This window comes from Streptomyces cyaneofuscatus, assembly GCF_042718795.1.
Classification (GTDB): domain Bacteria; phylum Actinomycetota; class Actinomycetes; order Streptomycetales; family Streptomycetaceae; genus Streptomyces; species Streptomyces cyaneofuscatus_A.
Window position 1 is genome coordinate 279029 of the sequence record NZ_JBHXOX010000003.1, and the last position, 56057, is coordinate 335085.

At 73.1% G+C, this 56057-nt stretch carries 54 protein-coding genes, 1 pseudogene and 1 riboswitch (2 of these 56 running past the window's edge); of the genes and pseudogenes, 24 read left to right on the forward strand and 31 right to left on the reverse strand.

The genetic code is table 11. From position 1 onward, the window contains the following. The 3 genes from ACFWRT_RS04440 to ACFWRT_RS04450 all read left to right on the forward strand — a co-directional run. Positions 1–820, forward strand: the 3' portion of a protein-coding gene (locus ACFWRT_RS04440) for a cytochrome P450 (protein WP_380948663.1). It extends 485 nt beyond the left edge of the window; 820 of the gene's 1305 nt are visible here — the last part of the coding sequence; its start codon lies beyond the left edge, outside the window; its stop codon occupies positions 818–820. Between the two features lie 123 nt (positions 821–943). Then, on the forward strand, positions 944–2200 hold the full coding sequence (locus ACFWRT_RS04445; RefSeq protein WP_380948664.1) for a glycoside hydrolase family 26 protein: 1257 nt from the start codon (positions 944–946) through the stop codon (positions 2198–2200). A 241-nt stretch (positions 2201–2441) separates the two neighbouring features. Further along, positions 2442–4997 carry a SpoIIE family protein phosphatase gene (locus tag ACFWRT_RS04450; protein WP_380948665.1) on the forward strand — a complete coding sequence of 852 codons (2556 nt, stop codon included), beginning with the start codon at positions 2442–2444 and terminating at the stop codon, positions 4995–4997. On the opposite strand, the gene ACFWRT_RS04455 is transcribed toward ACFWRT_RS04450, so the two are convergent. The 11 genes from ACFWRT_RS04455 to ACFWRT_RS04505 all read right to left on the reverse strand — a co-directional run bounded on the left by ACFWRT_RS04455 (position 4888) and on the right by ACFWRT_RS04505 (position 18133). Then, entirely contained in the window at positions 4888–6768 is a 1881-nt protein-coding gene (locus tag ACFWRT_RS04455) for an ABC transporter ATP-binding protein (RefSeq protein WP_380948666.1), read from the reverse strand. The two genes, ACFWRT_RS04450 and ACFWRT_RS04455, sit on opposite strands and share 110 nt — an antisense overlap. Continuing rightward, positions 6765–8552 carry an ABC transporter ATP-binding protein/permease gene (locus tag ACFWRT_RS04460; RefSeq protein WP_380948667.1) on the reverse strand — a complete coding sequence of 596 codons (1788 nt, stop codon included), beginning with the start codon at positions 8550–8552 and terminating at the stop codon, positions 6765–6767. The genes ACFWRT_RS04455 and ACFWRT_RS04460 overlap by 4 nt, the downstream gene beginning before the upstream one ends. Further along, positions 8549–9901 (reverse strand): nitroreductase, encoded by a 1353-nt coding sequence (locus ACFWRT_RS04465; RefSeq protein WP_380948668.1) that lies wholly within the window; start codon positions 9899–9901, stop codon positions 8549–8551. The genes ACFWRT_RS04460 and ACFWRT_RS04465 overlap by 4 nt, the downstream gene beginning before the upstream one ends. Before the next feature lie 14 nt (positions 9902–9915). Then, the gene (locus ACFWRT_RS04470; protein ID WP_380948669.1) at positions 9916–11283 is read right to left on the reverse strand and encodes a YcaO-like family protein; all 1368 of its coding nucleotides are present in this window, start codon (positions 11281–11283) and stop codon (positions 9916–9918) included. After that, positions 11280–12809, reverse strand: a complete 1530-nt coding sequence (locus ACFWRT_RS04475) for a CocE/NonD family hydrolase (RefSeq protein ID WP_380949001.1) — start codon at positions 12807–12809, stop codon at positions 11280–11282. The genes ACFWRT_RS04470 and ACFWRT_RS04475 overlap by 4 nt, the downstream gene beginning before the upstream one ends. An 86-nt stretch (positions 12810–12895) precedes the next feature. Further along, positions 12896–13735 (reverse strand): hypothetical protein, encoded by an 840-nt coding sequence (locus ACFWRT_RS04480; RefSeq protein WP_380948670.1) that lies wholly within the window; start codon positions 13733–13735, stop codon positions 12896–12898. A 143-nt stretch (positions 13736–13878) separates the two neighbouring features. After that, entirely contained in the window at positions 13879–14013 is a 135-nt protein-coding gene (amiA, locus tag ACFWRT_RS04485) for a streptamidine family RiPP (protein WP_015613003.1), read from the reverse strand. 67 nt (positions 14014–14080) lie between these two features. Further along, positions 14081–14974 carry an ABC transporter ATP-binding protein gene (locus ACFWRT_RS04490; protein WP_380948671.1) on the reverse strand — a complete coding sequence of 298 codons (894 nt, stop codon included), beginning with the start codon at positions 14972–14974 and terminating at the stop codon, positions 14081–14083. A gap of 17 nt (positions 14975–14991) precedes the next feature. Then, on the reverse strand, positions 14992–16050 hold the full coding sequence (locus ACFWRT_RS04495) for a FecCD family ABC transporter permease (RefSeq protein WP_380948672.1): 1059 nt from the start codon (positions 16048–16050) through the stop codon (positions 14992–14994). Beyond that, positions 16047–17117: a FecCD family ABC transporter permease gene (locus tag ACFWRT_RS04500; RefSeq protein ID WP_380948673.1), complete on the reverse strand. Its 1071-nt coding sequence runs from the start codon at positions 17115–17117 to the stop codon at positions 16047–16049. Before ACFWRT_RS04500 ends, ACFWRT_RS04495 begins: the two co-directional genes overlap by 4 nt. 32 nt (positions 17118–17149) lie before the next feature. After that, positions 17150–18133: an ABC transporter substrate-binding protein gene (locus tag ACFWRT_RS04505; RefSeq protein WP_380948674.1), complete on the reverse strand. Its 984-nt coding sequence runs from the start codon at positions 18131–18133 to the stop codon at positions 17150–17152. A gap of 175 nt (positions 18134–18308) precedes the next feature. Between ACFWRT_RS04505 and ACFWRT_RS04510 the strand changes: the two genes are divergently transcribed. Beyond that, positions 18309–19574, forward strand: a complete 1266-nt coding sequence (locus tag ACFWRT_RS04510) for a hypothetical protein (protein WP_380948675.1) — start codon at positions 18309–18311, stop codon at positions 19572–19574. 91 nt (positions 19575–19665) lie between these two features. Further along, a complete protein-coding gene (gene rpmF, locus ACFWRT_RS04515) occupies positions 19666–19836 on the forward strand; it encodes a 50S ribosomal protein L32 (RefSeq protein WP_380948676.1) in 171 nt (56 codons plus the stop codon). 91 nt (positions 19837–19927) lie between these two features. Here the strand turns inward: rpmF and rpsN are convergent, their stop codons facing one another. Together rpsN and rpmB are read right to left on the reverse strand one after the other, a co-directional pair. Next, positions 19928–20233: a 30S ribosomal protein S14 gene (gene rpsN, locus ACFWRT_RS04520; protein WP_380948677.1), complete on the reverse strand. Its 306-nt coding sequence runs from the start codon at positions 20231–20233 to the stop codon at positions 19928–19930. Next, entirely contained in the window at positions 20233–20469 is a 237-nt protein-coding gene (gene rpmB, locus ACFWRT_RS04525; RefSeq protein WP_380948678.1) for a 50S ribosomal protein L28, read from the reverse strand. The genes rpsN and rpmB overlap by 1 nt, the downstream gene beginning before the upstream one ends. A gap of 69 nt (positions 20470–20538) precedes the next feature. Here rpmB and rpmG point away from each other — a divergent pair, with 69 nt between their 5' ends. The 5 genes from rpmG (at position 20539) to ACFWRT_RS04550 (ending at position 24179) form a co-directional block, all read left to right on the forward strand. Further along, positions 20539–20703 (forward strand): 50S ribosomal protein L33, encoded by a 165-nt coding sequence (rpmG, locus tag ACFWRT_RS04530; protein ID WP_003964410.1) that lies wholly within the window; start codon positions 20539–20541, stop codon positions 20701–20703. 60 nt (positions 20704–20763) lie between these two features. Then, a complete protein-coding gene (locus tag ACFWRT_RS04535; protein ID WP_380948679.1) occupies positions 20764–21018 on the forward strand; it encodes a type B 50S ribosomal protein L31 in 255 nt (84 codons plus the stop codon). Beyond that, positions 21015–22172 (forward strand): CobW family GTP-binding protein, encoded by a 1158-nt coding sequence (locus ACFWRT_RS04540; RefSeq protein ID WP_380948680.1) that lies wholly within the window; start codon positions 21015–21017, stop codon positions 22170–22172. The genes ACFWRT_RS04535 and ACFWRT_RS04540 overlap by 4 nt, the downstream gene beginning before the upstream one ends. Positions 22173–22220: 48 nt before the next feature. Continuing rightward, complete coding sequence (gene rpsR / locus ACFWRT_RS04545) at positions 22221–22463, forward strand: 30S ribosomal protein S18 (RefSeq protein ID WP_380948681.1); 243 nt, start codon at positions 22221–22223, stop codon at positions 22461–22463. A gap of 78 nt (positions 22464–22541) precedes the next feature. Continuing rightward, on the forward strand, positions 22542–24179 hold the full coding sequence (locus ACFWRT_RS04550) for an MFS transporter (RefSeq protein WP_380948682.1): 1638 nt from the start codon (positions 22542–22544) through the stop codon (positions 24177–24179). Here the strand turns inward: ACFWRT_RS04550 and ACFWRT_RS04555 are convergent. After that, entirely contained in the window at positions 24167–24610 is a 444-nt protein-coding gene (locus ACFWRT_RS04555) for a subtilase-type protease inhibitor (RefSeq protein ID WP_380948683.1), read from the reverse strand. The genes ACFWRT_RS04550 and ACFWRT_RS04555 overlap by 13 nt on opposite strands. A gap of 392 nt (positions 24611–25002) precedes the next feature. On the opposite strand from ACFWRT_RS04555, the gene ACFWRT_RS04560 reads away from it, so the two are divergent. Genes ACFWRT_RS04560 through ACFWRT_RS04570 form a run of 3 tightly spaced genes read left to right on the forward strand, consistent with a single transcriptional unit; the run spans position 25003 to position 29065 of the window. Then, entirely contained in the window at positions 25003–25932 is a 930-nt protein-coding gene (locus ACFWRT_RS04560; protein WP_380948684.1) for an ABC transporter ATP-binding protein, read from the forward strand. A gap of 8 nt (positions 25933–25940) precedes the next feature. Further along, entirely contained in the window at positions 25941–26915 is a 975-nt protein-coding gene (locus tag ACFWRT_RS04565) for an ABC transporter substrate-binding protein (protein WP_380948685.1), read from the forward strand. A gap of 2 nt (positions 26916–26917) precedes the next feature. Next, complete coding sequence (locus ACFWRT_RS04570) at positions 26918–29065, forward strand: iron ABC transporter permease (protein WP_380948686.1); 2148 nt, start codon at positions 26918–26920, stop codon at positions 29063–29065. Positions 29066–29104: 39 nt separating this feature from the next. Here ACFWRT_RS04570 and ACFWRT_RS04575 read toward each other — a convergent pair whose 3' ends face one another. The 4 genes and pseudogenes from ACFWRT_RS04575 to ACFWRT_RS04590 form a co-directional block, all read right to left on the reverse strand. Continuing rightward, a complete protein-coding gene (locus tag ACFWRT_RS04575; RefSeq protein ID WP_380948687.1) occupies positions 29105–30277 on the reverse strand; it encodes an MFS transporter in 1173 nt (390 codons plus the stop codon). Continuing rightward, complete coding sequence (locus ACFWRT_RS04580; protein WP_380948688.1) at positions 30274–30717, reverse strand: nuclear transport factor 2 family protein; 444 nt, start codon at positions 30715–30717, stop codon at positions 30274–30276. The genes ACFWRT_RS04575 and ACFWRT_RS04580 overlap by 4 nt, the downstream gene beginning before the upstream one ends. Positions 30718–30798: 81 nt before the next feature. Continuing rightward, positions 30799–32415 (reverse strand): adenosine deaminase family protein, encoded by a 1617-nt coding sequence (locus tag ACFWRT_RS04585; RefSeq protein WP_380948689.1) that lies wholly within the window; start codon positions 32413–32415, stop codon positions 30799–30801. Between the two features lie 412 nt (positions 32416–32827). Further along, positions 32828–33174 (reverse strand): annotated as a pseudogene (locus tag ACFWRT_RS04590) (alpha/beta hydrolase); the annotation flags it as partial. A gap of 366 nt (positions 33175–33540) precedes the next feature. On the opposite strand from ACFWRT_RS04590, the gene ACFWRT_RS04595 reads away from it, so the two are divergent. Both ACFWRT_RS04595 and ACFWRT_RS04600 read left to right on the forward strand, forming a co-directional pair. Next, positions 33541–34056 carry a lytic polysaccharide monooxygenase auxiliary activity family 9 protein gene (locus ACFWRT_RS04595; protein WP_380948690.1) on the forward strand — a complete coding sequence of 172 codons (516 nt, stop codon included), beginning with the start codon at positions 33541–33543 and terminating at the stop codon, positions 34054–34056. A 260-nt stretch (positions 34057–34316) separates the two neighbouring features. Further along, on the forward strand, positions 34317–35090 hold the full coding sequence (locus ACFWRT_RS04600) for a calcium-binding protein (RefSeq protein ID WP_380948691.1): 774 nt from the start codon (positions 34317–34319) through the stop codon (positions 35088–35090). A 20-nt stretch (positions 35091–35110) separates the two neighbouring features. Here ACFWRT_RS04600 and ACFWRT_RS04605 read toward each other — a convergent pair whose 3' ends face one another. Together ACFWRT_RS04605 and ACFWRT_RS04610 are read right to left on the reverse strand one after the other, a co-directional pair. Continuing rightward, positions 35111–35449, reverse strand: coding sequence for a thioredoxin family protein (locus tag ACFWRT_RS04605; protein WP_380948692.1), 339 nt, complete (start codon positions 35447–35449; stop codon positions 35111–35113). Between the two features lie 135 nt (positions 35450–35584). After that, positions 35585–36724, reverse strand: a complete 1140-nt coding sequence (locus ACFWRT_RS04610) for a PucR family transcriptional regulator (protein WP_380948693.1) — start codon at positions 36722–36724, stop codon at positions 35585–35587. A gap of 86 nt (positions 36725–36810) precedes the next feature. Between ACFWRT_RS04610 and ACFWRT_RS04615 the strand changes: the two genes are divergently transcribed. Then, the gene (locus tag ACFWRT_RS04615; protein WP_380948694.1) at positions 36811–37866 is read left to right on the forward strand and encodes a ferredoxin reductase; all 1056 of its coding nucleotides are present in this window, start codon (positions 36811–36813) and stop codon (positions 37864–37866) included. A gap of 7 nt (positions 37867–37873) precedes the next feature. Then, positions 37874–38992: a fatty acid desaturase family protein gene (locus ACFWRT_RS04620; RefSeq protein WP_380948695.1), complete on the forward strand. Its 1119-nt coding sequence runs from the start codon at positions 37874–37876 to the stop codon at positions 38990–38992. 107 nt (positions 38993–39099) lie between these two features. On the opposite strand, the gene ACFWRT_RS04625 is transcribed toward ACFWRT_RS04620, so the two are convergent. Next, on the reverse strand, positions 39100–40065 hold the full coding sequence (locus ACFWRT_RS04625) for a pirin family protein (protein WP_380948696.1): 966 nt from the start codon (positions 40063–40065) through the stop codon (positions 39100–39102). A 166-nt stretch (positions 40066–40231) separates the two neighbouring features. Between ACFWRT_RS04625 and ACFWRT_RS04630 the strand changes: the two genes are divergently transcribed. Beyond that, the gene (locus tag ACFWRT_RS04630; protein ID WP_380948697.1) at positions 40232–40585 is read left to right on the forward strand and encodes a tetratricopeptide repeat protein; all 354 of its coding nucleotides are present in this window, start codon (positions 40232–40234) and stop codon (positions 40583–40585) included. Positions 40586–40742: 157 nt separating this feature from the next. Further along, positions 40743–41408, forward strand: a complete 666-nt coding sequence (locus ACFWRT_RS04635; RefSeq protein ID WP_380948698.1) for a hypothetical protein — start codon at positions 40743–40745, stop codon at positions 41406–41408. 17 nt (positions 41409–41425) lie between these two features. Here the strand turns inward: ACFWRT_RS04635 and ACFWRT_RS04640 are convergent, their stop codons facing one another. From ACFWRT_RS04640 to ACFWRT_RS04655, 4 genes are all read right to left on the reverse strand, one after another. Continuing rightward, on the reverse strand, positions 41426–42139 hold the full coding sequence (locus ACFWRT_RS04640) for a TetR/AcrR family transcriptional regulator (RefSeq protein WP_380948699.1): 714 nt from the start codon (positions 42137–42139) through the stop codon (positions 41426–41428). 32 nt (positions 42140–42171) lie between these two features. Continuing rightward, on the reverse strand, positions 42172–42954 hold the full coding sequence (locus tag ACFWRT_RS04645) for an SDR family oxidoreductase (RefSeq protein ID WP_380948700.1): 783 nt from the start codon (positions 42952–42954) through the stop codon (positions 42172–42174). Between the two features lie 193 nt (positions 42955–43147). Continuing rightward, positions 43148–43921 (reverse strand): CbtA family protein, encoded by a 774-nt coding sequence (locus ACFWRT_RS04650; RefSeq protein ID WP_380948701.1) that lies wholly within the window; start codon positions 43919–43921, stop codon positions 43148–43150. A gap of 53 nt (positions 43922–43974) precedes the next feature. Then, on the reverse strand, positions 43975–44190 hold the full coding sequence (locus ACFWRT_RS04655) for a CbtB domain-containing protein (protein WP_018513014.1): 216 nt from the start codon (positions 44188–44190) through the stop codon (positions 43975–43977). A 45-nt stretch (positions 44191–44235) separates the two neighbouring features. After that, positions 44236–44328, reverse strand: a riboswitch (adenosylcobalamin (AdoCbl) riboswitch). Positions 44329–44454: 126 nt separating this feature from the next. Between ACFWRT_RS04655 and ACFWRT_RS04660 the strand changes: the two genes are divergently transcribed. Beyond that, entirely contained in the window at positions 44455–45153 is a 699-nt protein-coding gene (locus ACFWRT_RS04660; RefSeq protein WP_380948702.1) for a histidine phosphatase family protein, read from the forward strand. A 38-nt stretch (positions 45154–45191) separates the two neighbouring features. Here ACFWRT_RS04660 and ACFWRT_RS04665 read toward each other — a convergent pair whose 3' ends face one another. The 3 genes from ACFWRT_RS04665 to ACFWRT_RS04675 form a co-directional block, all read right to left on the reverse strand. Beyond that, positions 45192–45905 carry a 4'-phosphopantetheinyl transferase family protein gene (locus ACFWRT_RS04665; RefSeq protein ID WP_380948703.1) on the reverse strand — a complete coding sequence of 238 codons (714 nt, stop codon included), beginning with the start codon at positions 45903–45905 and terminating at the stop codon, positions 45192–45194. Further along, the gene (locus ACFWRT_RS04670) at positions 45902–46864 is read right to left on the reverse strand and encodes a metallophosphoesterase family protein (protein ID WP_380948704.1); all 963 of its coding nucleotides are present in this window, start codon (positions 46862–46864) and stop codon (positions 45902–45904) included. The genes ACFWRT_RS04665 and ACFWRT_RS04670 overlap by 4 nt, the downstream gene beginning before the upstream one ends. 166 nt (positions 46865–47030) lie before the next feature. Continuing rightward, a complete protein-coding gene (locus ACFWRT_RS04675; RefSeq protein ID WP_380949002.1) occupies positions 47031–49217 on the reverse strand; it encodes a hypothetical protein in 2187 nt (728 codons plus the stop codon). A gap of 118 nt (positions 49218–49335) precedes the next feature. Between ACFWRT_RS04675 and ACFWRT_RS04680 the strand changes: the two genes are divergently transcribed. Then, a complete protein-coding gene (locus ACFWRT_RS04680) occupies positions 49336–50223 on the forward strand; it encodes a glycosyltransferase family 2 protein (RefSeq protein WP_380948705.1) in 888 nt (295 codons plus the stop codon). A gap of 78 nt (positions 50224–50301) precedes the next feature. Here ACFWRT_RS04680 and ACFWRT_RS04685 read toward each other — a convergent pair whose 3' ends face one another. Both ACFWRT_RS04685 and ACFWRT_RS04690 read right to left on the reverse strand, forming a co-directional pair. Further along, positions 50302–51468, reverse strand: a complete 1167-nt coding sequence (locus ACFWRT_RS04685; protein ID WP_380948706.1) for an MraY family glycosyltransferase — start codon at positions 51466–51468, stop codon at positions 50302–50304. A gap of 257 nt (positions 51469–51725) precedes the next feature. Continuing rightward, positions 51726–53312 (reverse strand): amidohydrolase, encoded by a 1587-nt coding sequence (locus tag ACFWRT_RS04690; protein ID WP_380948707.1) that lies wholly within the window; start codon positions 53310–53312, stop codon positions 51726–51728. A 214-nt stretch (positions 53313–53526) separates the two neighbouring features. Here ACFWRT_RS04690 and ACFWRT_RS04695 point away from each other — a divergent pair, with 214 nt between their 5' ends. Next, positions 53527–54471, forward strand: coding sequence for a methionyl-tRNA formyltransferase (locus ACFWRT_RS04695; protein WP_380948708.1), 945 nt, complete (start codon positions 53527–53529; stop codon positions 54469–54471). An 18-nt stretch (positions 54472–54489) separates the two neighbouring features. Continuing rightward, complete coding sequence (gene ddaH, locus ACFWRT_RS04700; protein ID WP_380948709.1) at positions 54490–55302, forward strand: dimethylargininase; 813 nt, start codon at positions 54490–54492, stop codon at positions 55300–55302. A gap of 65 nt (positions 55303–55367) precedes the next feature. On the opposite strand, the gene ACFWRT_RS04705 is transcribed toward ddaH, so the two are convergent. Further along, the gene (locus ACFWRT_RS04705; protein WP_380948710.1) at positions 55368–55772 is read right to left on the reverse strand and encodes a VOC family protein; all 405 of its coding nucleotides are present in this window, start codon (positions 55770–55772) and stop codon (positions 55368–55370) included. 105 nt (positions 55773–55877) lie between these two features. Here ACFWRT_RS04705 and ACFWRT_RS04710 point away from each other — a divergent pair, with 105 nt between their 5' ends. Continuing rightward, a protein-coding gene (locus ACFWRT_RS04710) for a helix-turn-helix transcriptional regulator (RefSeq protein WP_380948711.1) crosses the window boundary here: on the forward strand, positions 55878–56057 show its 5' end (the start). 834 nt of this gene lie beyond the right edge of the window; the window shows 180 of its 1014 coding nt (coding positions 1–180); it begins with the start codon at positions 55878–55880; its stop codon lies off the right edge, out of view.

Sequence of the window (56057 nt, forward strand, 5' to 3'; positions counted from 1 at the left end):
GCTGGAGGTCATCTGCGACCTGATGGGCATCCCGGCGGAGCACCGGCCACGGATCGCGGCCCAGATCGACCACGCCTCCGAGCACGTCGGCGTCGAGCGCCGGGGCCGGGCCAGGCTACGGATCCCCGGCCGCGGGCTCGCCTCGCTGGCGATGATGCAGCTCGTCATGGCGCGTCTGGCGCGCGAGCGCCGCCGCCACCCGCAGGACGACCTCGTCTCGGCCCTGGTGCGCGCGGACATCGACGGTGAAGGCCTCTCCTCGCGGGATCTGGGCGCCTTCTTCTCGCTGCTGCTGGTCGCCGGGGTGGAGACCACCCGCAACGCGATCGCCCACGGGCTGTCCCTGCTGGACCGGCATCCGGAGCAGCGGGAGCTGCTCCGGTCGGATTTCGACCGGCACATCGGGGGTGCCGTCGAGGAAGTCGTCCGCCATTCGACGCCGATCATCCAGTTCCGCAGGACCGTCGTAGCGGAATACGAGCTGGGCGGCCGGACCTTTCTTCCCGGGGAGAAAGTCGCACTGTTCTACGCGTCCGCCAATCGCGATGAATCGGTTTTCACCCGTCCGGATCTCTTCGACATCACCCGGTCGCCGAATCCGCACCTGGGATACGGGGGCGGCGGCCCCCACCACTGCCTCGGCGCCCACCTGGCCCGCCTCGAAATGACGGCCCTGTTCCGGGAACTGCTCACCCGACGGCCCGTCATCCGACGGACGGGCGATCCGACGCTGGTCGATTCGAATTTCGACAACCGCGTCGGCTCCCTGCCCCTCACCCTCGAATCCACCGTCACCGCTCTCGGCTCCAGTGTCACCTGAACGGCACGTTCGCAACGCCGCATACGATAAATGGACCGCTCTGTTCGCGTGCGGTGCCGGATGATGAAACTCTCTTCCCATCGGGCCGAACCGGCCGGAATTTCCTTGCAGCCAGGAGGAGTCATGCCGGCCAAGCGCCGAATCGTCACCACATGCATCGCCGCGGCCGTTCTCAGTCTCCTGGCAGGCGGCGGTATCGCCGGACAACTGCCGCCGGGCACCGATTCCGTGGACAGCGCCGCCCCGGGGCCGCAGGGCGGCAGGGGCTCCGGCTCCACCGCGCACGGCGCCTATCTGGACTACGGTCCCGACGGCGTACGCAGGATGGCCGACCTCTCCCGCTGGCTCGGCGGCGCGGAGCTACGGGTGGGGCACACCTACCTCCCGGGCGACCTGTGGGTGAACATCGAGGGGACCCCCGACTTCCTGGACGCCTGGGCCGACTGGCGCAAGGCGGACCCGGACCGGATGTTCGTCCTCAACGTCCCCATGCTGGAGCGGAACGAGGAGCGCGTCCCGGACGCCCAGGTCCGCCGGCTGCTGCGGTCCGGGGCGGCGGGCGACTACGACCAGCACTTCACGAGGCTGGCGGAGCGGCTGGTCTCCCTGGGGGTGCCGGACACGGTGATCGTGCTCGGCTGGGAGATGAACGGCACCACGTACACCCATCGCTGCGGTCCCGATCCGGCGTCCTGGAAGGCGTACTGGCAGCGGATCGTGACGGCGATGCGGGCGGTGCCGGGCCAGGAGTTCCGGTTCGACTTCACGCCCAGCCGGGGGCGGGACGCGGTGCCGTGGACTGAGTGCTACCCGGGTGACGACGTCGTCGACATCATCGGGATGGACTCCTACGACCAGCCGCCGGGCGAGTCCTTCGACGACCAGATCAACGATCCGTACGGCCTCCAGAAGCACGTCGACTTCGCGGCGGAGCGCGGCAAGCCGATCTCGTTCCCGGAGTGGGGGCTCTTCCGCAACGGTGACAACGCGGAGTACATGCGCCGGATGCTCGACTGGATCGACCGGCACCAGCCGCTGTACCAGACGATCACGGACTACTGCCCGCACGGGGTGTGGCAGTGCAAGAGCAATCCGCGCTCCTCAAAGGTGTTCCGGACCAAGCTCGCCGAGATGGCCGCCCCGGTGGAGCCCGCGCCTCCGACCACGGCCCCGAGCCCGACGCCTTCCCCCACCCCTTCCCCGGCGCCGCCCCCGAGCCCGACCGTCCCGCCGGCCGTGCAGCCGTCTCCCACGCCGCCGGTGCGGCCCACACCCGCGGCGCCCGAGCCGCCGGCGACCCGCAGGTGGTGTGTCACCGTGCCGTTCGGGGATCTGCTGGGGCCGTGGCTGAAGGAGCGCAGGATCTGCTTCCGCTACTGACCGCGCGCATGGAAACGGCTCCGGCCCTCCTTGGGGGAGCCGGAGCCGTCCACCCACACGGGTCCAGCGCGGGGGCAGATGGACAAGCGACCGCTTGTCACTCCCCCAACGGGGGTACAGCCCGCCGCGTCACGCCGCCGAACGGGCGAAAGCCCGTACGCCCGAGCGGGCCGGGACGCGGGCCGCTGCGCACTCGGGGGTGACGCGCGACCATGGAAACCTAGAGATGGTGGTGAGGTGCATGGCATCCGCCGACGAGGGCCCCCCGGCGGGCCCCGGCCCGCTGCCCCCCGCGGATCTACGGGGCCCCGTACGGCTGGGCGACGACGCGGTGGCGGTGATCGCCGGGGACGGCACGGTCATCGGCTGGACCCGCGGGGCGGAGGCCCTGCTCGGGTACGCGGCCGCCGAGCTGGTGGGCCGGTCCGCCGCCCTGCTGCTGGCCGGGGCCCCGGACACCCGGCGGACAGCCGCGATCGCCGCCCGTGGCCGTGACGGGTCGGGGTGGAGCGGGCAGATCGCTCTGCGCGGCCGGGACGACCGGCTGATCGACGTCGACGTACGGGTCTCCGCATCGTTCCTGGTCGCCGGGCGCGAGGGCTTCCTGGTCTCCGGGCGGGAGCGCACCCCGCAGTGGACGGTGGACGGGTCGGTGCTGGAGGGCTTCCTAACCCGGTCGCCGGTCGGCATGGCGGTCCTCGATACGGAGCTGCGCTACATCTGGCTCAACGACACCCTGGAGCAGTTCGGCGGGGTCCCCCGGGAGCAGCGGCTGGGGCGGCGGCCCGCCGACGTGCTGCCCGGGCTGCTCGCGGTGCCCATCGAGCGGCTGATGCGGCAGGTCCTGGCGACCGGTGTACCGGTCACCGACCACGAGTACCTGGGCTGGAGCTGGGCCGACCCGAACCGCCGGCGGGCCTATTCGAGCTCGTTCTTCCCGCTGGCGGACGCCGAGGAGAACCGGATCGGCATCGGCTGCATGGTGCTGGACGTGACCGACCGGTGGAACGCGCGCCGGCTGCTGGCGCTGGTGAACGAGGCGGGGGCCAGTATCGGCTCCACCCTGGATGTGCAGCGCACGGCCCAGGAGCTGGCCGATTTCGCGGTGCCCCGGTTCGCCGACTTCGTCTTCGTCGACCTGCTGGAGACTCCGCTGGGCCGGGACCGGCCGGGGGTGCCGCTGCTCGGCGCGGAGGTGCGGGGCGACCGGCCGGCGATGCGCCGGATGGGGATGAGTTCGGTGCGCGAGGGGTGTCCGGAGGCGGTGGTGCGGGTCGGGGAGAGCGTCGACTTCGTACCGCCGCCGCACGACGTCCACTTCCTTCTCGACGGTGACCCGGTGCTCCTGCCGATGCTCGACCCGGACAGCCGTACGTGGGCGGTGGAGCAGCCGGCGCGGGCCGCCCGGATCCGGGAGTTCGGGCTACACTCGCTGATCTCCGTACCGATGCGGGCGCGGGACACCGTCCTCGGGCTCACCACGTTCATGCGGTCGCAGAACCCGGTCCCGTTCGACGAGGACGATGTGGCGCCGGCCCGGGAGCTGGTGGCCCGGGCGGCGGTGTGCGTGGACAACGCCCGGCGCTACACCCGGGAGCACACGGCGGCGCTGGTGCTCCAGGAGAGCCTGCTGCCGCACACCCTGCGCGGCGGGACGGCGCTGGACGTGGCCTCCTCCTACCTCCCGGCGGACGCGAAGGACGGCGTCGGGGGCGACTGGTTCGATGTGATCCCGCTGTCCGGGGCCCGGGTCGGGCTGGTCATCGGGGACGTGGTGGGGCACGGGATCAGCGCGGCGGCGACGATGGGGCGGCTGCGGACCGCCGTGCAGACGCTGGCCGACATGGACCTGGCGCCGGACGAGCTGCTGGCCCGGCTGGACGACCTCGTCATGCGGCTGAGCGAGGAGGAGCCGGCGGGCGGGAAGGCCGACCGGGGCGGCACGACGGTGCTGGGCGCCACCTGCCTCTACGCGGTCTACGACCCGGCGTCCCGCTGCTGCACGATGGCCCGGGCCGGGCACCCGCTGCCGGTGATCGTCTCCCCGCAGGGCGCGGTCAGCTTCCCCGACCTTCCGCTCGGCCCGCCGCTGGGCCTGGGCGGGCTCCCCTTCGAGTCCCTCGACGTCGAGCTGCCCGAGGGGAGCCTGCTCGGCCTGTACACCGACGGCCTCATCGAGGGGCCCGACAAGGACGTCGAGCAGGGCAGGATCCGGCTGGGGCGGGCGATCTCGCGGGACGGGCTGCCGCTGGACGAGCTGTGCGAGGCGGTGGTGAAGGAGCTCCTGCCCGCTCCGCAGCCGGACGACATCGCGCTCCTGCTCGCCCGCACCCACGCGCTGAGGCCCGACCGGCTGGTCTCGTGGGAGGTGCCGCTCGACCCGGCGGCCGTCGGGGCGACCCGGAACAAGGTGGCCCGCCAGCTCGAGGCATGGGGTCTGGACGAGCTGACGATGACGACCGAACTGATCGTCAGCGAGCTGGTGACCAACGCGATCCGGTACGCCTCCGGCCCCGTACGGCTGCGGCTGCTGCTCCAGTCCGTGCTGACCTGCGAGGTCTCCGACGCCAGCAGCACCACCCCGCGCCTGCGGCACGCCCGGACGACGGACGAGGGCGGACGCGGTCTGTTCCTCGTCGCCCAGCTCGCCCGGCGCTGGGGCACCCGGTACACGCACCGGGGGAAGATCATCTGGGCGGAGCAGGGGCTGCCGTCGTCTCCGCCTGTGCCGGTGACGACGTCTCCGGTCGGCTCTCCTCCGGTGCCTCCGTCTCCCCCTCCTGGCTCTTCCGGCTGAGCAGCCGGGTCAGCGCGCCGCCCGCCCGGATCAGCTCGTCCCAGGTGCCGTCCTCGACGATGCGGCCCCCGTCGAGGACGGCGATGCGGTCGGCCCTGCGGACGGTGGCGGGGCGGTGGGCGATGATCAGCGTCGTACGGGAACGGGCCCGGGAGTCCGCCGTGAGCGCCCGCGCCAGTTCCGCGTCGCCCTGGTGGTCCAGGTGGGCGGTCGTCTCGTCCAGGACGAGGATCCGGGGGCGGCCGAGGAGCCCCCTGGCCAGGGCGACCCGGGCGCGCTGGCCGCCGGAGAGGGTGGCGCCGCGTTCGCCGACCGGGGTGTCCAGGCCCTGGGGCAGCGCGTCGGTGACGGGGGTGAGGCCGCAGGTGCGGACGGCGGCGGCCAGCTCCTCGTCGGTGGCGTCGGGGGCGCCGAGGCGGAGGTTGTCGGCGAGGGTCCCGTGGAAGAGCGGGGCCTCCTGGCCGACCACGCACACGGCGGCCCGCAGGTCGTCCTCGACGAGGTCCCGCAGGTCGACGGGGTGGGCGGCGTCCGGGGGGAGCAGTTCCACCGTGCCTTCCTGCGGGTCCCAGTAGCGGGCCAGGAGGTGGGCGACGCTGCTCTTGCCGGCCCCCGACGCTCCGACGAGGGCCACCGTCTCGCCCGGCCGTACGGTCAGGTCGAGGCCGTCCAGGACGGGGGCGGAGCCGTAGCCGAACCGTACGCCACGCAGCCGCAGGCCCAGCGGACCCGGCGGGGCGGGGATCGGGGAGAGGGGGGCGGGGGCCCCGGCGGGGGCGTTCACCGCCGCGCGGACCCGGGCGGCGGCGGCGCGCAGGCTGCCCGCCCGGCCCAGTGCGGCGGCCGATTCGGCCACCGGGGCGAGGGCGCCGAGGGCGAGGGCCATGGCCGCCGGGGCCCAGGCGCCGTCGAGCCGCCCGCCGCCCGCCGCGTGGGCGGCCGCGGCGACCACCCCGATGACGGCGGCCACGACGAGCAGATCGCGGGCCGCTCCGGCCCCCGTCTCCCAGGACTGCTCGGCCCGCTGGGCGCGGGCGAGGCGCCGGCCGCCGGACCGCAGCCGGGCCCGCGTACGGTCCAGGGCGCCCGCCATCAGCAGTTCGCGGAGGCCGTCGACGCTCTCCACGCTCTCCGCGGAGAGGTCGGCGAGCGCGGCCCGGGTCCGGGCCCCGCGCTCGGCCCGGCCGCGCGCCTCCAGCAGGGGCGACCAGAGGAGCAGCAGGGCGGCGGGCACGACGGCGAGGAGCAGCCAGGGTCCGAGGACGCCCAGCAGGGTGGCGGCCACCGCGAAGACGAGCCCGGAGGCGAGGAGTTGGGCGATGGCGTGGGCGTAGAAGAACTCCAGCGCCTCCACGTCGCCGAGCGCGGTCGAGGCGAGGTCACCGCTGCGGCGCCCGGCGATCCGGGCGGGGGCGGAGCGGGCGAGCCCGTCGAAGACCCGGACCCGCAGTTCGGCCAGGACGCGGTAGGCGAGGTCGTGCGAGAGGTCCATCTCCCGCCAGGTGGCGAGCGCCCTGAGCAGGACGAGCCCGATGAGGACGGCCACGGTCGCGGGTGCCGGGGCCCGGTGCTCGATCACCGCGGTGCCGACGGTGTGCGCGGCGAGGGTGACCAGGGCGACCAGGGCCGCCTGGTCGACGAGGGCGGCGAGGCAGGTGCGCAGGACGGTGACGCGGTGGGCGCCGAGGACGGGGAGGAGGGAGCGGAGGGCGCCGGTGTCGTGGGGGGCGGTTGCTGGTGTGGCCCCCGGAAGGGGCTCGGGGGGTGTCATGCGGCGTGTTCCTCCTGGGCGGTGCGGCCGGCTTTGGCCTGAGCGGTGCGGCCGGCTTCGGCCTGAGCGGTGCCGCCCGCCGCGATGAGCGTGGCGTACACGCCGCCGCCTGCCAGCAGTCCGCTGTGGTCGCCGGACGCCTCGACCCGGCCGCCGTCGAGGACGACGATGTGGTCGGCGTGGCGTACGGCGTCGAGCCGGTGGGCGACGACGAGGCAGGTACGACCCCGGCTCGCCGCCGGCAGCTCCCGTACGATCCGGGCCTCGCCCCGCTCGTCCACCGCGCTGGTGGCCTCGTCCAGGATCAGGACCGGTGCGTCGGCGAGGAGGGCGCGGGCGAGGGCGAGCCGTTGGCGCTGGCCGCCGGAGAGCGTGGCGCCGCGTTCGCCGACGAGGGTCTCGTACCCCTGGGGGAAGGCGGTGATCTCCTGGTGGATGCCGGCCGCCCGGGCGGCGGCCCGCAACTGTCCGTCGGTGGCGTCCGGGCGGGCGATGCGCAGGTTCTCGGCGATCGTGGCGTGGAAGAGGTACGTCTCCTGCGAGACGACGGCGATTCCGCGCCGCAGCGAGGCGAGGCTGTACGCGGCGGTCTCCGTACCGGCGATCGTGACGCGCCCGCTGTCCGGGTCGCGCTGGCGCAGCAGCAGGCTGAGCAGAGTCGACTTCCCGGCGCCGGAGGGCCCGACGATCGCTGTCGTCCGCCCGGCGGATGCGGTGAAGGTGACGCCGTCCAGGGCGGGGCGCCCGCTCGACGGGTGGGTGAAGTGGACGTCCGCGAAACGGATTTCGGGGGCGGTGTCCCAGCGGGCCTCCGCCGTTCCCCGGTCGGCGACGGCGGGTTCGGCGGTGCGCAGGGCGGCGATCCCGTCGGCGGCGGAGACTCCGAGGTAACCGGCGTGCCATTCGCGGGAGAGGTCGCGGATGGGGCGGAAGCACTCGGAGGCGAGCATGAGCAGGAGGTACGTCCCGGTGGCGGCGGTGCGTCCGGTGGCCGCCGAGGAGCACGCCACCAGGACGGCGGCCGCGGTGCCGCCCTGGACGGCGAGGTCGGTGAGGCCGGTGTCGACGAGCGAGACCCGCAGTTTGGCGACGGTCGCCCGGTGGAGCGCCGCCGACCGCTGCTCCAGCCGGTCCCGTACGCGGCCCACCGCACCGGCCGCGCGCAGGGTGGCCATGCCCTGGAGAGCTTCCAGGTAGTCGGCGGCGAGGGCTTCGTAGGAGTCCCAGTGCTCCTTGCCGCGCCGGGCGAGCAGCCGGTCCCACCCGCGCGGGCCGAAGAGTGCGAGCAGCAGGGCCAGGCCGAGAGCGAGGGCGGCGTACGGCTCGATGAGGGCGACGGCGACGAGCAGGAGGGGCGGCACGGCCGAGGTGATGAGCGCCTGGGGGAGGTAGCGGGAGACGTACGCGTCCACGCCCTCGACGCCGTCGACGAGCGTGGCGCGTACGGCTCCGGCCCGCGCACCGGTGATCGCGGTGGGCCCGAGTTCCCCGAGGCGGGACAGGAGGGTGTCGCGGAGCCCGATCCGTACGGCGGCGCCCGCTGTGACGGCGGTCAACCGCTGGGCCCGGCCGAGCGCGGCGCGGACGAGCACGACGGCGAGCACGGAGAGGAGGAGCGGCGCCAGGTCGGACGTGTCTCCCTGGGCGATCCGCGAGAGGACGAAGGCCAGCAGCACGGCTTGCGCGAGGTGGGTGAGGGTGACCGCGGCGAGCAGCGCGGTCGCGCCGCCGAGGGGGCGGCGGGCGGTGCGGGCGGCGCGCAGGAGTTCGGGGTGGAGCATCATGGGCGTTCTTCCTTGCCCGACTTGCCCGAAAGGGACGGTGGGGCGGGGAGTGGGAGATCGGCCGGCCCGGCGAGGGCGAGGCCGTGGACGATCCAGTCGTGACCGGGGGCGTCGCCCAGTGCGGCGCCGAGGTCGGCCTGCTGCCAGGAGCCGATGGGGCGTGAGCGGAGCCCGAGGGCGGTGGCGTGGGCCTGGGCGACCCCGGCGGCGTAACCGGCGGCGAGGTGGCTGCCGCGGATCAGGGTGGGCGGGGCGTCGGCGGGGCAGCCGTGGGCGACCAGCACCGCGCCTGTCGTGCCGATCCACCGCTGACCCGCCGCCCAGTGGGCGAGGGTGGGGCGGGCATCGCCGGAGGCGAGGAGGCCGGTGGCCGTGAGGAGCCCCGGGGTGTCGCCGCCGACCGCCGCGACCCAGGCGGGGCTGTCCGGCCGGGCGCTCCCGGCGGTGGCCAGGACCTGGGCGAGCAGGTCGGGGGCGGGCGGGTGCGCCAGGTCGGAGGCGGGCGCGCTCCTTCGCGTACGGAGCGTGTGGGCCGTCACCGGGACGGGGCGGACGGCCGGGTGCCAGGTGGCGTCCGACCCTGCCGTGAGGTACGTCAACAGGTGCCGGGCAGAGGCCAGTTCGCGAGGCGGGGCGTTGTCGGCACCCGGTTGCGGGACGGGCTCGACGGTACCGGGCAGAGCGGCCCAGGCAGTGAGCGGGGCGGTTGAGAGGGCGGGCTCGTGTGTGGTCGGCAACCAGACAGCCGCGAGCGGGAGTTCGGGGTCGGCCTGTCCCTTCCCTTCGGCCGCGCGGGGCAGCCCGGCCGCCGCAGCGAGCTCTTCGCCGTCCGCGTCGAGGGAGACACGCACATCGCCCGGGGCAGCGGCGAGCGCCACGGCGGCCACCGCGTGACCGGCGTCCAGCAGGAGCAGCGGCCAGGCTCGGTGTCCGTAGTGCGCGACCGTTCGGGCGGCCGTGACGGTGAGGACGACGACGGCTCCCGGGGGCGCGTCGGCGGGGGCCCGGCCGCGCGGGTGGGCTCGGTGGGCGCGGGGGTCGTAGGCGTACCGCCCGGGCGGCAGCGAGCAGCCGGGGCCGACGAGCAGATGAGCCCGTACGGGATGGAGCGCGCCCGCCGAGGCGACGGGCCGCAGTCGGCCCGCCGTCCCCTGGGGCGTGGCGAGGGACAGCCGCAGAAGACGGTCCAGATCCACCCCTCCCCCGACCCCGGCCGGGTGCACCCCCGGGCCGCCCCACGGGAAGGCCCGCTCCGGCGGGTACGGGACGGTGTGCGGCACACGGGGTGACCTGGCGTCGGCCAGGGCGCGGCTCAGGAGGCCGGAGGCTGCGGGAGGAGCCTGGGTCATGGGGGCGCGCTCCTTCACATGTGCGGCGGCGGTGCGAGGGTGAAGTCCGTCGGACCGGTGGGGGGTTGGGCGCGCCAGCCCCGGTCGATCGCGGCCTCCGCGAAGCGCGGGCAGCCGAAGTAGGCGAAGGCGGCGGGGGCGTTGGGGATCAGGCCGGAGACCAGCACGCGGGCGACCCGCAGGGGGGTTTCGGCGATGTCCTCGGTGGTCAGGTCGACCGTGATCACCCGGTGGCCACCGGCGGCGAGTGCCGCGTCCAGGGCGGGGCGGCTGCCGGGGGCGATCTCGGTGACGGGGACGACGCCCCCGGCGGGTGCGGTGAAGCGTCGGGCCAGCGGGGTCATGCGGTCGTCGAGCCAGACCTGTACATGGGCGCCGAGGTCCCGTACGGCGGCGAACTCCTTTCCGCAGTCGTCGAGATAGCGCCGGTCGGCCCGGTGGTCCAGGTAGAGGCCCCGGGCGAAGAGACCGGCCTCCACGGAGCGGTGGACCCAGCCGTCGGCATCCACCGCGCCCTGCGTGAACACCCAGGTGTGCACCGCCTCCAGCACCGCCTTGCGGGCCGCCTCCGCCGGATCGTGCCGGCAGGCGAACCCGGCGGCGTGGATGCCGCGCCTGGGGTCGTGGACCAGGGCGGCCACGCAGGGGGCGAACTCGGAGGGCATCTCCACGATGTGGACGTCCAGTTCGGCGCCCGCCAGATCCTCGGTGAGGCCGGGAACGCTCGCCGGGTCGATGCCCCGGGTGGGCCCGTCCAGGTGCCACCAGAGCTCCAGGGCGTCGCGTTCCACGACTTCGAGCAGCCCGCGCTCGACGGCGTCGTCGAAGCCCTGGCCGGTGGCGATGCCCGCGTAGTTCAGGTGGTGCGTGCGAGTCAGTGAACGCAGCTCGCCCTGCCGCCAGTTGAGGTGGGTAAGGGAGACCGGTGCCCAGCAGGGCCGCCCGTCCTCCGTGCCCGGTGTCCAGAGTGCCGGGGTGTCGGGGGTGAGTTCGGCGTACGGGAATCCTGGGCGCCGGTGCTGCCAGGAGGCGTACGTGGGCACCGTCCCGGGACCGTACAGCCGCAGGCCCTCCGCCTCCAGCTCGGCCGCCGTGGCCCTGCGGGGCGCGGCGGGGTGGCCGGGCGGCGGGAGGCGGTTGCCGCAGTAGCGTTCCACAGCCTCGGCGACGGCGGCGATCCAGGCGCCCTGGGGGTCCCCGAAGGTGGTGCCGAGCGAGACCCGGTCGGCGGGCCAGGCGCCGAGGCGTCGGGCGTCGGCGACCTCGGCGGTCATCGCGGTGTAGCGGGGCGGCGCGCCCTCGGGGTGCTCGACGGGCTCGACACCGCGGATCAGCCCGCAGACGGGGTCGACCAGGGCTTCGATGGGCAAGGTGCTGGTCAACGGCATATCTCCGGTACGGGCTCGACGTAGTGACGCCGGGCGACGACGGTCAGGTGCAGGGCGCTCCCCCGGGCCGAAACGGCTCGGCGGGAGGGGGCGAGGCGGGTGGCGGTCACCGGGTTCTCGCCGGTGTGCGGGTTGCGGGCGTGGGCCGGGAAGTGGTGTCCGGCGATCTCCGTGCGGAGCCTCGTCCCGGCGGGCAGCCGGCGGCCCAGGGTGCCGAGGGGCACGGTGATCTCCGCGGTCTCCCCGGGCGGGTCGGTGCGCCGGACGATGCCGAACGCGAGCGGCTCCGCCCGGCCGGCCGGGTCGAGCGCGGTGACGCGTACGGCCCAGTCGGCGGCGGGGGTGTCAGCGGTGGCGTGGAGCCGGGCGGTGGCGGGACCTGCCAGGTCGAGTGGGCGGGGCAGGGGCGGGGAGAGGAGAAGGCAGCGGTCGGCGGGTTCGCCCGGGGCGGGAGGCGGGACGGTCAGGTCGTCGGAGCGGACGGGACGGTCCGGGTCGGCGGTGAACTCGGCTCCGTGCACCAGCCGTAGGCCGGGGCGGGCGTCGAAGGGCCAAGTGGCGGTGCGCGTCGATGGCTCGTCGGCGACTTGCTGCCCTACGCCGTGCCAACGGCCGCTGCCGCCCAGGGTGATGACCCCGCGCCGCTCGGGATCCAGCCGTCCGGCGAGGGCGGCGCGGGCCCACCGTACGTACAGCGCACCGAGGTTGACGCGGCCGGCGGCCAACTGCGGGCGGTCCGCGGTGAGGCGGTGACCCCAAGGGCCGAGCAGCAGGCGGGCGGGGCCGCCCCAGCCTCGCCAGAGCGCCACGGTGTCCTCGGCGAAGGGGTCGTGGGTGCCACCGACGGCGAGGAGCGGGAGACGGGAGGCGGAGCCGCGCCGGACGATCCTGCCGCGCGGGCGGTCGTCCCAGAGTCCGGGCCAGGAGGGCAGGGCCCGGCCCAGGCGGTCGGGCAGCCGGGTGAGGGGGAGGTGTTCCAGGAGTCGGGGGTTCTCGGCGAGGGCGTGGGCCAGCGCGTCGGGGGCGGAGTCGGGGCGGTCGCCGTGGGCGGCCCACCAGCCGGCGCGGGCCTGGAGCCGTTCGGGCCCTGCGGGTTCGCGGGCGGTGTCGGCGAGGCCGAGGGCCGGGACGGCGGCGATGACGGCGTCCGGCCGGCCGTCGCCGGGCGGGCCGAGCGCGGTGACGAGGGCGCAGTGGGCGGCGTAGGAGGAGCCGACGGCGAGGACCGGGCCGCCGCCGCTCCACGCCTGGCCACGCACCCAGGCCACGGTCGCCGCGCCGTCGCTCTCCTCGTGGTCCCGGTAGGGGTGCCACGGCCCCGGGGAGCCGTGCCGGCCACGGACGTCCTGGGCCAGAGCGGCGAACCCGTGGGCCGCCCAGCCGCGCAGCTCGGCGCGGTGGGCGGTGCGGCCGTAGGGGGTGCGGATGACGACAACGGGGTGGGGGGCCGGTGTGCCGGGCAGGCAGAGGTCGGTGGCGAGCGGGGTGCCGTCGGGGGCGGGGACGTACACGGTCGTGATGCTTGCGGTGGAGTTGGTCGTGGTGCTCGCCGTGATCCTTGCCGTGGTGGTCGCCGCGGTGTTTGCCGTCGTGTTCGCCGTGGTGCTCACGGGGCCGTCCGGGCGGTGGGGGCGGGCAGCGGGGCGACCTCCGGTACGGGGAGGACGGGGTGTTCGGTGACGGTCAGGTCGCGCAGGTCGATCCGGCGCAGCCGGCGGCGGGCGGGGAGGCGGGCTCCCCTGCGCGGCTCTCCGCAGGCCCAGGCGATCAGGTCGGCGGTGAGCAGTGCGGCGATCAGCGACGCGGCCGGCTCGGTGGGGTGCGGGCCGGTGTCGGGGGTGCGGTGGCCGGCCCAGTACGCGGCGAGTTCGCGGTGGGCGGCGGTGGCCGCGAGTCTGCGGAGGCGGACGTGGGCGGCGGTGACGTCGCCGGGGGCGGAGGCGAGGGGCTCGGTCCAGGTGTGGGCGCCTTCGCGGTGGCAGCGCAGCCAGGCGATGTGCCGGGCGGGCAGCCGGTCGGCTCCGTCCCAGAGCCCTTCGGGCACGGGCGAGTCGAGGCACCAGACCACGGCGGTGTCCTGCCGCCCCGCGAGCCCGGCCAGGTCGTCGGCGGTGGCGGGGTGGACCTCGGCCCCTTCGGCAGCGGCGAACCGGGCGAGCGGTCCGGTGAGTACGGGGTCGCCCAGGAGGTGGACGGTCCGCCCGGCGAGCGGCGGGCGGCGGGGTTCGGTCACCGCGTGCCCGGCCTCCTCGAACGCCGCTACCAGACGGGTGAGTTCAGCCGATGACGTCTGCCCCTCCCCCTCGGTCAGCCGGTCGACCAGCTCTCCCGCACCGACGTGGCCGGTATCGATGCGCAGGAACTCCCCGTCGGAGGTGCGGAGTACGGGTCGGGCGCCGGGGGCGGTGACGATCCCGGCTCCGGGAGCGAGTCGACTGCGGTTCACGGGGGCCTCCGAGGGGCGTCGTACGAGGGTGAGCGGCGTACGGGGTGAGCGGGCGGTGCGAACGGGGCGGGCCCGTCCGGGGAGTTCACCCGGACGAGCCCGCCCCACGAGGAGCGGAAGCCTGCCTCAGCGGCAGGTGCCGCCTACTTCTCGTCCGCGGTGTCGGCCTCGACGGCGTCGTCGAAGGGGTTCTCGACGAGGGCGTTCGAGTGGGTGGCGGAGAGATGGGCGAGCTGGCCCTGGTCGGCGATCGGGCTGAACACCTTGTTGTGCTCCATGAGTTGAAGCCTCCATTCGGATCGGTTGGTGATGGTTGCGACGCTGTTCGTTGCCGCACCACAGACACTAATGAATATGATTTTCATTCCGCAATAGCTGGAGCGGATCGAGAGGGTGATCTGGGTAACAGACGGGCCAGCCGCCCTCGGCGTCGATCCCCACCCGCCCCTGGACGCCCAGCACTTCGGCCAGCAGCCGCTCCGTGACCACCTCGCCGGGCGGCCCGTCGGCAGCGATGCGGCCCTCGCGCAGCGCCACGATCCGGTCGGCGAACCGCGCCGCGTGGTTGAGGTCGTGCAGCACCATCACCACCGTGAGCCGTCGCTCGGTGCGCAGCCGTACGACGGTCTGGAGCACCTCCAGTTGGTGCCGCAGGTCGAGATAGGTGGTGGGCTCGTCCAGGAAGAGGACCGGGGCGTCCTGGGCCAGTGCCATGGCCAGCCGGACCCGTTGCCGCTCACCGCCGGACAGCGCGTCCACCGGCCGGTCCGCCCAGCCGGTGACGCCGACGTCCGCGAGGGCCCGGGCCGTCACCTCGTCGTCGCTATCCCGCAGCATGCCGAGCGGGCCCCGGGTGGCGTAACGGCCCTGACGGACCAATTGCCTTACGGTCAGGGCCGGTACGGCCGGGGCCGACTGATGGAGCAGCGCCACGCGGCGGGCGGCGGCCCGTCTGGGCAGGCGTGCGGCGTCGTCCCCGTCGAGCAGGACCCGGCCCTCGGTCGGGGTGAGCAGTCCGGCGGCGAGCTTGAGGAAGGTGCTCTTGCCGCAGCCGTTCAGACCGATGAGGGCGACGAGTTCGCCCGCTCCGATGCTCAGGTCGATGCCGCGCAGCACCTCGCGCCCCGGGTAGCCGAGGCTGAGCCGTTCCGCCCGGACCACGTCGGGTGGATCCGCCGTGCTGTTCGCCCCGTCGCCGTTCGTCACGTCCGTCGTGACCACCCTCGTACGTGCTGCCATGTCCGCCTCTCTTCCCGTCATCGTTCGTCCGTCCGTCGCCGCGCCACGACCAGCAGCAGCCCCGCCCCCACGAAGGTGGTCAGCGCGCCGACCGGCAGCGTCAGCCGGTCCGCGTCGAGCGCCACCACCAGCAGTCGGGAGAGCAGTTGGGCCGCCGCGTCCGCCCCGCACACCACCACCGCGCCGAGCAGTGCGGCGCCGGGCAGGGTGATGCGCAGGTCGGCCCCGAAGACGGCCAGCGCCAGATGCGGCACCAACAGCCCCACGAAGCCGAGGGCGCCCACGGCCGAGACGGCGCCGGCCGTCAGGGCCACCGCACACACGAGTGCGGCGGCGCGGCCCCGCCCGGCGTCCAGTCCGGCGGCGGAGGCCTGTTCGTCGCCGCAGCGCAGCAGGGTCAGCGGCGCCGAGAGCAGCCACGCGGCGGCTCCCCAGAGTGCGGCCCACGGCCACAGCAGGTGCCAGTGCTGCCAGACCCGGCCCTCGGTTGAGCCGATCAACCACTGGACCACGCTGCCGAGTTCGCCCGGGGCCACCAGGAGGACGACGGCGGTGAGGCCGGCGAGGACCGCCGACACGAGCACCCCGTAGACGGCGGTCTGTTCGGGGTCGCCCTTCTCCCGTCCCGCGAGCATCCAGAGGAGTCCCGCGCCCGCGAACCCGCCGAGGCAGGCCGCCACGACGACCACCGTCGGGGAGTCCCAGCCGGCCAGGCCGAGGCCCGTGGCGGCGACCGCGCCGAGGACCGCGCCGGGGGTGACGCCGGTGACCTCGGGCCCGGCCAGCGGATTGCGCAGGGCCGACTGGAGGACGAGCCCGGCGACTCCCAGGCTCGCCCCGGCGACCAGCGCCACCAGCAGCCGGGGCAAGCGGAGTTGGAGGACGATGTGTTCGGCCATCGGGTCGCCGCCCCCACCGAGGAGCACGGCCCGCACCCCCGCGCCCGTGACGCCGCGCCCCGCGAACAGGTCCGCGCAGGCAACGACGCCGACGAGTACGGCCAGGGCGCCCATCCGGACCGCCGGTGAGCGCCATGCCCGCCGGGGTGGTGCGGGCGCCATTTCCAGGATGCTCATCGTTCGGCCTTCCGCAGGAGAGGTACGGGCCCGTCGACCCGCCCGCCGCGCCCCGGCAGGGCGACGGGCCGGCTCGACCCACGGCCCTTCGCCGCCCGCCGCCCCCGCTTCAGCAGCACCACCCCGACCGGCACACCGACCAGGGCCGTCCACGCGCCGACCGGCGTCTCGACCGGCGCCAGCGCCAGCCGCGCGGGCTGGTCCGCGCAGAGCACCACGACCGCCCCGCACAGCGCGGAACGGACGAGCCAGCCCGCGGCCCCGCCGTCCGGCCGCAGCCGTCGGGCGAGGTGGGGCGCGAGGAAGCCGACCCAGGCGACCGGGCCGCAGACCGCCACCACGGGGGCGATCAGCACGACGGCGATGCCCAGGGCGGCGACCCGAGCGCGTTCGACGCGTACGCCGAGGGCGCGGGCGTCGTCGTCGCCGAGCCGCAGCACGCCGAGCACCGGCACACAGAGCACGAGCGCCGGGACGGCGACGGCCAGCCAGGGCAGCAGGCCGGTGACGTCGTCCCAGGTGCGGGCGGACAGACTGCCCAGCAGATAGCGGTAGATGAGCTGGAGGTCGAGCTGGTCGGCCATCACCATGAGCACCAGCAGTCCGGCCTGAAGGGCCGCGGCGACGGCGGCCCCGGTCAGCAGCACGGACGACGGGCTGCGCCCGAACCCGGCGGCCGCCAGCGTGAGCAGCCCGCCGAACGCGGCCCCGGCCAGAGCGAGGAAGGGCTGGAGCCCGAGCGGTACGGAGAGGGCGAGCACCAGCGGTGCCGCCACCCCGAGCGCGGCCCCGGAGGAGACGCCGAGCATCTCCGGGACGGCGAGCGGATTGCGTAGCGCCTCCTGGAGGACGAGGCCCGCGGCGCCGAGACAGGCACCGGCGACCAGCGCCAACACCAGCCGGGGCAGCCGCAGTTCGGTGATGACGACCCCGGCGAGGCCGTCGGACCCGAGGGTGGCGAGGAGTCGGCCGGGCGGGACGTACGGCGTACCGAGGCTGAGGGCGCACACCGCGCCCACCACCGCCGCCACCGTCAGACAGACCGGCGCCACGGGCAGGCGCCGCACGGCGATACCGCTCGTCGCCGAAGTGGCGCCCCTCACCGCAGTGCGGCCGTCGCCTCGTCGAGGACGATGCCCAGGGACCGGGTGCCGCGCCCCTTGGCCCAGACCTCGGAGTCGACCTCGATGACCTTGCCGTTCTTCACCGCCGGGATCCGCGACCAGAGCGGGTTCTCGGCGAGCTTGTCGGAGAGCTTGCCGTCCGGGGCGCCGAAGGAGAGCGTCTCCACGAACAGGACGTCGACGTCCCGGGCGAGGATCTCCTCCAGGCTGTAGGAGCCGTCGACTCCCCTGCTCTTCCAGGGGTAGTGGGAGATCTTCGGGAAGAGTCCGGCGGCCACGTCGGTCGCCGGGGTGGCCACGCCGAAGTTCTCGTCGCTGCCGAAGATGATCAGCGCTGTCCTGTCGCTCCTGGCCTCCTCGGCCTTCGCCAGGCGGGCGCGGAAGGTCTTCTCGGCCTTCTCGCCCTCCTCTGTACGGCCGGTGAGTGCGGCCAGGTCCCGCAGGTAGCCGACGCTGTCCTTCCAGGAGCCGGGCTGCACCGGCCAGAAGGTGGTGGCGCCCTTCAGCGCGGGGGCGAGCTTGCCGTGGGTGTCCTCCAGGCCGATCACCAGGTCGGGCCGGTGGGAGAGGATCGCCTCGACCTCGGGGCTGAGGAAGCCGCCGGGCACGACGGGCACCTTCGCCGCCTTCTCCTTCCCCAGGAACTGCGGGTGCGCGAGCGCCGCGGAGTTGGTGGCGGTGGGGGTCAGACCCAGCTCCACGAGGATGTCGTCGCAGAGGGCCACCAGGCAGACGATCTTCTGCGGGGCCTTGTCCAGGGAGACCGTGACGCCCTTGGCGTCGGTGATCTCAGTGGCGGCCTCGATGGGCCGCACCTCGGTGCTCGTACGGGGCCCGGCCCCGGCCGCGGGTTCGGCGACGGTCCCGGATTCGCCGCCCGTCGTACCGCAGCCGGCCAGCAGCCCTCCCAGTACGGCGATCGCGGCCCAGCGGCGGACTCTCAGTGCGGTGCGTGGCATCGGCTCGTCCCTCAGATTCTGTACGGCCCCGGGAAGGAGGCAGGTGCGACGGCGGGGCCCCGGGAGCCATCCCCACCACAGAGCGGAACCTTACACATGATTATCATTTCCAATAAAGCGGGCCAAGACTTCCCGCCGGACCGCCGGACCCATCGACCGCCCCCAGGAGCTCCCCATGCCCCACCCTCCCCATCTGCCGCCCCGCCTTCTGGTCGCCGACCACGTCGTCGGCCGCATCAGCCTGTTGGCTCTCCCGGACGGCGACGAGCGGGTGGCGCTGAACCACCGGCACCTCGCCGAGCACGCCGGGTTCCTCGCCCTGCCGGACGATCTGGTCGCCTGCGTGGACGACCGGGCGGGCGAGCTACTGGTACTCGACCCGTACGGCCCCGATGCAGGCCGGCCCCTCGTCCGGCGCCGGATACCGGTCGCCGTGCCCGCCGAACACCTGGCGGCCGCGCCGGGCGGCCGACACCTCGCGGTGACCACCGGCCTGGGACGCAACGAGGAGGCCTGGACCGGGCTGTTGACGGCCGTGGACCTCGACGCACCGGACGGAGCCGTCGCCGTACGCCTACGGGGGCGGACCGGCGAGCCGGGTGTCACGGTCCTCGGCGGCCCGTCGCCGCTCGTGGTGCTGCGCCACCGGGAGCCCGGCGAACTCCTGGTCCACCGGCACCGGGACCTGATGGCCGCGCCCCCTTCATGCCCGCCGGTGGAGCCGGTCCAGCGCATCGGACTGCCGGACGGCGACGGGCACGGGGACGCCTACGACCCGGCCACCGGGCGGGTGTTCGCGGCGGCGGGCTCGGGCGTGCACCGCGTCCGGCACGACGGCGAGGGGCTCACACCGGAGCCACCCCTCCCCTGGACCGCCGACGGACGCACGGGAGGCCGGGGCTACTACCTGCGGCTCGACCCCGTACGGCGCACCCTCTGGTCCTGCGTACGCGGCGGGCCCACCGCGCCGGGGCGGTGGCCGGAGTGGACCAACGACGCCTGGTGGCACGGGCTGGACACGGGCACCACGGGGAGGCTGGAGCTGGGGCCCGGACTGGTGTTCCGGCTCGCCGTGACCGCCCGGCACATCGCGTACTCCCGCGTCCACCCGGACGGCGACGAGCTGATCCTGCTGGCCGCACCCACCACCCCCGACGCCCGGCCGCACATCACCGCCCGCCTCCCGCTGCCCGCGATGTCCGGTGCGCCCCGGCGAGGCGGCACTCCGTGGGACGGCGTCCAGCGGCGGGCGATCGCCGCCTCCCCCGGCGCCGGGCTGGTCGCGGTCAGCCGGGGCGGCCACGGCGAGGTGCACGTCTTCGACGCCGACCGGGCGGAGCCGGTCACCACCCTCACCCTCCCCACACCGCTCGACGACGGCGGCCATCTGGCGCTGATCACACCCGGCGACGGCGCGCACGCCGACCCGGTGGGGCGGTGACCGGCCGCCTACCGGATCACCATTTGGAAACGACTTCCATTTCCGTATACGGTCGGCGCCACCGACCGGCCACTACCTCCAGGAGAGCCCCATGGCAGTTCCGAAGCGCAAGATGTCCCGCAGCAACACCCGCCACCGGCGCGCCCAGTGGAAGGCCACGACGCCGCAGCTCGTCCCGGTGACGATCGAGGGCACCGTCCACCAGGTGCCGCAGCGACTGGTGAAGGCATACGAGCGCGGCCTGATCCGGCCGGAGAACTGAGCCCGCACGGCACGAAGACACGAAGAGGGGCGGGTGGTGGCGCGGCACGATCGCCGCGTCACCACCCGCCCCTCGTACGCTCAGGCCGGCATCACCAGGAGGACTTGGTCACCCCGGGCAGGAATCCGGCGTGCGCCTGTTCGCGCATCCGGACCCGGGAGAGGCCGAAGGTGCGCAGATAGCCCCGCGGCCGGCCGTCGACGCTGTCGCGGTTGCGTACGCGCGTGGCGCTGGCGTCACGCGGCTGGCGCCGCAACTCCGTGAGGGCGGCGGCACGTTCGGCAGCCGGGGTGCCGGGTCGGCGGACGATCTCCTTGAGTTCGGCCCGGCGGGCCGCGTATCGCTCGACGATCACCTTGCGCTTCTCGTTCTGCGCGATCTTGCTCTTCTTCGCCATCAGACCTTCCCTCCTCGGGCGCGGATGCGCGCGACCGCCGCTTCGACGCCGATCACGTCGATCGTCTTGATCGCCCGGGCACTGAGGGTCAGCCGCACATGGCGCCCCTCACTGGGCAGCCAGTACCGCTTGCGCTGGACATTCGGGTCGAACCGGCGTGACGTACGGCGGTGCGAGTGGGAAATGGCGTTGCCGAATCCCGGCTTGGAGCCGGTCAGTTGGCAGTGGGCGGACACAGACGTTACCTGCCTCTCATCGATGCATCCATTATTGAAAATGGAAACCATTGCCATATAGTAGCGCCCATGGCTCGCAACGAAGTACGCCCGGTCATCAAGCTCCGCTCCACCGCGGGGACCGGCTACACCTACGTCACCCGCAAGAACCGCCGGAACGACCCGGACCGCATGGTGCTGCGCAAGTACGACCCGGTCGCCCGCCGCCATGTCGACTTCCGCGAGGAGCGCTGAGGCCCACCCCCGGCCCGGCCTGCCCCGCCCCCAGCAACCCCAGACCGCTAGGACCCCCTCATGAAGCCCGGAATCCACCCCGCCTACGGCCCCGTCGTCTTCCGCGACAAGGCCGCCGACTTCGCCTTCCTCACCCGCTCCACGCTCACCAGCGAGAAGACCGTCGAGTGGGAGGACGGCCGCACCTACCCGGTCGTCGATGTGGAGATCTCCTCCGCGAGCCACCCCTTCTACACCGGCACCGCCCGGGTCCTGGACACCGCGGGCCGCGTCGAGCGCTTCGAGCGCCGGTACGGGCACGGTGAGGCCCGGTGACGGCACAACAGCGGCGGAAACTGCCCGTCGTCATCGTCTGCGGGCTGCACGCGGAGGTGCGGCGCGAGGTGGTGGAGGCGCTGCTCGCCCAGGTTCCGCACAGCGTCGCGCTCCACCACGACCTGTCCACGGCGACCGACGGGACCGTACGCCGCACCCTGCGGGACGCCACCGGTGAGCTGTCCGCCGGCGAGACACCCCTGGTCAACGACTGCGCCTGCTGCGCGCTGCGGGAGGACCTGGTCCCCGAGCTGCAGCGGCTGGCGGACAGCGGCCTCACCCGGCTGGCCGTCCTGGAGCTCTGGGACTCCGTGGAGCCGAAGTCGATGGCCGAGGTCATCGCGGTCCACGGGGCGAGCAGCTTCGAGGTCACCAATGTGATCACCGCGGTCGACCCCACCCTCGTCCTGCCGTGCCTCACCAACGGCGACGACCTGGCGGAGGCCGGTCTGGCGGCGGCCCCCGCCGACCAGCGGACCATCGGGGACACCTGGGCCCGGCAGGTGGAGTACGCCCCCGTCCTGGCGGTGGCCGACAGCCCCGCGGCCGACGACGAGGACCGTGCGCTGATCCGTCAGATGAATTCGATGGCACGTCAGGTCGCTTCGGACGCAACTGAGTTGGCGCGGCTCGCGGTCGCCGGGTTCGATGTGGAGGCGGCTGCCGCGGGGCAGCATCCCGCCTGCGCTCTGCTGCCTCAGGAGGCGGAGGAGGCCGGGGTCTCCACGCTCGTCTGGCGGCGTCACCGTCCCTTCCATCCCGAGCGCCTCTACCACGCGCTGGAGGACCTGTGCTGTGCGGCGGCCCGCAGCCGGGGCCGGTTCTGGCTCGCGGACCGGCCCGACACCCTGCTCTCCTGGGACGCTGCGGGCGGCGCCCTCTGTGTGGAGAACACCGGCCCCTATCTCGCCTCCCTCCCGGACGCGGCCTGGGCCCTGGTGCCGCCCTACCGGCAGGCCGCGGCCGCGCTGGACTGGCACCCCGAGCACGGCGACCGCTGCCAGCACCTGGTCTTCGTCTCCCCCGGCCTCGACCGCGACGGGCTGACCGGGCTGCTGGAGTCGTGCCTGCTCAGCGACGAGGAGTACCGGGCGGGTCGGGAGGCATGGAAGAGCCTGCCCGCCGCCTTCGACGCGCTCCTCGACCCGGTGTGAACCGGCGAGCCACCCCCGTACCCCCGACGACCCGCACAAGGAATCCCGATGGCACGCAAGCAGGACCCCCGTAAGCCCCTCAAGGCCCGACCCAACCCGCTGGACGCGGCCGGGATCACGTACATCGACTACAAGGACACCGATCTGCTGCGGAAGTTCATCTCCGACCGCGGCAAGATCCGCAGCCGCAGGGTCAGCCGGGTGAGCGCCCAGCAGCAGCGGCAGCTCGCCGCGGCCATCAAGAACGCCCGGGAGATGGCGCTGCTGCCGTACTCCGGTTCCGGCAGGTAGCCCGCCGTCGCCCCTGCCCTGACAGGGGTGGGGGCCGCTCGGGATGCAGCACCGTGGCAGGCCGAGCACCATGAACGTATGGGCACAGACACCTCCAAGGGGGACGGCCCGGAACCGGCGTCGTCAGGCCCGGCGGTCCCAGGCCGCCGGGCCGGGTCCCCGAATCAGAGCCTCGCTCTCGCGGCCATGCTGTTCGCCGTGTCGATGACCTTCATCGACCAGACGATCGTCGCCATCGCCGCACCGGACATCATCCACGAACTGGGCCTCACCTCCACGCAGATGCAGTGGGTCGTCAACGCCTATCTGCTCACGCTGGCCGCGTTCTTCGCGCTGGGCGGGCGGCTGTCCGACATCTACGGGCACCGCCGCGTGATGCTGATCGGCACGCTCGTGTTCGTCATCTCGTCCGCGATGTGCGGTGCCGTGCCGGCCGGGGACTTCGCGCAGGCCTGGCTGATCGGGTTCCGTGCCGTGCAGGGCATCGGCGCGGCCCTGATGTTCCCGGCCGCGCTGGCCGTGGTCATCGCGGTGTTCCCGGTGGAGCGGCGAGGGCGGGCGCTGGCGCTGTTCTTCGGTCTCTCCGGGGCCCTCACCGCGGTGGGGCCGCTGCTCGGCGGCTGGCTGACCTCGTGGACGTGGCGCGCGATCTTCTGGGTCAACGTGCCCGTCGCCGTCATCGCCATCGTGCTGACGGTGCTGGCGCGCATCCCGGACCGGGCGCGGCGCGAGCCGCTGGATCTGCCCGGTGCCGCGCTCGTCGCGGTCGGGATGGGGCTGACGGTGCTGGGTCTGCAACAGGCGTCCACCTGGGGCTGGAGCTCTGTCCTCACCTGGGCGTGCATCGTGGTCGGGCTGCTGGTGCTGGTGTTCTTCTGCTGGTTCGAACTACGGGCGCGGTTCCCGCTCATCAAGCTCCAGGTGTTCCGGGACCGGGCGTTCCAGATCGACAACGCGGTGCTGTTCTTCTCGATGATGGCGTTCGTCCCGGTCTTCTTCTTCGCCTCCGTGTACGCGCAGGTCTCGCTGAGCGCCTCGCCGAACCAGGCGGCGCTCTACCTCCTGTACTTCTTCATCGGTTTCGGCATCGCCTCCCAGTGGGGCGGCCGCATCCTGGACAAGCGCGGTGCCCGCCCGGCGCTGAAGCTGGGCACCGCGCTCGGTGCGGTCGGATTCTTCCTGTGGGCACAGAAGTTGACCACGCTCTCCATGCACGACCAGTGGATCTACGCGGCCATGGCCGGCGCCGGGATCGGGCTGCTGCTGGCGCCGGCCTCGACCGACGCCGTGAACCGGGCGATCGGTGCTTCGTACGGGGAGGTCACCGGGATCACCCAGACCGTGCGGAACTTCGCGGCCAGCATCGGACTCGCCATCTTCGGCACGGTGTTGACGCACCGGACGATCACCAACGTGGAGGGCACGCTGGTCGGCAAGGGGGTGCCGGAGGGGGCGGCGGGCGATGCCGCGGAGTCGGTCGCGCAGGCGGTGACCGGTCAGGCCGATACCCGCGGTCCCTCAGGGAGCGGCCCCGTGGCCGATGCGGTGAAGGACTCGATGCAGGCGATCCGGATGGACTTCGCCCAGGCCAACCAGTGGGTGTTCTACGGGATGGCGATCGTCCTGGCCGTCGCATTCCTGTTCGCGCTGCGTCACCCGGGGACCCGGGTGACGCAGGATTCCCCCAAGGATGCCGAACCGGCTCAGAACGAGTAGACGGCGCTGTCGTTCATGCTGCCGGCCAGCTCGCAGGCATTGCCGTACGTGGTCGAGAACGTGACGCGCTTGCCGTGCCAGACGCCGTGGGCGGTGATCACGACCGGGTCCCACTGCCGGGTACACATGCGGTCGGGCGAGGTGTTGGCCAGTGCGGCGAACTGGCCGCCGACCGTGTCGAGTTCGGCGCACGCGGCCTCCGGGGACGGGTGGGTGCCCCCGGCGTCCGGGGCGCAGCTGAGCGTGACCGCCCGCTTGACCGTCGCGGTGAGCGGGTCCTCGCCCTGGGCCACGGTGAGGACGAGGGCGGAGGGCGCGTACAGGCTCTGCGCCTTCGCCGGTGCCGCGTGGGCGGAGGTGGCGGCGAGGCCGCCGAGGGCCAGGGCGCTCGCGGCGATGGTCGCGAAGATTGCGTGACGGTTGTGTCGCATGGGTGAAAACTCCTCGGTCGGGTGCTGATTGCGGTCAGGAGTCTTACGCATGCGGACAGTAGGCGCACATCGACAGCCCGCTTCCAGCCGCAGACGTTCGTTCGAACCGACCGGATGGTCGTTCGGGCAGCTCACACGGGTCGCGGAGGCCGTCCAACATATGGACATCCTCCGACGGTTCAATGGAAAACGACCGTCTGAGCTGCGTTGATTCCGGAGCGGCCGGAAACCTTCGGAAGCCGCTTCGACTGGAAAGCGCCGGGTTTCAGATCCATCCGCGCTCTCGGCGGTCATGGTCGGGGATGACCGCCGGAGCCGCTCACGACCCTCGGAACTGAACGTTCCGTATACCGGATGCGGCGTTGGATTAAGGTTAGGCTACCCTCACCGTCGTGATCGCTCCTGCCCACGACCGTGAAGACAGCCCGCCGCTCCGGACCACCGTGCCCGGCCGAGCCGCGAGCCCCGACAGCCCAGCGGGCCCCTCCGGCCCCACCGGCCACGTCGGCCTCGACGCCCGTGACGTGACCGTCGCGTACGACCGGGCCGACGTCGTCCACGGCGCCGACCTCAGGTTGCCGCGCGGTCGGGTCACCGCCCTGATCGGGCCGAACGGCAGCGGGAAGTCCACCCTGCTGCGCGCCGTCGCCCGGCTCCACAAGGCGCGCACCGGCACGGTGACGGTCTCCGCCGCGGGCGACGACGAGCCGGTCGACGCCCTCGCCCTGTCCCGTAACGACTTCGCCCGCCGCATCACCCTGCTCGCCCAGAGCCGCAACGCCCCGGCGGGGCTGAGCGTGCGGGACGTGGTGGGATTCGGCCGCCACCCCTACCGGGGACGGCTGCGCGGGAGCGACCCCGACGGCGCCCGGACCATCGACCACGCGCTCGCCGTCACCAACCTCACCGACTTCGCCGACCGGGGCGTCGAGAGCCTCTCCGGCGGCCAGCTCCAGCGCGTCTGGTTCGCCTGCTGCCTGGCACAGGACACCGACGTGCTGCTGCTCGACGAGCCGACGACCTACCTCGACCTGCGCTACCAGGTGGAGATCCTCGATCTCGTACGCGATCTCGCCGACACCCACGGCGTGACCGTCGGGGTCGTCCTGCACGACCTGGACCAGGCCGCCGCCGTGGCCGACCAGGTCGTCCTGCTCTCGTCGGGGCGGATCGCCGCCGCCGGCACCCCCGCGGAGGTCTACGACTCCGAGCGGCTGACCCAGACCTACGGCATCCGGATCGACGTCGAACCGGACCCGTCCACCGGCATCCCGCGCACCCGCGCGGTGGGCCGCCACCACCTCCGTACCGAAAGGCCCTGAACACCCTCATGAAGAACCAGTACCTGGCCTGGCCCGCTCTCGCCGCCACCGCCGCGCTCGCTCTCTCCGGCTGCGGCACCACCGAGGCGCCGAAGAAGGAATCCGCCAAGGAGACCTCGGTGACGGTCACCGACTCCCGCGGCAAGAAGGTCACGCTCGACGGTCCGGCCAAGCGCGTCGTCGGCACCGAGTGGAACGTCGTCGAGACGCTCGTGACGCTCGGCGTGCAGCCGGTCGGCGTCGCCGACGTCAAGGGCTACACGGCGTACGACACGTCCGCGCCGCTCGCCAAGGACGTCAAGGACATAGGCACCCGGGGTGAGCCCAGCGTCGCCACCGTGGCCGGCCTGAAGCCCGACCTCATCGTGGCGACCAGCGACCTCTCCGATTCGGCCATCGCACAGCTCTCCAAGGCCGCGCCGGTCGTCGTGGTGCGCTCGGCCGACGCGAGCCGGCAGATCGACCAGATGGTCGACAACGTCAACCTCATCGCGGAGGCCACCGGCACCGAGGAGAAGGCCGAGAGCGAGATCGCCTCCTTCCGCAAGGCGGTCGAGGACGGCAAGAAGAAGCTCGCGGCGGCCGGTCTCGGCGGCAAGGAGGTCGCCTTCGCCGACGGCTGGCAGGAGGGCAACCAGGTCTCGGTCCGCCCGTACGTCAAGGGCTCGCTGCTCGCCGATGTGAACACCGAACTCGGCCTGGTCAGCCCGTGGAAGCTGGAGGGCGACAAGGCCTACGGGCTCGCGGCCACCGACGTCGAGGGGCTGACGAAGATCGGCGACGCGCGGTTCACGTACATCGCCAACGACGCCGACGGCGGCGACCCGTTCAAGGACGGGCTCAAGGACAACGCGGTGTGGAAGTCGCTGCCGTTCGTGAAGAAGGACCAGGCCTACCGGCTGCCCGACGGCATCTGGATGTTCGGCGGGACCGCGTCCATGCGCGACTACATCGACGCACTCGTCGGCGCGCTGACCGACTGACGATGAGCACCCGCACCACTTCCGCCCCGCCCGCCACCGTCGACACGGCGGCGGGTGCGGCCGGTCCGGCCGGGGCACCGTCCCCGGCCGCGCCCGGCCGCCCGGCCCGCCGCGGCCGCATGTTCCTCCTCGCGCTGGCCACGCTCCTGGCCCTCGGCGCGCTCGCCGTCGTCCACCTGAGCCAGGGCACGGCCGCCGTCGACCTGCACACGCTCTGGCAGTTGCTCACCGGTCCAGCCTCGGACCGGACCGCCGACGAGCAGAGCGCCGCCGTCGTCCTGGACTCCCGGCTGCCCCGGCTCGCGGCCGGGCTCCTCGTCGGCTGCGCGCTCGGCGCGGCGGGCGCGGCCCTCCAGTCGGTGTCGCGCAACATGCTGGCCTCGCCCGACACCCTCGCCGTCAACGCGGGGGCGTACCTCGCGGTCGTCGCCGTCGCCGCGTTCGGCATCACGCTGCCCGCGCTCCCGGCGGGCGGTACGGCGTTCCTCGGCGGGCTCCTCGCGGCGGGCGTCGTCCTCGGTCTGTCGCGGGCGGGGGCCGGTCCGATCCGGCTGGTGCTCGCGGGTTCGGCGCTCACCCTCGCGCTCTCCGGGCTGAGCGGGATGCTGCTGCTGCTGCGCTCCCAGCAGACGACCGGTCTGTTCGCCTGGGGCAACGGCTCGCTCGCGCAGATCGGCATGCAGTCCATCGACCGGCTCGCACCCCTCGCGCTGGTGGCGTTCGCCGGTCTGATGGTGCTGGGACGGCGGCTGGACGTCCTCGCGCTCGGGGACGACAGTGCGGCGGTCGTGGGCGTCAGTCCCCGGCTGACGCGCTCCGTCGCCGTGGTCCTCGCCGTGCTGCTCGCGGCGGTCGCCGTGACGGTGGCGGGGCCGATCGGCTTCGTCGGGCTGTGCGCACCGGCCGTGGTCAGGCTGCTCGGTACGTGGGTGCCGGTCCTGGTCCGGCACCGCGCGTTCATCCCGGCGTCGGCGCTCGCGGGCGTGCTCGTGGTGCTCGGCGCGGATGTGCTGCTGCGTGCGGTGTTCGGCGCGCAGGCGGGGGCGGAGGTGCCGACCGGGATCGTCACGACCTGCTTCGGCGCGCTCGTCCTCGTCCTCCTCGCCTACCGGTCGCGCGACATGGGCACGGACACCGGCTCGACCGCGTTCGCCCGGCTGCGCAGCCGGCGCGCGTTCGTCGTCACGCTGGCGGTGACGGTCGTGGGGCTGCTCGGCGCGGTGGTGGCGGCGACGCTCCTCGGCGACGCCACGCTGCTCCTGGGCGATGTGGTCAACTGGCTCGCGGGCCGGTCGGGGCAGTTCACGACGTACGTTCTCGACACCCGCGTCCCCCGGGTCGCCGCCGCCCTGCTCGCCGGTGCGGCGCTGGCCGTGGCGGGAGCCGTCGTCCAGGCGGTGTCGCGCAACCCGCTGGCGGAGCCGGGGGTGCTCGGCGTGGTCAGCGGGGCGGGGATCGGGGCGGTCGCCGTCCTCACCGTCGTCCCGCTGGCGAGCTTCTGGCTGATCGGCGGTTCCGCGCTGGCCGGTGCGGCGGCCGCCGCCGCGCTGGTCTTCGGTCTGGCCGCACGGCGTGGGCTGGAGCAGAACCGGCTGGTGCTGATCGGTATCGGGGTCCAGGCGGGCGGCGGGGCGTTGGTCAGCCTGCTGATCGTGCTCACCGACCCGTACAACGCGACCAAGGCGCTGGCCTGGCTGGGCGGGTCGACGTACGGGCGCACGTTCCCGGAGCTGATCCCGGTGCTGGTGGCGCTCGCCGCCGCCCTTCCGGTGCTGGCGGTGATGCGCCGTGACCTCGACCTCATCGGTCTTGACGGCGACACACCCCGGCTGCTCGGGGTCCGCCTGGGCACCACCCGGCTGGGGCTGCTGTCCATCGCCGTCGTGCTGACCGCCGGGGCGGTGGCGGCGGTCGGCGTGATCGGCTTCGTCGGCCTGGTCGCACCGCACGCGGCCCGGGCACTGGTGGGCCGGCGGCATGTGCGGGTCGTCCCGGTCAGTGCGCTGCTCGGCGCGCTGCTGGTGGTGGTCTCCGACACGGTGGGCCGTACGGTCATCGCCCCGGCCCAGATCCCGGTGGGGCTGCTGACGGCGGTGATCGGTGCGCCGTACTTCATCTGGCTGCTCTGGCGGTCCCGCAGCGAGGGGTGAGGGCGGCGGGTGCGCGTACGATGTCGGCCTCCGCGCCCGTCAGGCGCGCGCGGCAGGTCGCCGGGCCAGGTGCAGGCCGACGCCCAGCGCCAGGACCAGCACGCACCCGGCGAAGGTCAGCCCGGCGTTCCTGAGCCCGATCCACAAGGTCAGGGCGCCCACGCCCACCACCGGCAGCGAGATGCCGAGATAGGCGACGACGAAGAACGCGGACACCGTCGCGGCCCGGTGCTCGGGCGGTGCCGCGCCACTGATCGCCGTCACCGCGCCCCGGAACGCGAGCCCCTGCCCGAGACCGCCGCAGAGGGCGCCCGTGACGAGGAGGGGCAGCGAGGCGAGCAGCAACGAAGCCGCCACCAGCACCAGTCCCACGACCAGGACGAAGCACCCGCCCGGCAGGGCCCGCCGCACCCCCACCCGCCCCATCAGCGCCTGCCCGGCCGTCGAGGCGAGGAAGACGGAGAAGACGACGAGTCCGGCGAGGGCGAGGTTGTGCACGTCGAGCGTCTCGGCCACGAACGCCGGGGCGACCGCCGTGAAGAGGCCGAGCAGGGAGAACCCGGCGAAGGCGGCCAGCGCCGAGGGGGCGAACACCCCGCGCACCTGGGGCGGGACGGCGATCCCCTGCGGGTGCGGCCGGAAGCGTCGTACGCGGGAGGTGACCGTCTCGGGCAGCAGCCAGGTCAGCACGGCGGCCACGGCGATCAGCGCCAGGTGGGCGACGAAGGGGAGCGTCAGGGGCCGGGGGGCGTACTCGGCGAGGAGCCCCGCGAGGAGCGGGCCGCAGCCGAGGCCGCCCATGTTCGCGGCGGTCGCGGCGAGACCGGCTCGTGCCTCACGCCCCGGTGGGGCGAGTTCCATCACCGTGACGGTGGCGGCGCCGCTCAGCAGCCCGGCGGCGAACCCCGACAGCAGGCGGCCCGCGAAGAGGGCGGGGAGCCCGCCCTCGAAGAGGAAGCAGAGCGCGCTCGCCGCCGAGAAGCCCAGGGCGGCCAGGAGGACGGGCCGCCGCCCCGTCTCGTCGGAGACGTTCCCGGCGAGGAGCAGGGTGGCGATGACACCGAGGGCGTAGACGGCGAAGACGACCGTCACCATCAGCTCGGAGAAGCCGAGCTCCGCCCGGTAGAGCCCGTACAGCGGGGTGGGCAGGGTGGTGCCCGCCATACCGATGGCGAAGACGGCGGCGGCCGCCGGGTAGCCCAGGCGGCTCATGAACCCTCGGGAGACGCGGCGGGGTTGATGTGGCTCAGCACGCACCGCCAGTGGCCGTCGCGCCGTACGAAGACGTCCGTGGTCCATTCGTCGGCGTCGAAGCGGTCGCCGCCGTAGTGGGCGGTGTTCGTGATCCGGGCGGTGACGACGGCGGTGTCCCCGTGGACGCGGATCCTCGGCGGGGTGACGGCCCGCATCGCCGAGTGGGTCAGGTCGCCGGAGGTGACGAAGGCCAGGAAGGTGTCGCGGTCCGTGATGCCGGACTCGGAGACGATGACCCACTCGTCCGCCATGAAGGCGGCGATGCGCTCGGCGTCGTTCGCGACGATCGCGTCGGCCCATTCGTCCACGGCGGAGGCGAGCAGTGCGTGGACCGCCGGGTCCGCCGCGCCTTCGGTGCTGTCCGGGGGCGGCCCGGGCCGGTCTCCGCTGTCTCGCATTTTTCGAGCGTAGCCGTGGGGGGCGCGGGCCGCAGTTCAGGACCTGCGCCCTCCACGGCTCGCCTCAGCGGCGGTGCGGCGTCAGCGCCATCCGCCGTACCGCCGTTCGAATCCGGCGAACGATGCCTCCTGGCGCCACTGGGTCGCGGCCTTCGGGTTGCCCTCCAGGTGGCGGACGCAGTCCGGGGCGGGCGGGACGATGCCCGGCCGGGCTCCGGCGCAGGCGGGCACCGGGCGGTAGCCGGCGCGGGCGGATCCGGTGGCCCACAGGCCGTCGCCTTCGAGGAACGCGTACTCCAGCGAGGCGCGGGCCAGGTCCTTCAGCTCGGGGTAGCTCAGGCCGTAGGTCTCCCGGGCGTACCGGTACTCGTGGCTGATGTCGATGCGCGAGACGCCGGGGTCGTCGGTGGCCAGGACCACGGGGACGCCGTAGTGGCGGTAGGCGTTGAACGGGTGGTCGTCGCCCGCGACGCCCAGGATCTGCTTGTTGCTGCTGAACGGCACCTCGACGGCGACATCGCGCCGGGCTATCGTCCGGGCGAGGCCGCGCCAGTCGTCCTCGTGGACCAGGTCGACGCCGTGGCCGATGCGTTCGGCGCCTGCGACGAGCACGGCCTCGCGGATGTGGAAGGTGAGATCCTCGGGCTTGACCAGGCCGGGCGTCAGCTCACCGGCGTGCAGGGTGATGCGGACGTCGGGGTACTGGGTGCGCAGGTACTGGAGCATCCGCATATGGAGGCTGTAGTTGCGCAGCGCGCTCTCGCCGTCCTCCGGCTGGACGAGGTTGACCGCGACGAACCGCGGGTCGCGCTCGGCGAGCCGCAGGCCGACAGCCATCTGGGTGAACACGCGCTCGTTCGAACTGCCCCGGGAGACCTGGGAGATCCACCGTACGGGCAGCCGGCAGCCCGGGTCGGGACGGCGGGTGTCGCAGTGCGCGGCCTCGCGGAACTGGGCGTCGGCGGCGTCGGCCTCGCGGACGGCCTCGGTGACGACCTTGTCGAGCTTTCCACCGGCGACGAGCTTGCGGTGGAAGGCGGCGAGGTCGGCGTCGTAGCCGACGGACTCGGCGAGCTTCCGCGCGCTGTCGGAGGCGGGGGTGACCAGGGTCTCCAGATAGAACTGGTTCTGCTCCACGACGGTGTTGGCGACATCGGCGAGGAGCTTCCCGCGATCGCGCGTCGCCTCGCCGAACTTGCCGAACGTGTCGAAGAAGTGGTCGTGGCCGGACTGGTCGGTGGGGAAGTCCTGCATCGACCAGGCGCGGACGATGCGCTGCCGGAACCGGCCGTCCGTACGGGCGTCGGCGGCCGGTCGCGTACCCGGTCCGCAGGGCGGGCGTACGGCGGTGTCCGTGGCGTCGATGCAGAGCCCGTTCTCCCCCGCGAGCTGGATCAGGTACTCGGTGGTGACCGCGCCGGACAGGTGGTTGTGGAGGTCGCCTCCCTTGGGCAGTGCGGCGAAGAAGGCCTTCAGCCGTTCCGGGTCGCTCCGGAGGGTGTCGAGGTGGGCGGACGTCCGGCGCTCGGCCGGGGTGACGGCGCGGTGCCGGGGCTGCGCGGCCGAGGTGGTGGCCGGATCCGGCGCGGGTGCGGCGGCGGCCGGGACGGTGGGGAGGAGGGTGAGGAGGGCGAGGGCGCCGATCCCGGCCGGGACGAGGGACTTGGGACGGTGTGCCGTCCGAATCGAGGAGATCACCGCCGAATGATCGCGTCGCCGGACCCGCTTCCCGCCCGAACCGCATGGATCAGGAGCAAGATCCACTCGATCGAGTGGGGAGCCGTGCCTTGTCCCCGGCACCTGTTGTTCAGGCGCCGGGGCGCGCGCGTGGCCGTACGGCCATGTGGTCGGCGGGCACGTGCAGTTGGAGCCGTACGGGGTGCGCAGGCCGCATGGGGACCGTGCCACCGGCTGCGGGCCGTCCTGCTGGACCGGCCGGCCGCCTCGCCGCGGCAGCCGGTCCAGCTACCGTCCCCCTCCGACCCGCGCCTGCGGCACACCTGCGACACCCTGCGCGCCGACGGAGCGGGACCCCCGCTCGGAGATCCCGCCCCTCCTTCAGCACGTCATACGGCCAACACGTCATACAGCTCGGGGCCGTACGACGGACTCAGAAGCGGTCCGGGGCGCGCTCCGGGAGCGGCGACCCGGGGAGCTCGTCCCGCCGCTGGTTCTGCCGCGCGTCCGCGTTCGACGCTGCGGTCGCCCGGCAGGCCACGTCCTTGACCGGTAGCTTTCCGGTGAGCAAATAGCCCGTGACCGTACCGTCCGTGCACGCGTTGCCGCTCAGTTGGACGCCGTGGCCCTCGCCGCCGAGGACGGTGACCATCCTGGAGCGCTTCAGGTCCTGGTGCAGGGCAGCGGGGTCTGGGAGTCCCACTCGTTCTGGACGATCAGGGAGCCCACCTTGTTGTTCACGTTCGTCGCCGGTTCCACGGACCTGTTCCAGAACGCGCAGGTTTCCTGCTAAGGGCTGGATCGGGCGAGCGAAGGCCCAGCCCGCGCAGGGCCGTTCGGATACGTGTACGGCCCCGGGTTCCGAAGTATGCCGGGGGCGCCGAGAGGCACTCAATGAACCGTCTCCCAGTGCATGGGGAGCGCGTCGCCCCTGGTCAGCGCACCTGCCCCCGCGGCTTGAGGGCCACAGGCGGCAGCGCCGGAGCGAAGAGCCGCCGCAACCGCACCCTAGCTTGGTCTAGACCAAGCGGGGTACGCTTCTCCAGCCACCCATGACGACCCTGGACGTCATGCACGGCACCGCTTGTCATGCTCATGCTTCCCCGTGCCGCACGGGCAAGCACCAACCTCCACAGAGGAGTTGTCATGAAGAGCAAGAAGATGCTGGCCGTCGCCATCGGCGCGGGCATCGCCCCACTCCTGGCCATCAGTCTGCCCGCCAACAGCGCGAGCGCACACGGCTACATATCCTCGCCCCCCAGCCGTCAGGCCCAGTGCGCCGCAGGCACGGTCTCCTGCGGCGCCATCAAGTACGAGCCGCAGAGCGTCGAGGGCCCCAAGGGCTTAACGAGCTGCAGCGGAGGGAACGCCGCCTTCGCCGAGCTCAACAACGACGGCAAGGGCTGGAAGGTCACCCCGGTCGGCCGGACGACCAGCTTCAACTGGCGGCTGACGGCACGGCATGCCACCAGCACCTGGCAGTACTACGCGGGTGGCCGGAAGATCGCGGAGTTCAACGACGGTGGCGCCCGGCCGGGAGAGACCGTCACCCACCAGGTGAACTTCGGCACCCTGACCGGCAAGCAGAAGGTGCTGGCCGTGTGGAACATCGCCGACACCGCCAACGCCTTCTACGCCTGCGTGGACGTGAACGTGAGCTGACCCGCGACCGCACCACCGTACGGTCGCACCTCGGCACCACCCGGCTCCGCCGGTACGCACCAGAACCTGAACGAACCGAACCGGCCGATGCCCGGCCGTGGCCCGGCCGATGCCCGGAGCGGGCGGTGCACCGTTCGCTCCGGGCACCGGGTGGCACCTCACCTGGCGCAGATGATCACGCCGGGCCCGTGCTCGTGCCCGTCCGCAGGCGAGCACGTCGCCGGGCCGACCCGACGGCCACCCCATAGAGATGAGGCCCCATGAACCGCCACCACGTCACCGCCCGCGCCGCCGTCGTGGCCCTGCTCGCCACCGGCCTCGCCGCGTCCCCGGCCGTCGCGGCTCCCGCCGCCACCGGGGCCAAGGCCCGCATCGGCGCCGACTGGGCGAAACAGTCGATCACCTTCACCGCCGCCCCGGGGCAGGTCAACGACCTCCACGTGGTCCCGATGGACCGCGGCGACGGGGTCCGGCGCATCGGCTTCCGCGATGCGGTCCCCCTCCAGCCGGGCGACCACTGCACGTACCTGGAACCGGGGGTCGAGACGTACGTCGTCTGCGAACTGCCCACCGACAGCGCCCTGCCGGACCGGATCGACGTCTTCCTCGGCGACGGCGACGACGAGATCGCCACCAGCGACCTGGCGGTGGCCACCGTCAGCGGTGGCCCCGGTGACGACACCCTGCACGCCCACACCGCCCACACGGTCAGGGGTGACGCGGGCGACGACATGGTCATGGGGCGCGTGGTCCTGGACGGCGGCGACGGCATGGACCACCTGATGGGCGACGACGGCGACCAGCGGATGTGGGGCGGCCGGGGCGACGACATGATCGAGGGCTACGGCGGCATCGACCTCGTGTACGCGGGCTCGGGCGACGACCACGTCATGGGCGGGGACGGCAAGGACGTCCTTCTCGGCGGCTCGGGCGACGACATGCTGCACGGCGAGGCCGGCGACGACCTGATCGTGGGCGGCCCGGGGAAGGACGTGGTCGAAGGCGGTTCAGGCCGCGACCTCGTCCTCCCGTAGGCGACAGCGGGCCCCTTCGCTCAGAGGTGGCCGGCCAGGAATTCCCGTACCTCGGTGACGGTCGCAGGCCCCGTGCCGTGCGCCACCGCCTCTCGTTCCCGCACCAGGACGTAGGACGGGGCTCCGGTGATCCCGTATCGCTCGGTGGTCGACGGGCAGCGTGTGATGTCGGTGCGGACGACCGTCAGGCGGCCCCTGTGCTCGGTGGCGATGGCGCTCATGACGACGTCCATCGCCCGGCAGGGCTCGATCGCCTTGGGCCATGTCCCCGTGAAGTACGCGAGGACCGGAACTCCGCTCATTCCGAGGATGAAATCGAACTCCGCGTCCTCGCGGGGGGAATGAACCTGCTTTGCCATGGGCGCTGCTGCCCTCACCTTCCGTCGCTCCGTCCCATCATCCCTCGCGAGGTGTGCGGACGCGGTCGCGGACGCGGTCGCGGTCTTGGTCGCGGACGCGGTCTTGGTCTTGGTCGTGGTCGGTCGACCTACGCGTCAGCCGACCCGCGGACCGACCGCCAGCGTCAGTTCCAGGACCCTGTGCGGCGAGGCGAGATCCGGAAACAGCTCCCGCAGCTGCGACATCCGGTAGCGGACCGTCTGGGGATGGACGAACAGCGCCGCCGCCACCTCGTCCCGCCTGCCCTGGTGCAGCAGCCACGCCCGCAACGTCTCCTCCAGCCGCCGCGCGGTCGCGGGAGGCAAGGTCCGCAGCGGTGCGAGGGCGCGGGCACGCAGGTCCGCGAACGCGTCCGCGTCGGCGCTCAGCACCAGTTCGGGCAGGTGGTCCTCGGTGTCGCGGATGTCCGGGGAGAGGGAACGCGCGCGTACAGCTCGTGCGTACGAGGCGGACGCACGGGTCCACGGCCGTGCCGGGCCGACCACGGCGGTGCGGTCGGTCAGTAGCCGCAGGAGGTGCCACCGGTCGGCGTCCGGGACGAGCAGCACACCGGTGGCATCCGGCAGATCGTCGAGGACGAGGGTGCTCGGGTCGAGGGTGCGGTAGGCGGGCCGGGCCTGGGCGGCGGGCAGCAGGACCGCGGTCAGCGAAGCCGGAGGCTGCCACCCGGCCCGCTGGCCGGAAGCCAGCAGCACGTCCGCGCTCGCGCCGGCGAGGAGGTCGCGGGCCAGGTGTTCCAGGTGGCGCTCGTGGGCCCTGCCCCGGGCGGCCAGTTCGTCGGCGTGGCCCGCGGCGCTCGCGGCGGAGAGCTCGTCGATGTAGGCGAAGGTCAGCTCGGCGAACTTGGCGACCTCGGCGGCGGGCAGCCCCGCGGATACGGCGCCCTCCGCCAGGCATCGCCAGGCCACGCGGGCGCCCACGCGGTAGGCGCTGAGCAGGGCGTCCATCGAACGCCCGTCGCGCACCTCGCCGCGGCCCAGCTCGTAGGCCGCGTCACCGCCGTCGCCGCCGGTGGCCTTCCCGCTCGCGAGGTCCAGGTAGTGCCCCAGGGCGGTGCGGACTGCTCGGCGGATGGTGCTCCCCATACGGCCCGCGAGGGCGTTGGCGTAGGGAGGGACCTCGTCGATGATCGCTTGCACGACCTCGTCGGCGGTGGTCTTCAGCGCGGCCCGTAGCGCGGTGACCGTCGTCTCATCAAGGGCCAGCTCGCTGGCCCTCCGGACTGCATGGCTCACTTTTTGTTCCCTGCGAACAATCTTACCGATCAGATTCACGTCCTTCGGTCAGGACTTTACGCCCTGAGGCACACCAAGCTGGAGCCATGACGAGTACAGCCCTCCGCGGCAGGGCGTGGAAACTGCTGGAGATGGTCACGACGCCGCTTCTGCCGTCGGACTACCTCGACCTGGTCAGCCCGCTGCGTACGGGCGCCGACCTACGGGGGCGCATCGAGGCCGTGCACCCCGAGACGGATGACGCCGCGACGGTCGTGATCAGGCCGGGACGGGGCTGGCGCGGCCACACAGCCGGTCAGTACGTGCGGATCGGGGTCGACGTCGACGGGGTGCGCCTGTGGCGTGCCTACTCCATCACCTCGCCGACGGACCGCCAGGACGGCCGCATCACGGTCACCGTGAAGGCGATCCCGGACGGCAAGGTCAGCAACCATCTGGTCCGCCGGGCGAAACCGGGCACGCTGATCCAGCTCGATCAGCCGACCGGTGACTTCGTGCTGCCGCGGGCCACGCCCGCCAAGGTGCTCTACCTGACGGCCGGCAGCGGCATCACGCCCGTGATGGGCATGCTGCGCGACACCGAGTTCGACGACGCCGTCATGGTGCACTGCGCGCCGCGGCCGCAGGACGTGATCTTCCGTGACGAACTGCACGACCTGGTCGCGGAGAAGAGACTGCGGCTCACCGAGGTGCACACCGACACGGACGGCCTGCTCGACATCGCCCGTCTCGACGCACTCGTGCCCGACTGGGCCGAGCGCGAGACCTGGGCGTGCGGGCCCGCGGGCCTGCTCGACGCCGCCGAGGAGCACTGGACCGAGCACGGTGTCCTGGAGCGCCTGCACACCGAACGCTTCCGCCCCGGCATCGTCGTCGCCGGTGAGGGCGGCGAGGTCACGTTCAGCGCCACCGGCAGGACCGTCGACGCGGACGGCGCCACGCCGTTGCTGGACGTCGGCGAAGAGGCCGGCGTGCTCATGCCCTCCGGGTGCCGCATGGGCATCTGCTTCGGCTGCGTCACGCCGCTCAAAGCGGGTGCCGTACGCGACCTGCGCACCGGCGAGATCACCGAGGCCGAGCCGGGCGTCCTCATCCAGACCTGTGTGTCCGCCGCGGCGGGCCCCTGCGACATCGAACGGTAGGAACACCTTGACCACCATCGACCCCACCGCCCACCTGACCGCGGAGCAGATCGAGGAGCTGGGCCGCGAGCTGGACGCGATCCGCGACGAGGTGATCGCCGACCGTGGCGAGAAGGACGCCGCCTACATCCGCAAGGTCATCTCGGCACAGCGCAAGCTGGAGCTGGTCAGCAGGGGCGTACTGCTGTTCTCGTTCTTCCCGCCCGCGTGGCTGCTCGGCACCGCCGGGCTGTCCGTGGCGAAGATCATGGACAACATGGAGATCGGCCACAACGTCCTGCACGGCCAGTGGGACTGGATGCGGGACCCGAAGATCCACTCCACCACCTGGGAGTGGGACCACGTCTCGCCGTCCGATCAGTGGAAGCACTCGCACAACGAGCTGCACCACACGTACACCAACGTGATCGGCAAGGACAACGACCTCGGCTACGGCATCATGCGCGTAGACGAGGACCAGAAGTGGCACCCCTTCCACCTCGGCCAGCCGCTGTGGAACTTCCTCAACGCCTGCTTCTTCGAGTACGGCATCGCCGCGTACGACCTGGAGCTCGGCAAGAACCTCCACAAGCGCCGCCGCAAGAACCCGGAGTTCCGCGCGCGGGCCAGGGCCGTGGGCCGCAAGATCCGCAAGCAGGTGCTCAAGGACTACGTGATCCACCCGCTGCTGTCGGGCCCCTCGTTCCTCACCACACTCGCCGCCACGTTCACCGCGAACCTGGTCCGCAACCTCTGGACCCACTCGGTGATCATGTGCGGGCACTTCCCCGAGGGCGTACAGGTCTTCGAGCGCCGGTCGATCAGGGGCGAGACACGCGGCCAGTGGTACCTGCGCCAGATGATGGGCTCGGCGAACATCAGCGGCAGCAAGGCCATGCACTTCATGACCGGCAACCTCTCCCACCAGATCGAGCACCACCTCTTCCCGGACCTGCCGAGCAACCGGTACGCCGAGGTCGCGGTGAAGGTGCGCGCGCTGTTCGAGAAGTACGAGTTGGAGTACGTCACCGGCCCCCTGCCCAAGCAGGTGTTCTCCGCGTGGCACAAGGTCTTCCGGCTCTCGCTGCCGAACAGGAAGCCCAAGGCCACAACGCCTGATCACGAGCGGGAACTCGTCGTCGCCTGACTCCGGAAACAGAGCTCGCCCGAAGCCGACCACCCGAGGCCGGTTCGGGCGAGGCCGGTTGGGGCGAGGCCGGTTGGGGCGAGGCCGGTTGGGGCGACAACTCCAGCTCAGCGCACCCTTCCTCGCGCCTTCAGCGGCACCGAAGGCAGCTCCGGGGCCGGGATCGGAGGGCCGTCGTAGCCCTTCACTTGACCGAAACGGGTGCCCTTCATCCAGTCGTCGCGGGCCTGCGCGATGTCCTCCTGGGACCGTCCGATCCAGTTCCAGAACATCACGATCTCCTCCTCGAACGGCTCGCCGCCCAGGAGCATCAGGCCCGCGTCGGAGAGGGCGCGCAGGGGCAGTTCCGTGCGGCCGCAGCCGAGGTAGAGCATCGAGCCGGGCAGCACGGGCACCCCGTCGACCTCGGCCTCTCCGGACATCGACAGGACCGCGTACTCGAAGTCGGGGTCCAGCGGGAGGCGGGTCTCGGCGCCCTCGGTCAGGGTGAGGTCGGCGCCGACGATCGGAGTGTAGGTGGTGCCGGGTGAGGCCGCGCCGTCCAGTTCGCCGAGGATCACCGTGGCGGTGAGGCCGGGGGCGGTCACGGTGGGGAGGTCCGTGTGGTGCTGGAAGTGGGGCTCCACGTTGCGGTGGGCGTCGGGGAGGGCCACCCAGAGCTGGGCGCCGTGGAGGAACCGGGCGTGCGGCTTCGGGCTCTCCTCGGAGTGGCTGATGGCGCGGCCCGAGGTCATGAGGCCCAGCTCACGGGGGCGTACGGTCTGCAGGCTGCCCAGGCTGTCGCGGTGCAGGACCTCGCCGTCGTGGAGCCAGCTGACGGTCTGGAGCCCCATGTGCGGGTGGGGCGGCACCTGCATACCGGGCTCGTCCGCGATGTCGTCCGGGCCGTAGTGGTCGACGAACGCCCACGCGCCGACCATGCGGCGGCCCAGGTTGGGCAGCAGGCGGCGCACCTCGGTGGACTCGCCGAGCGGCACGCGGCGGGGGGTGAGGAGTTCACGGACCGGCTCGGCGACGACGAAGCCGCGCCCTCCGCAGACGGAAGGAGTGGCCTGGCGATCGAGATTGCTCATGGCGCTCAACCTATTCCCGTACGGGCGTGGAGGGTCGGCACCCACGCCAAAGATTTAGTGGAATGTTCAACCAGTATGCGGTGTTGACACGGCTGAACGGATGGCGGGACGAGAGCTCGGCGGCTCGGCCCCGAGCAGGCGGCCCGCACGACGACGAGGAGGACGCGTGAACGAGACCTACTACGAGTTCGGCACGGCCGCCGACCGGTGGGACCGGGCGCAGATGTTCTTCGAGGCCAAGGAGTACCTCACGGCCGCCCGGATCCTGGGCGGGCTCGTCGAGGAGGCGCCGGAGCAGGTCGCGCCGCGGCTGCTGCTGGCCCGCTCCTTCTACCACTCCGCCCGGCTCGGCCGCGCCGAGGAGGAGCTGCGGGCGGTCCTGGAGCTCGACCCGGTGGAGAGTTACGCGCGCCTCATGCTGGGCCGGACGCTGGAGCGCCAGGGGCGGCAGGCCGAGGCGGCGACGCAGTTGCGGATGGCTGCCGCGTTCGACGGCGACTTCGGGGTGCGAGAGAGCTGACTTCGGTCCGCACGAGGACGCGTACGACCACGAGGACGCGTACGACGACGGGGATGCGTATGACGACGGGGCCGCGCCGATCCGGTGCGGCCCTGTCCTCCTTTACCAGCCGGTACGAGCAGCCGATAATGAGCTTTCCGGGACGAAGGGGCGGGGGATGCGCAGATCCAGGGGTGCGGAGTTAGGCCGGGCGCGGGTGGCCGCGCTCATCACATCGGCGGCGGTGGCCGTGTCCGGCTGCTCCGGGGGCGGCCAGGTGGGGGCCGGGGGCCCGGGGAAGGCCGCCGCCCGCGCACCGGGGGTGCACAGCTGGAGCGGCAGCCCGTGCGAACTGCTCGCGGGCGCGCCGCTCGCCCGGGGGTTCGCCGTCGGCACGACCACCGATTCCGCCGACCCCGACGCCCGGGAGGACATCGGCGAGAACGGTGCCCGGCCCCGCTACCGGCAGACGGGCTGCCTGGCCGATCTCACGGGTCCGGACGGGGCGTCGTGGAGGCTCAGCACGACCGCCGCCGTGTACGAGGACGCCGGGCCCGCCCGCCACGCGTACCGCGTCAAGGAAGACCTCGACCGGGCGCACGGGCGCGGGGCGGAGCGGGTGCACGACGCCGCGTACGCGAAACCGGCCGACGGCCAGGGACGCCCCGGCCGCACGCTCCTCCTGTGGAACGGCGACCTCCTGCTCTCGGTGACCGCGTACGGCCCGTACGGGAGCGAGGAACACGAGGTGCGCGACCGCCTCGGGGCCATCGTCGAGAACACCGCCCGCCGCATGGAGGACCAGCTGCGCGATCGCGACGCCCCCTCCCCCACGGCATCCTGACGGGCGGGCAGGCGGCCTCAGTCCTCCGGGCCGGTGTTCGCCACCCGGTCGAGCCACTCCTTCATCAGCGCCGCCTCGGCGGTGCTGAGCCCCGCCCCCTGCGCCTCGCGGAGCAACGCGCTCAACCGCGCTGCCGCCGAGGGGACTTCGGCCTCATCCGGTGTACCCGCCGCCGCGTCCGGGGTGAGGATCGAGGCGTGTACGGCGTCGCGCACCCGGCGGGAGAGGCCGGGGTCGTCGAAGGTCGCGGGGCGGGCGACCAGCATCAGCGCCACCCCCACCGTGGCCGACATGACCATCTGGGCGGCGAGCTCGGGCGCGACCCGTATCCGGCCCTGGGCGGCGGCGCGTTCCAGGTCCCGGGTCAGGATGCGGTGCGACTCCAGCGCCGCGGCGGGCGGCGTCCGCATCGCCGGTGAGTTCATCAGGCGGTAGAGGTTCGGGTTGCGGACGGCGAACTCGACATGGCTGTCCCAGCCGCGGCGCAGGTCCTCCACGGGGTCCGCGCTCGCCTCGCGCTCACGCTTCGTCGCGAGATACTGCTCGAAGCCGTGGTCGACGACGGCCGACAGGAGCCCTTCCTTGTCCCCGAAGTGGCGGTAGAGAGCGGGGGCCCCGACCTGGGCCGCCTCGCACACGGCGCGCGTGGAGATGTCGCCGTCGGGTGAGTCGCCGACCAGCCGGGCGGCGACCTGGAGGATGCGGGTCCGTGTGCTCGTGGTGCTGCTCATCGGACGGACGCTATCAAGGCGGGGCACGGTGCTCAGACGATGCCGCCGTTGGCCCGCAGGACCTGGCCGTTGACCCAGCGGGCGGGGCCGGCGAGGAACGAGACCACCTCGGCTATGTCCTGCGGGGTCCCGAGGCGCTCCAGCGGGGGCTGGGCGGCCATCCGCGCGACGGTCTCCTCGTCCTTGCCGTCCAGGAAGAGGGCGGTGGCGGTCGGCCCGGGGGCGACGGCGTTGACCGTGATGTCCCGGCCGCGCAGCTCACGGGCGAGGATCAGGGTCATCGCCTCGACGGCCCCCTTGGTGGCGGCGTAGGCGGTGTATCCGGGCAGGGCGAGCGACAGCACGGAGCTGGAGAAGTTGATGACGGCCCCGCCGGCCCGGACCCTGCGCGCGGCCTGCTGGTCGACGACGAAGGTGCCGCGGAGGTTGGTGCGGATCATCCGGTCGAGCGCGTCGAGGCCGAGCTCGGCCAGCGGGGCGAGCGTCATCACGCCGGCGGCGTGCACGACCACGTCGACACCTCCGTACGCCTTCTCCGCGGCGTCGAAGAGCCCGGCGACGGCGGCCTCGTCGGCCACATCCGCCTGATGGGCGATCGCCTCGCCGCCTGCGGCGGTGATGGCGGCGACGGCCTCTTCCGCCTCGTCCTTGCTGCCCGCGTAGGTGACGACGACCGCGAGGCCGTCGGCGGCGAGCCGCTCAGCGCTCTCCCGGCCGATGCCCCGGGATCCCCCGGTGACCACGGCCACGCGGCGAAGGGCGCCGGCGTCGGGCACGGTCTGGGTCTGGGTCTGGGTCTGGGTCTGTTCGGTCATGACATCGCTCCTGGCTACAGGGGTCGCGGCGGTTCCGTGAAACCCGACGAAATCAACGCTAACATCACAACGTTAGCGACGCTACCTCTGCTGGCCCCCGGATCCGTAGCAGTGCTACCCCTCCGCCGGACCCGGAAGAAACGACAGAACCCGCCGGAGACACCCCGGCGGGTTCTGTACGGAGCGCGGGCGGTCAGCCCACGGGCGTCGCCACGCGGCGGGCGTCGGCACCGTTCCCGGAGACCAGCAGCCGTTCCGTGAGATAGCCGAAGATCAGGCCGAACCCGGCCCAGAACGTGGTCTGGACGGCGAGCGTGGAGAGCCGGAACTTCCACAGCAGGCCGGCCGGGAAGTCCTTGCCGACCTCGTCGAACGAGGGCAGGAAGGCGTAGGCGAGGCCGATCGCCAGGACGAAGCCCGCGGCCGCCGCGATGGTCGCGTTCCAGTTGCCCAGGGCCGGTGCGAGCCGCTTGCCGATGATCACGGCGGCGACGGCCAGCAGCAGGCTGAGCGCGACCATCAGGAAGAACAGGGTGGTGCGCTTCCCGATGGTGTCGGGGTTGCCGACGGCCGGCGGGTTCGCCGGGTACTTCAGGAACGGCACGACGTAGACGGTGAGGAGGGCCGCTCCCGCGATCAGCGCGGCGGTGGCCCGCGGGCCGAAGTTGCCGATGCGGCCCAGCGCGTAAGTGAACACGAGGGCGGCGATGCCGCCCACCGCGACGCCGAAGACCAGGAGTGCGGTGGCGAGGCCACCGGTCGCCTGCATGGTGCGGCTGACCAGTTCCTCTTCCTCGCCGCCGCCACCGCCGCCGTGGGCGGCGTGGCTGTGGGCCTCTTCGATGGCGATAGCGGCGTCCACCTGGGACTCGCCGAGGAAGTACGCGACGGCGAGGGCCAGCGCACCCGCGATCACGCCCGCGATCATGCCGCGCACGAGCAGAGATCTGACAGATATGGAGTTCACGAGACTTTCCCTGTTTCCCTTGTTCCTTCGCTGAACCGGATGGAGCGGGTGGCTCAGTGGCAGGGGAAACCGAGCAGGTGACGGCCGTCGTGGACCCATTCGTGGACGCCTTCGCCCGAGATGAGGGCGGTGGCGCCCTGCTCGGCACCGACGAAGTACAGCAGTACGAGCGCCAGGATGCCGACGAAGACCGCCCAGGGGGCAAGGGCCTTGGCCGAGATCGGAACGATGGCGGGTGCCCCGGTTGCGGGAGCGGCGGACTGCGCCATGGCGGAACCTCCTGTGGGAACACGCGTCCCTGTCGTGGTGCATCGGACGAAGGTGCTGGGTCTGACTTCCCGCACAGGTGCGGTACACAGTGGCGCGACCGTGCCGGACTCTCACCGGACTTCCGTCACACCCTCGTCAAGTTCGACGTGACCATACCGCCTGTACGCAGGCGCCGCCATGGTGCAATCTGCGGAGCTTCGGGCCTCGAATCGCCTGCCGGTCACGGGCGTTGGGGCCGCCACGGAACGACATGAGGCAGGAACATGACAGTACGGGTGATGTTGGTCTCACCGGCGATGAACGCGGCGCTGCGGGAGGCCCGTTTCGACGGCGATGCCCCGCTGGACCGGGCCGGGGAGCGGAGCGCGCGGGCGGCGGCCGGCACCGTGCCGAGATCCGGCGCGGTGCTGACCGGGCCGTCCGAGCGCTGCCTCGGCACGGCCGCCGCCCTCGGTCTCGCCGCCCGCGCCGAACCGGCGCTCACGGGCTGGGACCTCGGACGCTGGAGCGGGCGCCGCCTCGACGAGGTGGGCGCCGCCGAACCCGCCGCGGTGGCCGCCTGGATCGGCGACCCGTCGGCGGCCCCGCACGGGGGCGAGTCGCTGCGGGCGCTGGTGGAGCGGGTGGGCGGCTGGCTGGACGGGACCGGCGGCGGGGGCGGGGCCAGCGCCGGGGATGGGACCGGTGCCGGGGACGGGACCGGCGGCGCGGATCGGCGCGATGCCGGGGACGCGCTCGACGCGAGGGACGGGAGCGTCCTCGCGGTCGCCGAGCCCGCCGTCGTACGAGCTGCCGTCGTGCACGCGCTCGCGCTGCCGGTGGAGGCGTTCTGGCGGCTGGATGTCGCACCCCTCGTCCTCACGGAGCTGAGCGGCCGGTCGGGCCGGTGGAACGTCCGGCTGGGACGGCCGCTCGCCGCGCCGGAGGGACCTCAGAGGCCCGCCACGCCGGAGGGGACCTGAGAGTCCCGCCGCGCCGGAGGGACCCTGAGAGTCGCTTCTCAGGAATCCCGCCAGTCGGGCCGTAGCAGCACCGCCGTGGCGACGATGCCGTCCTCCACGCGCCACCTGCCGTCCAGCACCGGCGGCAGGGCCGGATCGGTGCGCAGCAGCCGGGCGGTGAAGGTGCCGCTGGCCGCCCCACCACCCGCCCCGCCGCCCGCCCGGTCGTCCTCCCGGTGGAACGTCAGATCCGCCTCGTCGAAGTCCAGCTCGGTCAGGGTGAGCGGGTACCAGGTCTTGAAGACGCTCTCCTTGGCGCTGAACAGCAGCCGGTCCCAGTGGATCCCGCCCGCCGCGTCCGCCTCGCCGGCTCGCGGCCCGGCGAACCGTTCGCGCTCCGAGGGGCGCACCACCAACTCCCCGACGCCTTCCGGCAGCGGGGCGTGCGGCTCGGCGTCGACGCCGAGCGACAGCACGTCCGCCGCGCGCGCCAGCGCCGCGGCCCGGTACCCGTCGCAGTGCGTGAGGCTGCCGACGATCCCCTCGGGCCACAGGGGCATGCCGCGCTTGCCGTGGAGCACCGCGACGGGTTCGAGCCCGAGCCCGCCCATGGCCCGCCGTGCGCAGGCCCGCGCGGCCGCGAAGTCGTTCCGGCGTTTGGGCACGCTCCGGGCGACCAGCGCCTCCTCCTCGGGGAACAGGGTTCCGTCCGGCACGCTCTCCTCACGCGTCGCGGCGCAGGAGACGTAGGCGGGCAGCAGATTCTCGATCACCGGGAGCCTCCGGAGGTGGCGCTGCCGGTACGGGCGGGGGGCGCGGACTCCGCCTCGTACGGGAGGATCTGGCGCAGGAGGCCGCGCGGGTGGCCCCGTTCGCGCCACTCCCTCGGGTAGCCGATGGAGACCTCCTCGAAGCGCACGTCGTCGTACCAGGTCGTACGGGGGATGTGGAGGTGCCCGTACACGACGGCCGTGACGTTGAACCGGCGGTGCCAGTCGGCGGTGAGTTCGGTGCCGCACCACTGGGCGAACTCCGGGTACCACATGATCGACGTGGGCTCCCGGACCAGCGGCCAGTGCCCCGCGAGGACGAGCGGGATCTGCGGGTCGTGCGCGGCGAGCCTGCGCTCCGTCTCGGCGACCCGGGCCCGGCACCAGTCGTCGCGGGTCGGGTACGGGTCGGGGTGGAGGAGGTATTCGTCGTTGCAGACGATGCCGGACTCGTGGGCGACGGCCAGCGACTCCTCCTTCGTGTGCGTCCCCGGGGCGCGGAAGGTGTAGTCGTACAGGAGGAACAGCGGCGCGATCGCGACCGGTCCCTCGGGGCCCGGCCACAGCGGGAACGGGTCCTCGGGGGTGATCACGCCGAGCTCGCGGCAGAGCTCGACGAGGTGCTCGTACCGGGCCTGGCCGCGCAGCTGTACGGGATCCTTGTCCAGGGTCCACAGTTCGTGGTTGCCGGGCGTCCATATCACCTGGGCGAAACGCTCCGCGAGGAGGCCGAGCGCCCACCGGATGTCGTCGGGGCGCTCCGCCACGTCGCCCGCGACGATGAGCCAGTCCGCGTCGGACGTGGGGTGGAGGGACTCCACGATGGGCCGGTTGTCGGTGACCGCCGCGTGGAGGTCGCTCACGGCCAGCAGGCGTCCGGTCCCGCGCGGGGCCGGAGCGCCGCCGGGCGACGGAACGGCTGAAAGGGCACCGGTCGGTGCGGGATCGCTCGGAGCGGTCATGTGCGCTGGTTCCCCGTTCGGTCGGCCGTCGTCCGGCTCCGTCCTCGAGGGTGTCGGGGCCGCTGGAAACGTAGCCTCTCATGAGCCTCCGACAGTCGCCCCGGGGTTCGCCCACAAGCCCCTCACGCCCCGTCAGCCCCCCCTTCGCCCCGAGCCTGCGACGGGGTCAGCGGCGCTCCTGCGCACGGCGCTTGTTCAGTTCCTCCACCGCCCCGAGCGCGTCGCCGACGGTCGTGTAGTCGACCGCGACGAAGTTCACCGGACTGTCACGCTCGGCCTCGCAGGCGCGCGCCCGCTCCAGCAGCCAGTCACGGGAGTTGATCCGGCCCGCGTCCAGCCGGCTGCCGCCGCCGTTCGTGACGAAGTGGTTGAGCAGGAAGAGGCGTTTGCCGGTGCCGCCCCGGTTCGGTGCGCAGCTCATTTCTCCGGGGCTGCGGAAGGCGAAGGGGGTCTCCATCCCGTACCGGTAGAAGTTGCGGTACCAGGGCGCCGGGCCGTCCGCCTTCTCGGCGAACACCACCAGCCGGCGGCCGCTGTCGATCATGTCCTCCAGCGTGGGCCACGGCTCGTCGGGGTCCTCCGACGGGGTGTGGAGCAGGTCGTCGAGCCCCGCCCGGCGGAACGCCTCCGCGGTCTCCCCGGCGCCGATGTCGTCCTGGACGATCAGCGTCACGATCTCGGTGGGGTGGGCGCGCAGCCAGGCGCCGATGTCCTCCAGGGCCGGGCCCAGTTCGATCGCGCCGGCCCGGCAGACGCTGTGGCAGAGCCAGAGGCCCTCGCGCGGCGGGTTGGCCTTGTCGATCGCGGCGGAGATCAGCCGGCGCTGCTCGGGCGTGAACTCGGGGTCGTCGAGCCGGGCGGCGACGTCCTGCGGGCTCTCCCAGTGGTACGTGTCCAGCATGAGCGCCCGGACCCCGGTGTCGAGCTGGGTCGTGATGTCGGGGTCCTGGAGGGGGCCGATGAACCGGTCGGCGGTGGTGGACATGGCGTTGTGGGCGGTGAGGTGGGCGACCTCGTCGTACCGCAGCTCGCAGAGTTCGGTGCCGCCCTGGCAGCGGCGGGGCGCGGACGGGGCGAGTACGGGCGGGACGAGCAGGGCGCCCGCCAGCGCGGCGCAGGTCACACCCGCGGCCACCCCCCGTACGGCGGTGGGCGTGGGCAGCGTGCGCGGGCGCACCAGGAAGGCCCAGCCGGTGGCGGTGAGGAGGGCCCCGCCGACGAGGGCGGTGAGGGCGGCGGTCAGGCCGGAGGCCACGGCCTGGTCCACGGCGTTGCGCTGGAGGTCCTCGGCGAGGGCGGTGACGCTCGGCGGCCAGGAGGCCGGGACGGTGAGGAACCGGCCCCCGGTGACCCACCGGGTCAGCAGGACGGCCGCCGCCGCGAGGATCCCGCCGCAGGCGACCGCCTGTCCCAACACCATCAGCCGCCTGGCGGAGACGCGGGGGCCGGTGGTCCAGAGGACGGCGAGGGAGGTCAGAGCGAGGGCGGTGGCGAGGATCTGGAGGTACGTCAGCCACCGCACCCGCTCGCGCGCCTGCTCCAGGGCGTCGAGGTCGTTGCCCGCCGCCGTCAGGGTCGCGGTGAGGTCCCACGTACCCCCTTGGAGGGTGGTGCGCAGGTCGGCGGCGGCGGTCCGCGATCCGTCGGCGAGTGCGGCGGCCGCGGTCGTCGCCAGCGCGGTCGATACGTCGCCCCTGCCGAGGGCCACTTCGAGTTCCGGGCGCAGCTCCGTCCGGTCCTGCTCGGGCACCAGCCGAAGCAGGGCGTCGGTGGCGCGGGCCGCCTGGTCGTCGGTGAGCGGCAGGGCGGGCAGCGTGGGCGCGCGGCCTTCCCTGAGGGCTTCGAGCGAGGTGGTGAGGTCGTCGGTGAACCGGGCGAAGTCCGGTTCCTCCTGGCCTTGGAGGTTGGCGACCAGGTCGCCGAAGTAGATACGGGCGAGCTCGGCCAGGTTCCGCAGCACCGGGTCGAGGTCCACGGTCAGCCGCAGTTCGTCGGTGTCGCCGCGCAGGTAGTCGGTGAGCGCGTGGATCTGCTGGTCGGTCAGGGAACGGACCGTCTCCGGCGGCAGGGCGACCTTGATGTTGGAGGTCACCAGGGCCTCAGGCACCGGCAGGTGGGCGAGGAGGTCGCGGGTGACCGGCGCGATCGCGGGGTCGACGAGCACCTCGCTGTAGAGCCGGTCGTACGCCGACTCCTCGTCCAGGACCGACCGGTAGTAGCCCGGCGACAGGACGGTGGCGCGGACCGTCGAGGTGAGCGCCACCGTCAGCACGCTCAGCGCGGCCAGCGCGAAGGCCACCGCACGCACCACACACACCACACGTACCGCCCGCCGGGCCCGGCCCGGGGACATGGGGCCGGGCTCCGGGGGAAACGGGTACTCCATCGGCGCGGCGATCACTCACTCAGCCTATGCGGATTATCAGCTTTTATGCATGAATGATGAGATTCATGCAGTGAGGAGCTCCGCCGTGCACTCCGTCCACCTGGCCGTGCTGATGACGAGTCACAACAGGCGCGCGCGGACCCTGTCGGCGCTGAGCGCCCTGGAGCGCCAGCAGGGTCTTCCGGCCCACGCCACGCTGGGTGTGCACCTGGTGGACGCAGGCTCCACCGACGGTACTCCGGAGGCCGTCCGCCTCCGCCATCCGTCCGTCGAGGTGATGTCGGTGGGCGCGGACGTCCCCCGTAACCAGGCGATGCGCATCGCCAGCCGCAACAGCCGCAGCGGCGGGGGCGGCGGCGGGTCTCACCGCGGCAGACCGGGCGGCCCGAGCCACCGGTGGACGCATCAGCTATGGCTGGACGACGGGGTCGAGCTGTACCCGGACGCCCTCGCCCGGCTCATGGGCGCCGCGGACGTGGTCGGGGCCGGGGCGGTCGTCGTCGGGGCGGTCCGGGGCGCGGACGGGGCCACGGTGTACTCGGGGCGGCGCGGCCGGTCCCTGACGCTCGTGGAGCCCGGCGGGGAGCGGCCCGAGCCGTGCGACACGTACGACGGCCGGGTGGTGCTGCTCTCGCGGGCCGCGTACGACCTGGTCGGGGACATCGACAAGGTCTTCCGCCACCGGATGGGCGACTACGACCACGGGTTCCGCGCCCGGCGGGCCGGGGTGCCCGCGTTCGTCGCGCCGTGGCCCGTCGGCGTGTGCGCGGAGGGGCCGGACGTCCCCGGCTCCAGGGAGCCGGGGATCGGGGTGCGGGAGGCGCTGCGCCGGGTGACCTCCGTGACCGAGCTGCCGCCGCGCCAGTGGTGGGTGTACTGCCTGCGCCACACATGGCCGTGGGCGCCGCTCCTGATGGTGTCGCCGTACGCGCGGACGGCGGCCCGGGCGACGGTCGGGCGGTGGCGGGCGTGAGCCGCGCCCGGGTCGTGGCGGGCGTGAGCGGCGCCCGGGTCGTGGCGGGCGTGATGAGCGCGGCCTGCGGCCTTCGGGTCAGCTCCGGTCGGCGGTGACGCCTACGGCCGGTCGGCCGGTGGGCGGCGGGGGCACGGTGGGCCGGCCGGCCGGGGTCCTGGCCGGCTCGGCGGCCGCCGGGGCGGGGGGCGTGGGGGTTACGGCCGGCGCAGGGGTGCCGGGGGCCGGGCGGCGGGTGCCGGTCCTGGGCGGAGCCACGTACGCCGGGATCCTCAGCAGGGCGAGGACGGCCAGGGCGCTGCCGACCGGCGGTACGAGGGCGAGGACGGGGTGCAGCACGCCCGCGTACACCAGCGTGCCGATCACCACCGCCACGCCCGCCCACAGGCCGAGGACGACGGCCGCCCCGGGCACGGTGACGCGGATCCGGCGCAGGCGGTGCGTGATGTGGTCGCCGCCGTTCCGGAGCAGGGGGCGCGAGGCGCGGCGGCGGGAGGTCAGGACGAGGGCGGTGTCGGCGAGGGCGACGGTCGCGAGGACGGGCAGCGCGGCCCAGGCGGCGCGCTCCGGCGGGGCCGCCACCTGGATGAGCGCGCCGGAGGAGGCGAGGACGAAGCCGGTGAAGAGCGAGGCGCAGGCGCCGGGGCGGATGCGCGCGGGGTGCCAGTTGTGCAGCAGGAAGCCGATGAGCCCGGCGAGCAGGACGGCAGGCAGCAGGGCGAGCCCGGACCGGCCGTCGACGGCCGCACAGGCGAGCAGCCCGGCGGCGGTGACGGCGCCGACGGCCGCCAGGGCCCCGTCGGAGGTGTCGAGCAGGGCGAAGGCCTGCGTGACGGCGACGATCCAGATCACGGCCAGGACGCCCGCCACCGGCGACAGACCGGCCAGGCACACGGCGAGCGTGGCGGCGGCCGTCTGGACCGCCACCCGCAGGGGGACGCCGAGCGGCCGCACATCATGGACGAGCCCCAGGGCGGCGACGACCCCGGCCCCGGCCAGCAGTCCGGTGACGGCCCGTCCCCCCTCGCCCGCCGCTCCGAGCCCCGAGCCGGCGGCGGCGGCCGTACCGACGCCGATGACGACCGTCGCGCCGCCCAGTCTGCGCACCACCCCGGCACGCGCGGGGCGCACGCCTGGCTCACGGCCGATACCGGAGCGGAGCGCCGTACGGCGGACGCCCTTGGCGAGTGCGACCGTGATGAACAGCGCGGCCACAGCGGAGGCGATGATCCCAAGCACGTTCACCTGCCCTGCCTTTCCTCGTTCGTGAACAGCGGCGCGCGGGGCGCCGGGCGACCGGTGGAACGCGGCGGCCCGGCGCTCGTCCGGCTGCGGTGTCGGGGGGCGTGGGACGCCGGTCGAGCGGCGGTTCTCCCCAACCTACGGGGCCGATGTCCCTATTCACCCTGAATAACACGAAAAAGGCGTTGATTCCCTGATCTCGTGACCGGGACGGTGCGGGAGGGCTGAGGGCTGAGGGCTGAGGACCGGCCCCCCGCGCCTCAGGAGGTGTGCAGGGCCTCCCGGCTGTCCCGGCCGTCCACGTACGTCGTCACGATCTCGATGTCCCCGATCCGCGCGGGGTCCACGCGGTGCGGGTCGTCGCCGAGGACCACCAAGTCGGCGCGCTTACCCGGAGAGAGGGTGCCCGCCGTGTCGTCCCAGCGGCAGGCGCGGGCACCGGCGACCGTGTAGGCGCGTACGGCCTCGCCGACGTCGATCCCCTCGTCCGCGCCGATGATCCGGCCGGAGACGGAGGCCCGCTCGACCATGAACTGGATCGCCCGCAGCGGGGAGCCGTCGGTGACGGGCCGGTCGGAGGAGCCGACGAGGGTGACGCCGTGGTCCAGGAACCCCCGGCCGCGATACATCCAGCCGGCCCGCCGCTCCCCCATCACCGTCGCGTAGTCGTCGCCGAAGTACCGCAGGAAGTTGGGCTGGACCACCGCGCTCACGCCGAGCTCGGCGAAGCGGGGTAGCTGGTCGGGGCGGATGAGTCCGGCGTGTTCGATGCGGTGGCGGGCGTCGGGCCGGGGCTTGAGCTTCTGGGCGCGCTCCAGGGCGTCCAGGGCGAGGTCGGCGGCGCGGTCCCCGATGGCGTGGACGGCGAGCTGCCAGCCGGCGAGGTGGCCGTCGACGATGAGGCGGGTGAGCCGGTCGGGGTCGTCCTGGAACCGGCCGGTGTTGCCGTCCGTTCCTTCGTACGGGGAGGTGAGCGCGGCCGTGCGCGCCATCATGCCGCCGTCGGTGTAGATCTTCAGGGCGCCGAGCGAGAGCCAGTCGTCGCCCAATCCGGTGCGCAGGCCGAGGTCCAGGGCCTGGGTGAAGCCGTCGTCGGGGTGGGACGCGCGGGTACGGAGGGTGTCGCCGGACGCCATGAGCTGGACGCGCAGAGGCAGTCGGCCCCGGTCGCGCAGCAGTTGGTAGGCGCCGAGTTCGACGGGGCTGTGGCCCAGCAGCCCGCCGCCGATGCCCGCCTCGGCGCAGGCGGTGAAGCCCTCGGTGAGGCAGGCGCGGGCGGCGTGCTCGATCGCGTCGGCGAGCTCTTCCTGGGAGTACGGCAGCCGCAGCCGGCGGGCGGCAGTCATGGCGCTCTCGGCGAGGAAGCCATTCTCGTGCTCCACGCCTGCGGGCAGCAGGTCCAGGACGGCGGTGTTGACGACGCAGGCGTGTCCGGAGTCGTGCATCAGGAGGATCTTGCGGCCGCGGCTGACCCGGTCCAGTTCGGCGGCGGTCAGATGGCGGCCCAGGGCCCGCTGGTCGTAACCGGCGATATCCAGCCAGGCGCCGGGGGGTGCGGGCCGGTCGGCGGCCTCGTCCACGACGGCGAGGATGTCCTCGATCCGCGTGCACGGGGCGATGCTCGGTGTACGGGCCTTCAACCCGGCCCAGGCCAGGTGGACATGGCTGTCGATGAAGCCGGGCAGCACGGTGGCGCCCTGGAGGTCGACCACCTCGCGGGCCGGGAGAGCGGTGACCGCCTCGTCCACGCCGACGATCCGGCCACGCCAGATACCGAGGTCGTGGGCGACGGGGTGGTGCGGGTCGAGCGTGAGGATGCGGGCGTTCGTCAGCCTCGTACAGAGCATGGGAGGTCCCTCCCCGTCGCGGTCGGACCCACGGCGCGCAGCCGGAGAGCGGGCCGGGCCAAGCTAACCCGCGCGCCCCCACCTGTCGACATGAGGGGGTGATTCCGGCCGTCCTGATCCTCTCAACCTCGCTGTGAATCATGGGCCGTTGTGCTCTTAGGTAAGGCTTGCTTTACTGAGTCGCCGGTCATCGCTCTTCCAAGGAGGCACCTCCATGCGGGTCGTCATGTTCGGTTACCAGACCTGGGGCCACCGCACCCTGCAAGCCCTGCTGGACTCCGAGCACGACGTGGTCACGGTGGTGACGCACCCGAAGAGCGAGCACGCCTACGAGAAGATCTGGAGCGACTCGGTGGCCGACCTCGCGGAGAAGCACGGGATCCCCGTGATCATCCGCAACCGGCCGGACGGTGAACTGGTGGAACGCCTCAATGAGGTGGCCCCCGACATCATCGTCGCCAACAACTGGCGGACGTGGATGCCGCCGGAGATCTACAACCTGCCGGTCCACGGCACGCTGAACATCCACGACTCCCTGCTGCCCGCCTACGCGGGCTTCTCGCCGCTGATCTGGGCGCTCATCAACGGCGAGCCGGAAGTCGGCGTCACGGCCCACCTGATGGACGAGGAGCTGGACGCGGGCGACATCGTCATCCAGCGTTCGGTGGCCGTCGGTCCGACCGACACCACCACCGATCTCTTCCACCGTACGGTCGACCTCATCGCCCCGGTCACCACCGAGGCGCTGGGCCTGATCGCCTCGGGGCAGACCGAGTTCACCCGGCAGGACCGGTCGAAGGCCAGCTTCTTCCACAAGCGGGCCGAGGAGGACATCCGTATCGACTGGACCTGGCCGGCGCAGGACCTGGAGCGCCTGATCCGCGCCCAGTCCGCTCCCTACCCGAGCGCCTTCACCTTCCACAAGGGGCAGCGGCTCGAAGTCCTCTCCGCTGTCGTGTCCGAGGGCCGCTACGGCGGCACCCCGGGCCGGATCTTCTACCGCGAGGGCGACGGCGTCGTGATCGTCGCCGGAGCCGATGCCCGAACCGGCCGCAACCACGGTCTGGCCATCACCCGCGTACGGACCGGTGACGGCCGGGAACTTCCCGCGACCGAGTACTTCACCTCGATGGGCGGCTATCTCACCGGCCGCCCCTGACGATCGGGACCCTCACCCATGCGTACCGCACGTGCCCGGCACTACCTCATGTGCCGGCCCACCTACTTCGACGTGGTCTACTCCATCAACCCGTGGATGGACCCGAAGAAGCCCGTCGACACTCCGCTGGCCATCGCCCAGTGGGAGCGACTGCGCGAGGTCTACCTGAGCCTCGGGCACACCGTCGACACCATCGAACCCGTCCGCGGACTCCCCGACATGGTCTTCGCCGCCAACGGCGCCACGGTCGTCGACGGGCGCGCCCTCGTGGCCCGCTTCCGTGACGCCGAGCGGATCGCCGAGGGTCCGGCGTACCACGACTGGCTGCGCGACAACGGCTTCCCCGACCTGCGCACGGCGAGCGTGGTCAACGAAGGGGAGGGCGACTACCTGCTCGTGGGCGACCTCCTGCTCGCCGGTACGGGGTTCCGCAGCGATCCCCGTTCCCACGACGAGGCCCAGGAGTTCTTCGGCCGCCCGGTGATCGGGCTGACCCTGGTGGACCCCGACTACTACCACCTGGACACGGCCCTCACCGTGCTGGACGAGAAGACGATCGCCTACTACCCGGGGGCCTTCTCCCCCGGCAGCCTCTCGGTGCTGCGACGCCTCTTCCCGGACGCCGTGCTCGCCTCGGACCAGGACGCGGCGGTGTTCGGGCTGAACGCCACGTCGGACGGGCTGAACGTGGTCCTGCCGCAGAACGCCACAGGCCTCGCCGGGCAACTCCGTGACCGCGGGTTCCGCCCGGTCGGTGTGGACCTGTCCGAACTCCTCAAGGCGGGCGGCAGCGTGAAGTGCTGCACGCTGGAGCTCCGGCCGGCGCGCTGACCGACCACTCCCGACGCCCCTGCCCAGGTCGACGACCTGGGCGGGGGCTTGGGCGGGGGTCAGGCCTATCCCTGGGTGATGTTGACCATCCAGGTGATCCCGAACCGGTCCACGAGTGCGCCCGCCTCGTCACCCCATGCCTGCTTCTCCAGAGGCATGGTCACCGTGCCGCCGACGGACAACGTCTCGAAGTGGCCGCGCAGTTCGTCGTCGTCACCCCCCAGGTGGACCGCGACATCGCTGCCCGGGCGGTACGGCACCCCTTCCGGCACGTCCCAGCCCATCAGCGTGTATCCGCCCGGGGTGTCGAGCCGGGCGTGCATGACCTTGTCGGCGCCCGGTGCGTCCGCCGAGCCGAAGTCCGCGGCCGTGGCCAGCTCCAGCTCGCCGCCGAACACCTCCCGGTAGAACTCCATCGCCTGCCGCGCGTTCCCGTCGAATGTGATGTACGGGTTGAGTCGGGACCCCATCTGACGCTGCTCCTTCGTGTGGATGAACTGCCGCCTCCGGGCGACACATCGAGCCTCGCAGCGCATCACGACACCTCGTGTCATGTATGGCTCTAGGGTTTTCCCATGCGCGCCGATCGACTGGTCTCCCTGGTTCTGCTGCTGCGCCAGCGCGGCCGGCTCTCCGCGACCGCTCTCGCCCGTGAGCTGGAGGTGTCCACCCGTACGGTGCTGCGCGACATCGAGGCGCTGTCCGCGGCCGGTGTCCCGGTCCACGCCGAACGCGGCCGGTACGGCGGCTTCGCG

Coding starts and splice junctions, on each gene's coding strand:
- ACFWRT_RS04445 (WP_380948664.1), top strand. CDS start 944: ATGCCGGCCAAGCGCCGAATCGTCACCACATGCATCGCCGCGGCCGTT.
- ACFWRT_RS04450 (WP_380948665.1), top strand. CDS start 2,442: ATGGCATCCGCCGACGAGGGCCCCCCGGCGGGCCCCGGCCCGCTGCCC.
- ACFWRT_RS04455 (WP_380948666.1), bottom strand. CDS start 6,768: ATGACACCCCCCGAGCCCCTTCCGGGGGCCACACCAGCAACCGCCCCC.
- ACFWRT_RS04460 (WP_380948667.1), bottom strand. CDS start 8,552: ATGATGCTCCACCCCGAACTCCTGCGCGCCGCCCGCACCGCCCGCCGC.
- ACFWRT_RS04465 (WP_380948668.1), bottom strand. CDS start 9,901: ATGACCCAGGCTCCTCCCGCAGCCTCCGGCCTCCTGAGCCGCGCCCTG.
- amiA (WP_015613003.1), bottom strand. CDS start 14,013: ATGGAGCACAACAAGGTGTTCAGCCCGATCGCCGACCAGGGCCAGCTC.
- ACFWRT_RS04490 (WP_380948671.1), bottom strand. CDS start 14,974: ATGGCAGCACGTACGAGGGTGGTCACGACGGACGTGACGAACGGCGAC.
- ACFWRT_RS04495 (WP_380948672.1), bottom strand. CDS start 16,050: ATGAGCATCCTGGAAATGGCGCCCGCACCACCCCGGCGGGCATGGCGC.
- ACFWRT_RS04505 (WP_380948674.1), bottom strand. CDS start 18,133: ATGCCACGCACCGCACTGAGAGTCCGCCGCTGGGCCGCGATCGCCGTA.
- ACFWRT_RS04510 (WP_380948675.1), top strand. CDS start 18,309: ATGCCCCACCCTCCCCATCTGCCGCCCCGCCTTCTGGTCGCCGACCAC.
- rpmF (WP_380948676.1), top strand. CDS start 19,666: ATGGCAGTTCCGAAGCGCAAGATGTCCCGCAGCAACACCCGCCACCGG.
- rpsN (WP_380948677.1), bottom strand. CDS start 20,233: ATGGCGAAGAAGAGCAAGATCGCGCAGAACGAGAAGCGCAAGGTGATC.
- rpmG (WP_003964410.1), top strand. CDS start 20,539: ATGGCTCGCAACGAAGTACGCCCGGTCATCAAGCTCCGCTCCACCGCG.
- ACFWRT_RS04535 (WP_380948679.1), top strand. CDS start 20,764: ATGAAGCCCGGAATCCACCCCGCCTACGGCCCCGTCGTCTTCCGCGAC.
- rpsR (WP_380948681.1), top strand. CDS start 22,221: ATGGCACGCAAGCAGGACCCCCGTAAGCCCCTCAAGGCCCGACCCAAC.
- ACFWRT_RS04550 (WP_380948682.1), top strand. CDS start 22,542: ATGGGCACAGACACCTCCAAGGGGGACGGCCCGGAACCGGCGTCGTCA.
- ACFWRT_RS04555 (WP_380948683.1), bottom strand. CDS start 24,610: ATGCGACACAACCGTCACGCAATCTTCGCGACCATCGCCGCGAGCGCC.
- ACFWRT_RS04565 (WP_380948685.1), top strand. CDS start 25,941: ATGAAGAACCAGTACCTGGCCTGGCCCGCTCTCGCCGCCACCGCCGCG.
- ACFWRT_RS04570 (WP_380948686.1), top strand. CDS start 26,918: ATGAGCACCCGCACCACTTCCGCCCCGCCCGCCACCGTCGACACGGCG.
- ACFWRT_RS04575 (WP_380948687.1), bottom strand. CDS start 30,277: ATGAGCCGCCTGGGCTACCCGGCGGCCGCCGCCGTCTTCGCCATCGGT.
- ACFWRT_RS04580 (WP_380948688.1), bottom strand. CDS start 30,717: ATGCGAGACAGCGGAGACCGGCCCGGGCCGCCCCCGGACAGCACCGAA.
- ACFWRT_RS04595 (WP_380948690.1), top strand. CDS start 33,541: ATGAAGAGCAAGAAGATGCTGGCCGTCGCCATCGGCGCGGGCATCGCC.
- ACFWRT_RS04600 (WP_380948691.1), top strand. CDS start 34,317: ATGAACCGCCACCACGTCACCGCCCGCGCCGCCGTCGTGGCCCTGCTC.
- ACFWRT_RS04605 (WP_380948692.1), bottom strand. CDS start 35,449: ATGGCAAAGCAGGTTCATTCCCCCCGCGAGGACGCGGAGTTCGATTTC.
- ACFWRT_RS04615 (WP_380948694.1), top strand. CDS start 36,811: ATGACGAGTACAGCCCTCCGCGGCAGGGCGTGGAAACTGCTGGAGATG.
- ACFWRT_RS04625 (WP_380948696.1), bottom strand. CDS start 40,065: ATGAGCAATCTCGATCGCCAGGCCACTCCTTCCGTCTGCGGAGGGCGC.
- ACFWRT_RS04635 (WP_380948698.1), top strand. CDS start 40,743: ATGCGCAGATCCAGGGGTGCGGAGTTAGGCCGGGCGCGGGTGGCCGCG.
- ACFWRT_RS04640 (WP_380948699.1), bottom strand. CDS start 42,139: ATGAGCAGCACCACGAGCACACGGACCCGCATCCTCCAGGTCGCCGCC.
- ACFWRT_RS04645 (WP_380948700.1), bottom strand. CDS start 42,954: ATGACCGAACAGACCCAGACCCAGACCCAGACCCAGACCGTGCCCGAC.
- ACFWRT_RS04655 (WP_018513014.1), bottom strand. CDS start 44,190: ATGGCGCAGTCCGCCGCTCCCGCAACCGGGGCACCCGCCATCGTTCCG.
- ACFWRT_RS04660 (WP_380948702.1), top strand. CDS start 44,455: ATGACAGTACGGGTGATGTTGGTCTCACCGGCGATGAACGCGGCGCTG.
- ACFWRT_RS04670 (WP_380948704.1), bottom strand. CDS start 46,864: ATGACCGCTCCGAGCGATCCCGCACCGACCGGTGCCCTTTCAGCCGTT.
- ACFWRT_RS04675 (WP_380949002.1), bottom strand. CDS start 49,217: ATGTCCCCGGGCCGGGCCCGGCGGGCGGTACGTGTGGTGTGTGTGGTG.
- ACFWRT_RS04690 (WP_380948707.1), bottom strand. CDS start 53,312: ATGCTCTGTACGAGGCTGACGAACGCCCGCATCCTCACGCTCGACCCG.
- ACFWRT_RS04695 (WP_380948708.1), top strand. CDS start 53,527: ATGCGGGTCGTCATGTTCGGTTACCAGACCTGGGGCCACCGCACCCTG.
- ddaH (WP_380948709.1), top strand. CDS start 54,490: ATGCGTACCGCACGTGCCCGGCACTACCTCATGTGCCGGCCCACCTAC.
- ACFWRT_RS04705 (WP_380948710.1), bottom strand. CDS start 55,772: ATGGGGTCCCGACTCAACCCGTACATCACATTCGACGGGAACGCGCGG.